General features: G+C 38.9%; 54 protein-coding genes (2 of these 54 only partly in view). 35 read left to right on the top strand and 19 right to left on the bottom strand.

All coding sequences use genetic code 11. The features are described 5' to 3' along the window. Both ubiD and ASU1_RS10750 read left to right on the top strand, forming a co-directional pair. Nucleotides 1-306: the end of a 4-hydroxy-3-polyprenylbenzoate decarboxylase gene (ubiD, locus tag ASU1_RS10745; protein ID WP_015674375.1), read on the top strand. 1,158 nt of this gene lie to the left of the window's left edge; only the last 306 of its 1,464 coding nucleotides appear in the window; its start codon lies beyond the left edge, outside the window; its stop codon occupies nucleotides 304-306. 149 nt (nucleotides 307-455) lie between these two features. Continuing rightward, entirely contained in the window at nucleotides 456-977 is a 522-nt protein-coding gene (locus tag ASU1_RS10750; protein ID WP_015674376.1) for an isoprenylcysteine carboxyl methyltransferase family protein, read from the top strand. 69 nt (nucleotides 978-1,046) lie between these two features. Here ASU1_RS10750 and ASU1_RS10755 read toward each other — a convergent pair whose 3' ends face one another. After that, complete coding sequence (locus ASU1_RS10755) at nucleotides 1,047-2,054, bottom strand: RsiV family protein (RefSeq protein WP_015674377.1); 1,008 nt, start codon at nucleotides 2,052-2,054, stop codon at nucleotides 1,047-1,049. Nucleotides 2,055-2,526: 472 nt separating this feature from the next. Between ASU1_RS10755 and rne the strand changes: the two genes are divergently transcribed. Both rne and ASU1_RS10765 read left to right on the top strand, forming a co-directional pair. Then, complete coding sequence (rne, locus tag ASU1_RS10760) at nucleotides 2,527-5,592, top strand: ribonuclease E (RefSeq protein ID WP_179130572.1); 3,066 nt, start codon at nucleotides 2,527-2,529, stop codon at nucleotides 5,590-5,592. Nucleotides 5,593-5,757: 165 nt separating this feature from the next. After that, nucleotides 5,758-6,303 (top strand): hypothetical protein, encoded by a 546-nt coding sequence (locus ASU1_RS10765; protein WP_015674379.1) that lies wholly within the window; start codon nucleotides 5,758-5,760, stop codon nucleotides 6,301-6,303. Between the two features lie 149 nt (nucleotides 6,304-6,452). On the opposite strand, the gene ASU1_RS10770 is transcribed toward ASU1_RS10765, so the two are convergent. The 5 genes from ASU1_RS10770 to ASU1_RS10785 form a co-directional block, all read right to left on the bottom strand. Continuing rightward, on the bottom strand, nucleotides 6,453-9,317 hold the full coding sequence (locus ASU1_RS10770) for a valine--tRNA ligase (protein WP_039195591.1): 2,865 nt from the start codon (nucleotides 9,315-9,317) through the stop codon (nucleotides 6,453-6,455). Between the two features lie 632 nt (nucleotides 9,318-9,949). Then, nucleotides 9,950-10,126, bottom strand: a complete 177-nt coding sequence (locus tag ASU1_RS11955; RefSeq protein WP_015674382.1) for a hypothetical protein — start codon at nucleotides 10,124-10,126, stop codon at nucleotides 9,950-9,952. A gap of 75 nt (nucleotides 10,127-10,201) precedes the next feature. After that, a complete protein-coding gene (locus ASU1_RS10775; protein WP_015674383.1) occupies nucleotides 10,202-10,684 on the bottom strand; it encodes a hypothetical protein in 483 nt (160 codons plus the stop codon). A 24-nt stretch (nucleotides 10,685-10,708) separates the two neighbouring features. Beyond that, nucleotides 10,709-11,140 carry a GNAT family N-acetyltransferase gene (locus ASU1_RS10780; RefSeq protein ID WP_015674384.1) on the bottom strand — a complete coding sequence of 144 codons (432 nt, stop codon included), beginning with the start codon at nucleotides 11,138-11,140 and terminating at the stop codon, nucleotides 10,709-10,711. 1 nt (nucleotide 11,141) lies between these two features. Next, complete coding sequence (locus ASU1_RS10785; RefSeq protein ID WP_015674385.1) at nucleotides 11,142-11,579, bottom strand: DNA polymerase III subunit chi; 438 nt, start codon at nucleotides 11,577-11,579, stop codon at nucleotides 11,142-11,144. 298 nt (nucleotides 11,580-11,877) lie between these two features. Between ASU1_RS10785 and lysM the strand changes: the two genes are divergently transcribed. The 6 genes from lysM (at nucleotide 11,878) to cysE (ending at nucleotide 16,968) form a co-directional block, all read left to right on the top strand. Beyond that, on the top strand, nucleotides 11,878-12,321 hold the full coding sequence (lysM, locus tag ASU1_RS10790) for a peptidoglycan-binding protein LysM (RefSeq protein WP_005621301.1): 444 nt from the start codon (nucleotides 11,878-11,880) through the stop codon (nucleotides 12,319-12,321). 208 nt (nucleotides 12,322-12,529) lie between these two features. Next, nucleotides 12,530-13,831 carry a trigger factor gene (tig, locus tag ASU1_RS10795; RefSeq protein ID WP_015674386.1) on the top strand — a complete coding sequence of 434 codons (1,302 nt, stop codon included), beginning with the start codon at nucleotides 12,530-12,532 and terminating at the stop codon, nucleotides 13,829-13,831. Between the two features lie 132 nt (nucleotides 13,832-13,963). Then, nucleotides 13,964-14,413 carry a rhodanese-like domain-containing protein gene (locus ASU1_RS10800; protein ID WP_039195594.1) on the top strand — a complete coding sequence of 150 codons (450 nt, stop codon included), beginning with the start codon at nucleotides 13,964-13,966 and terminating at the stop codon, nucleotides 14,411-14,413. Between the two features lie 22 nt (nucleotides 14,414-14,435). Further along, the gene (gene secB / locus ASU1_RS10805) at nucleotides 14,436-14,933 is read left to right on the top strand and encodes a protein-export chaperone SecB (protein WP_039195596.1); all 498 of its coding nucleotides are present in this window, start codon (nucleotides 14,436-14,438) and stop codon (nucleotides 14,931-14,933) included. 197 nt (nucleotides 14,934-15,130) lie between these two features. Next, nucleotides 15,131-16,141, top strand: a complete 1,011-nt coding sequence (gpsA, locus tag ASU1_RS10810) for an NAD(P)H-dependent glycerol-3-phosphate dehydrogenase (protein WP_039195598.1) — start codon at nucleotides 15,131-15,133, stop codon at nucleotides 16,139-16,141. A gap of 11 nt (nucleotides 16,142-16,152) precedes the next feature. After that, nucleotides 16,153-16,968: a serine O-acetyltransferase gene (gene cysE / locus ASU1_RS10815; protein ID WP_039195600.1), complete on the top strand. Its 816-nt coding sequence runs from the start codon at nucleotides 16,153-16,155 to the stop codon at nucleotides 16,966-16,968. 112 nt (nucleotides 16,969-17,080) lie between these two features. On the opposite strand, the gene erpA is transcribed toward cysE, so the two are convergent. Beyond that, nucleotides 17,081-17,422 carry an iron-sulfur cluster insertion protein ErpA gene (erpA, locus tag ASU1_RS10820; protein ID WP_005621291.1) on the bottom strand — a complete coding sequence of 114 codons (342 nt, stop codon included), beginning with the start codon at nucleotides 17,420-17,422 and terminating at the stop codon, nucleotides 17,081-17,083. 228 nt (nucleotides 17,423-17,650) lie between these two features. Between erpA and ASU1_RS10825 the strand changes: the two genes are divergently transcribed. From ASU1_RS10825 to ASU1_RS10895, 15 genes are all read left to right on the top strand, one after another. Then, entirely contained in the window at nucleotides 17,651-20,527 is a 2,877-nt protein-coding gene (locus tag ASU1_RS10825) for a CDP-glycerol glycerophosphotransferase family protein (protein ID WP_051889509.1), read from the top strand. Nucleotides 20,528-20,583: 56 nt separating this feature from the next. After that, nucleotides 20,584-21,375: an ABC transporter permease gene (locus tag ASU1_RS10830; protein WP_039195808.1), complete on the top strand. Its 792-nt coding sequence runs from the start codon at nucleotides 20,584-20,586 to the stop codon at nucleotides 21,373-21,375. Between the two features lie 2 nt (nucleotides 21,376-21,377). After that, a complete protein-coding gene (locus ASU1_RS10835) occupies nucleotides 21,378-22,109 on the top strand; it encodes an ABC transporter ATP-binding protein (protein WP_039195602.1) in 732 nt (243 codons plus the stop codon). Between the two features lie 13 nt (nucleotides 22,110-22,122). Further along, entirely contained in the window at nucleotides 22,123-23,193 is a 1,071-nt protein-coding gene (locus ASU1_RS10840) for a glycosyltransferase family 2 protein (protein WP_039195604.1), read from the top strand. A gap of 1 nt (nucleotide 23,194) precedes the next feature. After that, nucleotides 23,195-24,343 carry a UDP-galactopyranose mutase gene (gene glf / locus ASU1_RS10845; RefSeq protein ID WP_039195606.1) on the top strand — a complete coding sequence of 383 codons (1,149 nt, stop codon included), beginning with the start codon at nucleotides 23,195-23,197 and terminating at the stop codon, nucleotides 24,341-24,343. A gap of 58 nt (nucleotides 24,344-24,401) precedes the next feature. Continuing rightward, entirely contained in the window at nucleotides 24,402-25,322 is a 921-nt protein-coding gene (locus tag ASU1_RS10850; protein ID WP_039195608.1) for a glycosyltransferase family 2 protein, read from the top strand. 5 nt (nucleotides 25,323-25,327) lie between these two features. Further along, on the top strand, nucleotides 25,328-26,101 hold the full coding sequence (locus ASU1_RS10855; RefSeq protein WP_039195611.1) for a DUF4422 domain-containing protein: 774 nt from the start codon (nucleotides 25,328-25,330) through the stop codon (nucleotides 26,099-26,101). Between the two features lie 5 nt (nucleotides 26,102-26,106). Then, entirely contained in the window at nucleotides 26,107-27,525 is a 1,419-nt protein-coding gene (gene wbaP, locus ASU1_RS10860; protein ID WP_039195613.1) for an undecaprenyl-phosphate galactose phosphotransferase WbaP, read from the top strand. An 82-nt stretch (nucleotides 27,526-27,607) separates the two neighbouring features. After that, nucleotides 27,608-28,681 (top strand): dTDP-glucose 4,6-dehydratase, encoded by a 1,074-nt coding sequence (gene rfbB, locus ASU1_RS10865; RefSeq protein ID WP_039195615.1) that lies wholly within the window; start codon nucleotides 27,608-27,610, stop codon nucleotides 28,679-28,681. Continuing rightward, nucleotides 28,678-29,556, top strand: a complete 879-nt coding sequence (gene rfbA / locus ASU1_RS10870; protein WP_039195617.1) for a glucose-1-phosphate thymidylyltransferase RfbA — start codon at nucleotides 28,678-28,680, stop codon at nucleotides 29,554-29,556. Before rfbB ends, rfbA begins: the two co-directional genes overlap by 4 nt. 206 nt (nucleotides 29,557-29,762) lie before the next feature. After that, nucleotides 29,763-29,978, top strand: coding sequence for a 30S ribosomal protein S21 (gene rpsU / locus ASU1_RS10875; protein ID WP_005598703.1), 216 nt, complete (start codon nucleotides 29,763-29,765; stop codon nucleotides 29,976-29,978). Nucleotides 29,979-30,158: 180 nt separating this feature from the next. Next, nucleotides 30,159-31,901 (top strand): DNA primase, encoded by a 1,743-nt coding sequence (gene dnaG / locus ASU1_RS10880; RefSeq protein ID WP_039195621.1) that lies wholly within the window; start codon nucleotides 30,159-30,161, stop codon nucleotides 31,899-31,901. A 105-nt stretch (nucleotides 31,902-32,006) separates the two neighbouring features. After that, complete coding sequence (rpoD, locus tag ASU1_RS10885) at nucleotides 32,007-33,863, top strand: RNA polymerase sigma factor RpoD (protein WP_039195623.1); 1,857 nt, start codon at nucleotides 32,007-32,009, stop codon at nucleotides 33,861-33,863. Between the two features lie 159 nt (nucleotides 33,864-34,022). Next, nucleotides 34,023-34,346 carry a zinc ribbon domain-containing protein YjdM gene (locus ASU1_RS10890; protein WP_015674407.1) on the top strand — a complete coding sequence of 108 codons (324 nt, stop codon included), beginning with the start codon at nucleotides 34,023-34,025 and terminating at the stop codon, nucleotides 34,344-34,346. Between the two features lie 172 nt (nucleotides 34,347-34,518). After that, on the top strand, nucleotides 34,519-35,919 hold the full coding sequence (locus ASU1_RS10895; protein ID WP_015674408.1) for a cytochrome-c peroxidase: 1,401 nt from the start codon (nucleotides 34,519-34,521) through the stop codon (nucleotides 35,917-35,919). Nucleotides 35,920-35,977: 58 nt separating this feature from the next. Here the strand turns inward: ASU1_RS10895 and yggU are convergent, their stop codons facing one another. The 8 genes from yggU to yceD all read right to left on the bottom strand — a co-directional run bounded on the left by yggU (nucleotide 35,978) and on the right by yceD (nucleotide 40,863). After that, on the bottom strand, nucleotides 35,978-36,277 hold the full coding sequence (gene yggU, locus ASU1_RS10900; protein ID WP_015674409.1) for a DUF167 family protein YggU: 300 nt from the start codon (nucleotides 36,275-36,277) through the stop codon (nucleotides 35,978-35,980). Beyond that, nucleotides 36,278-36,811, bottom strand: coding sequence for a YggT family protein (locus ASU1_RS10905; RefSeq protein ID WP_015674410.1), 534 nt, complete (start codon nucleotides 36,809-36,811; stop codon nucleotides 36,278-36,280). It lies immediately after the preceding gene. Between the two features lie 122 nt (nucleotides 36,812-36,933). Next, entirely contained in the window at nucleotides 36,934-37,275 is a 342-nt protein-coding gene (locus ASU1_RS10910) for a YggL family protein (protein ID WP_015674411.1), read from the bottom strand. Nucleotides 37,276-37,321: 46 nt separating this feature from the next. Beyond that, a complete protein-coding gene (trmB, locus tag ASU1_RS10915) occupies nucleotides 37,322-38,083 on the bottom strand; it encodes a tRNA (guanosine(46)-N7)-methyltransferase TrmB (protein WP_015674412.1) in 762 nt (253 codons plus the stop codon). Between the two features lie 47 nt (nucleotides 38,084-38,130). Further along, entirely contained in the window at nucleotides 38,131-39,081 is a 951-nt protein-coding gene (locus ASU1_RS10920) for a beta-ketoacyl-ACP synthase III (protein WP_015674413.1), read from the bottom strand. A gap of 10 nt (nucleotides 39,082-39,091) precedes the next feature. After that, complete coding sequence (plsX, locus tag ASU1_RS10925; RefSeq protein WP_039195626.1) at nucleotides 39,092-40,126, bottom strand: phosphate acyltransferase PlsX; 1,035 nt, start codon at nucleotides 40,124-40,126, stop codon at nucleotides 39,092-39,094. A gap of 24 nt (nucleotides 40,127-40,150) precedes the next feature. Next, a complete protein-coding gene (rpmF, locus tag ASU1_RS10930) occupies nucleotides 40,151-40,321 on the bottom strand; it encodes a 50S ribosomal protein L32 (RefSeq protein ID WP_005598552.1) in 171 nt (56 codons plus the stop codon). 17 nt (nucleotides 40,322-40,338) lie between these two features. After that, a complete protein-coding gene (gene yceD / locus ASU1_RS10935; protein ID WP_015674415.1) occupies nucleotides 40,339-40,863 on the bottom strand; it encodes a 23S rRNA accumulation protein YceD in 525 nt (174 codons plus the stop codon). 229 nt (nucleotides 40,864-41,092) lie between these two features. Here yceD and ASU1_RS10940 point away from each other — a divergent pair, with 229 nt between their 5' ends. The 10 genes from ASU1_RS10940 to ASU1_RS10985 all read left to right on the top strand — a co-directional run bounded on the left by ASU1_RS10940 (nucleotide 41,093) and on the right by ASU1_RS10985 (nucleotide 50,617). Continuing rightward, nucleotides 41,093-41,887, top strand: a complete 795-nt coding sequence (locus tag ASU1_RS10940) for a cytochrome C assembly family protein (protein ID WP_015674416.1) — start codon at nucleotides 41,093-41,095, stop codon at nucleotides 41,885-41,887. 92 nt (nucleotides 41,888-41,979) lie between these two features. Beyond that, nucleotides 41,980-43,254, top strand: a complete 1,275-nt coding sequence (locus ASU1_RS10945) for an HlyC/CorC family transporter (RefSeq protein WP_143222018.1) — start codon at nucleotides 41,980-41,982, stop codon at nucleotides 43,252-43,254. Nucleotides 43,255-43,635: 381 nt separating this feature from the next. After that, the gene (locus ASU1_RS10950) at nucleotides 43,636-45,153 is read left to right on the top strand and encodes a sodium-dependent transporter (protein WP_015674418.1); all 1,518 of its coding nucleotides are present in this window, start codon (nucleotides 43,636-43,638) and stop codon (nucleotides 45,151-45,153) included. A 9-nt stretch (nucleotides 45,154-45,162) separates the two neighbouring features. Further along, nucleotides 45,163-45,255 carry a methionine/alanine import family NSS transporter small subunit gene (locus tag ASU1_RS11845; protein WP_015674419.1) on the top strand — a complete coding sequence of 31 codons (93 nt, stop codon included), beginning with the start codon at nucleotides 45,163-45,165 and terminating at the stop codon, nucleotides 45,253-45,255. A 288-nt stretch (nucleotides 45,256-45,543) separates the two neighbouring features. Further along, nucleotides 45,544-46,521 carry a PTS mannose transporter subunit IIAB gene (gene manX / locus ASU1_RS10960; protein WP_015674420.1) on the top strand — a complete coding sequence of 326 codons (978 nt, stop codon included), beginning with the start codon at nucleotides 45,544-45,546 and terminating at the stop codon, nucleotides 46,519-46,521. An 11-nt stretch (nucleotides 46,522-46,532) separates the two neighbouring features. Continuing rightward, nucleotides 46,533-47,357, top strand: coding sequence for a PTS mannose/fructose/sorbose transporter subunit IIC (locus tag ASU1_RS10965; protein ID WP_015674421.1), 825 nt, complete (start codon nucleotides 46,533-46,535; stop codon nucleotides 47,355-47,357). 13 nt (nucleotides 47,358-47,370) lie between these two features. Continuing rightward, a complete protein-coding gene (locus tag ASU1_RS10970; protein WP_015674422.1) occupies nucleotides 47,371-48,207 on the top strand; it encodes a PTS mannose transporter subunit IID in 837 nt (278 codons plus the stop codon). Between the two features lie 166 nt (nucleotides 48,208-48,373). Beyond that, a complete protein-coding gene (locus ASU1_RS10975) occupies nucleotides 48,374-48,832 on the top strand; it encodes a DUF986 family protein (RefSeq protein ID WP_015674423.1) in 459 nt (152 codons plus the stop codon). After that, complete coding sequence (gene manA / locus ASU1_RS10980) at nucleotides 48,829-50,034, top strand: mannose-6-phosphate isomerase, class I (protein ID WP_039195630.1); 1,206 nt, start codon at nucleotides 48,829-48,831, stop codon at nucleotides 50,032-50,034. The genes ASU1_RS10975 and manA overlap by 4 nt, the downstream gene beginning before the upstream one ends. Before the next feature lie 67 nt (nucleotides 50,035-50,101). Then, nucleotides 50,102-50,617: a hypothetical protein gene (locus ASU1_RS10985; RefSeq protein ID WP_015674425.1), complete on the top strand. Its 516-nt coding sequence runs from the start codon at nucleotides 50,102-50,104 to the stop codon at nucleotides 50,615-50,617. A gap of 90 nt (nucleotides 50,618-50,707) precedes the next feature. Here ASU1_RS10985 and ASU1_RS10990 read toward each other — a convergent pair whose 3' ends face one another. The 4 genes from ASU1_RS10990 to apxIC all read right to left on the bottom strand — a co-directional run. After that, nucleotides 50,708-52,144: an HlyD family type I secretion periplasmic adaptor subunit gene (locus tag ASU1_RS10990; RefSeq protein ID WP_015674426.1), complete on the bottom strand. Its 1,437-nt coding sequence runs from the start codon at nucleotides 52,142-52,144 to the stop codon at nucleotides 50,708-50,710. Nucleotides 52,145-52,155: 11 nt separating this feature from the next. Further along, nucleotides 52,156-54,279 (bottom strand): RTX toxin T1SS ABC transporter permease/ATPase subunit ApxIB, encoded by a 2,124-nt coding sequence (gene apxIB / locus ASU1_RS10995; protein WP_015674427.1) that lies wholly within the window; start codon nucleotides 54,277-54,279, stop codon nucleotides 52,156-52,158. Between the two features lie 80 nt (nucleotides 54,280-54,359). After that, a complete protein-coding gene (apxIA, locus tag ASU1_RS11000) occupies nucleotides 54,360-57,428 on the bottom strand; it encodes an RTX family hemolysin ApxIA (RefSeq protein WP_015674428.1) in 3,069 nt (1,022 codons plus the stop codon). A gap of 9 nt (nucleotides 57,429-57,437) precedes the next feature. Further along, nucleotides 57,438-57,671, bottom strand: the end of a protein-coding gene (gene apxIC / locus ASU1_RS11005) for an RTX toxin-activating lysine-acyltransferase ApxIC (RefSeq protein ID WP_009875272.1). It continues 285 nt past the right edge of the window; 234 of the gene's 519 nt are visible here — the last part of the coding sequence; its start codon lies beyond the right edge, outside the window; the stop codon is at nucleotides 57,438-57,440.

Genomic DNA, 57,671 nt, shown 5'->3' on the forward strand with positions numbered 1-57,671 from the left:
CGCCAGTTTATGTACACCAAATTTGTGATTGTCTGTGATGACGATGTAAACGCAAGAGATTGGAAAGACGTGATTTGGGCGATTACTACACGTTGTGACCCGAGCCGAGATACGACTTTAATCGATCATACACCGATTGATTATCTGGATTTCGCTTCACCGATTGCGGGCTTAGGCTCAAAAATGGGGATTGATGCCACCAATAAATGGCAGGGCGAAACCAGCCGTGAATGGGGTACACCGATTAAAAAAGATCCGAATGTTGTTAAACGTGTTGATGAAATTTGGGATCAATTAGGGCTATAACTTTAACAATACGGTGAAAAGTTCGCTGAAAATCACAAGAGCAAGCGGTTAAATTTCCTTAAAAATTTACCAAATAAAAACAGCTTATTTCAGCAGCTTTCGCCGTGTTTGATTTTTATTTTCTATTACCATTTATTAAAGGAGAACTTATGTTACTGGTAAATCTTACCTTTGTTAGCTTTTTTATTGTCCGTTTGTATAGTTTGAGCATTTCGATTAGAAATGAGAAAGTGCTTATCCAAAAAGGTGCTACGCAACACGGCACTAAAAATTCAAAACTATTATCTATTGTGCATGTCCTGTTCTATTTTTCTGCGTTGTTTGAAGCGAATTATTTTGCCCATCATTGGGACTATCTCAGCACGATCGGCACAGTTACTTTATTTTTCGCCTATATTGCGCTCTTTTGGGTGATCAATGAATTAAAAGAAATTTGGACGGTGAAACTCTATATTTTGCCAAACCATAAAATTAACACTTCAACGTTATTCAGAACGATTAAACACCCTAACTATTTCCTAAATATCATTCCGGAATTAATTGGCGTGGTGCTACTTTGTCATGCATGGAACACATTGATGTACTTATTCCCTATTTACCTCGTTGTATTAGGTATTCGCATTTATCAAGAAGAAAAAGTGATGAAGCCGCTGTTTGAACAAGTTAAATAAGTACCAAATAACAAGCGGTTAAATTTGCAAAATTTTCTGCAAATTTAACCGCTTGCTTATATGACTTAATTACTCATTTTCAGCTTGGATATGATCCGGTGCTAAATCGTAGCCGTCTTTCGGTTTACGTTGATATTCCGTATTGAGTAACTGATTAATTTCGTACCAAGGTACAGTCAGGCTGATTTCACCTTCAGCGAATGGGCCTAATGCATACGGCGGATAAATAAATTTCACCCCATCATCGGTAAATAAGAAATCTTCCGAAACATAAAAGTCTTGTTTCGGGGTAAAGGTGCTGTATTTGCCGTTTGCATCCGGTTTGTTACGCTGTTCGTAATGACTCCACAAAATCGCAGAGAGTTCCACTTGTTTTGCTGGAGAGAGTAAGTCATCCAGTAAAATAATACGTTTTTTATTTACATCGATATTAAAATATTTGGTGTGGTAGTTATTATGTGCGCCGCCGCTGTATTCGTCATAGTTTTGGAAAAAGGTCACGATATTATGGCGTTGTCCTAAATAAATCGTTTCGGCGGTGCGAGAAATACCGAGTGTCATTCCTTCTTTTAACGTTTCTAAACTTTCCTGATAATCTTTTTCTAATACCGTTTTCAACTGATTTAACTCATCACCGTTTATCGCATTACGATCGATTTTACTGTCGGCATCCGCCGGAACAGGCTGATAGCTAATTAAAATCTGTTTCGCCAATAAATTATCCAACCAATCAAAACCAGTTTTGGCAAGGCTGATGAAATAATATTGTTCTGCGGAAAGAATCGCTTGTTCTTGATTCGCCTCCGGTTTGAATTTTATGCGCTCCGCTTTAGCAAAAAATGGATAAATTTCAACGTGTAATGCCGGAAAAGTAGCTAATGTATCACCTGTTTTTCCCGCAATCGATTGCTGTAAAGCGGTCAATTCTTGCTGAGATTTTGCAAGCTGTTCATTTAGTTGAGAAATTTTTTGTTCGGCTTGTTGTAATTGTGTTGTAGTAGATGCAGAATTTTTCTCATCGCAAGCGGAGACTAGCATCCCCATTGCGACCACTATTGCTAATAATGACTTTCTCATTAAATTCTCCTTTAAAATAAAGCTTAAATTCCATACAAAAATAGCAAAAATTCAACAAATTGCAATATTTTCTAAATAAATAGGCTACTCAAACCAGCGATATTTGCCTTGCCTATTAAGGCCTTAAAATGCAATAATGGTACGCTTTTTCTTGTCATAAAAATTGCACGGCAATTTAGTAAAAAATGACGCAAAAAGCACCGCTTGCTAAGTTGCAAGTAGAAAAGCTAAGTGATTGATTCTGCGGTTAATTCGAGACAAGAAGAATGAAACGTAAGACAAAATCAGCACAAATTGAGCCACTTAATTAAAACCTACTTTTTGACAGTCGGGAGACTGCCCGAAATCCAATAAGAATACAAAGGTATTTCAGATAATATAAGAAGGATTTAATTCAGCGTATTAATGCTTAAAAAGTATGTTTAATTGGAGCGGCAATTTAAGAACAAAAAACAAATAATGAGAAAACACAATGAAAAGAATGTTAATCAATGCAACTCAAAAAGAAGAGTTGCGCGTTGCACTCGTTGACGGGCAACGTTTATTCGATTTAGATATCGAAAGCCCGGGACACGAACAAAAAAAATCAAATATCTACAAAGGGAAAATTACCCGTGTTGAACCAAGCCTTGAAGCTGCATTCGTTGATTATGGTGCAGAGCGTCATGGTTTCCTTCCTTTAAAAGAAATCTCTCGTGAATACTTCCCTGCGGATTATGTATTCAACGGTCGCCCGAATATCAAAGATATTATCAAAGAAGGACAAGAAGTGATTGTCCAAGTGAGTAAAGAAGAACGTGGTAACAAAGGTGCTGCGCTGACGACTTTTATCTCACTTGCCGGTAGCTATTTAGTATTAATGCCGAATAACCCGCGTGCAGGCGGTATTTCTCGCCGTATTGAAGGTGATGAACGCTTAGAATTAAAAGAAGCGTTAGATTGCTTAGATGTGCCGGAAGACGTTGGTTTAATCGTGCGTACCGCCGGTGTAGGCAAGTCACCGGAAGAGCTTCAATGGGACTTAAAAGTGCTTTTACACCATTGGGAAGCGATCAAAAAAGCGGCGGAATCTCGTCCGGCTCCATTCCTTATCCATCAAGAAAGTGACGTGATTGTTCGTGCGATCCGTGATTATCTTCGTCGCGATATCGGCGAAATTTTAATTGATAACAAAAAAATCTTCGAAAAAGCGAAAAACCATATTCGTTTAGTGCGTCCAGATTTCATCAATCGTGTGCGTTTATATGAAGGTGAAGTACCGTTATTCAGCCATTATCAAATCGAATCACAAATCGAATCGGCGTTCCAACGTGAAGTGCGTTTACCGTCAGGTGGTTCAATCGTTATTGACGTAACCGAAGCGTTAACGGCGATTGATATTAACTCATCACGCTCAACCCGTGGCGGCGATATCGAAGAAACCGCACTAAATACCAACTTAGAAGCGGCGGATGAAATTGCACGTCAATTACGTTTACGTGACTTAGGCGGTTTGATTGTAATCGATTTTATTGATATGACCCCGGTGCGTCATCAACGCGAAGTAGAAAACCGTATCCGTGAAGCGACACGCCAAGACCGCGCGCGTATTCAATTCGGTCGTATTTCACGTTTTGGCTTGTTAGAAATGAGCCGTCAGCGTTTAAGTCCGTCACTAAGCGAAGCATCAAGCCATGTATGTCCTCGCTGCCAAGGTACGGGTAAAGTGCGTGATAACGAATCGATTGCACTTTCGATTTTACGTTTATTAGAAGAAGAGGCGATCAAAGAAAATACCGCCCAAGTTCATACTATTGTGCCGGTGCAAATTGCGTCTTACTTACTCAATGAAAAACGTAAAGCGATCTCAAGTATTGAAAAACGCCATGATGTACAAGTGGTGGTTGTGCCGACAGAAAGCATGGAAACCCCGCATTTCAGCGTATATCGTTTACGTGAAAATGAAGTGTTACCAACACTTAGCTACGATTTAGCGAAGCACTACCATGCTCGTGAAGAAGATACTCAACCGAATACACATACAGTTTCGGAAGAAGCGTTAGTGACACGTAATGAACCGGTGATTACCGTAGAATCAGTGTTACAAAGTTCTGAGTTAAATCTTCAACCTGCACCGACACCGGTAGCACCGGCAAAACCTTCACTCCTAAGTCGCTTAATTGCAAAAGTGAAAAGCTTATTTGCAACGGAAGAAAAAGTTGAAGAAAAACCGAAGCCGAAGGCTCGTAACCAACGTGAGCGCCGTAACCGTCGTGAGCGTCCAAATCGTGCAGAACGCCAAGAGCGTAAACAGCAACAACAAGACGAGCAAAAGGCACAGCGTCAGGAACGTAACCAAGAGCGTGCGGAATCGAAGAAAGCTCGCCGCCAAGTGGTTGAAGAAGTTGCAGGCGCTCCAGAAACTCAAACGGAACAAGCACAACGTCCGCAACGTGAAAATCAAGTAGCGGAACGCCGCCAACGTCGTGACTTACGTAAAAAAGTACGTGTTGAAGCGAATGACAACAACGCTATTGAAGCAAACCAAGCAGCGGTAAATCCGGTTGTAGCAAAAGCTGCTCCTGAAAAAGCCGTAGCGGAAGCGAAGCCTCAAGCATTTGTGAGTCCGGAAGTGATTTCAGCTGTAACGGAGAGCAAACCGTCAGACGAAAGTGTGAAAGCTGCTGTGCAAGACAGCAGTTCGGATGTTGTTGCGGAAGAACGTACGGAGCAGCGTGAAAATAATCGCCAACGTCGTTTACCTCGTCATTTACGTGTGGGTAATCAGCGTCGCCGTGAAAATAACCGCCGTGAACATTCTGCGGTAGCAGCAATGCCTTTAGCTGCAGCGGTTGCTTCTCTGGAAATGGCAAGCGGTAAGATTTGGGTGAAATTTAGCAACCAACCAGTGGCTACAAAAGCTGCACCGAAGGTAGAAGAGAAACCGCGTTTCTTATCTGTAGATGAAATGTTAGAGCAACAACAAGAGCCGGAAGTTGTACCAACAGCGCCAACCGTTGAGAAAAGCGTGAACTCTGCAGCACCTTTTGGCGCTTTTGTTACCCAGCATTCTGATCGTGATTTAGTGAAAGAAAACAAAGAACGTGCGCAGCATATTGTATCTGATGAGCCGAAAGAAGATGCGCAGTTGGTGGAAAAAGCAATGGCAAAACACGTTGCGCCACTAGGTGGTTTTGTTTCTCAACATACTGATCGTGATTTAGTAAAAGAGAAAAATGAACGTGTACAGAAACACCAAGCGCAAGCAACTTCTGCACCGGCACTTGAAAGTGTAAGCACAGAAGAGATTGTTGCTCCGGTATCAAGCTATGAAAGTAGCTATAGTTTCTCTGGTCATTTAGGTACATTCTCTCGTGTACAACATACAAAAGCTGCGATGACGGTGGCATCAGCACCGGCAGAAATGCCTGCCGAAGCAAATGTCACGGAGTGGACTCAGTCAAAATATTACTTCCATGGTAAAGGTTTTGGTGGTCATTCCAGTGCGGTAAGCCATGTACATTCAGCACCACGTATTGCAGGTGCAGAAGTGGAATAACCGTTAATTCATCGTTTTCAAAAAGCCAATTGTTTAGTCAATTGGCTTTTTTTTGTGCAATAAAGCTGTTATAGTTGCAACTTCTGAGAATAAGCTCAGTCTAAAAATCCCGAATGCGCTTGATTTAATAAGTCGCAGACTCTCTTTTTACATAAGGAAAAGCAAATGAAAAAATCTCTTTTAGCATTAGTATTAGGTGCAGCGTTTACATTAAGCGCTTGTGATCAAGCAAACCAAGCGAAAGACGCTGCAGCGGCAAAAGTTGAAGAAGCGAAAGTAGCAACTCAAGAAGCAGCACAAGCAGTAGCGGATAAAGCGGCTGAAGTGAAAGATGTAGCAGCAGCTAAAGCTGAAGAAGCAAAAGCAGCAACTCAAGAAGCGGCACAAGCAGTAGCAGATAAAGCGGCTGAAGTGAAAGATGCGGCAGCAGCGAAAGCAGAAGAAGCAAAAGCGGCAACTCAAGACGCAGCACAAGCAGTAGCGGATAAAGCAGCGGAAATGAAAGATGCGGCAGCAAATAAAGCGGCTGAAGTAAAAGACGCAGCAGCAGCGAAAGCAGAAGAAGCGAAAGCGGCAACTCAAGACGCTACACAAGCAGTAGCGGATAAAGCAGCGGAAATGAAAGATGCAGCGGCAACTAAAGTTGAAGCAGCCGCTGAAGCTGTAAAAGAAAAAGCAACTGAAGTAAAAGAAGCAGTTGAAACTAAATAATTCTTGCTAAGGTATCTCCAAACCAAAGCAAAAAAGCCCGCAATTTTGTGGGCTTTTCTTTTGGAAAATTATTCTATTTGATCGTTTTAATGTGAATAACTTGTGAGTATTAAAAAGCCGGATATTTCTATCCGGCTTTTATGTTTTAATTACAACGCTTCAATCGCTTTATATTGCCCTTGCAATTTCTCTAAACCATTTTGGTACTCTTGCATTTTTTCACGCTCTTTAGCAATGACTGCTTCCGGTGCTTTTGCCACAAAGGCTTCGTTGCTGAGTTTGTTTTCAATGCGAGTGATTTCACCACGCATTTTCTCGATTTCTTTGGTTAATCGAGCAAGCTCTGCTTCTTTGTTGATAAAGCCAGCCATTGGGATAAGTACTTCTACGTTACCCACTAATTTCGCTACTGAAAGTGGGGCAGTTTCGTCCGCACTTAGCACTTGTACGCTGTCTAATTTCGCCATCGCTTTTAACAAGCGGTCATTTTCCGCTAGAATTTTGCGTTGCTCGTCAGATACGTTGCGAACAAGGAATTCTAAGCCTTTGCTTGGTGCAATGTTGCTTTCCGCACGAATGTTACGCACAGCGATGATTAACTCTTTAATCCAGCCGATTTGCGCTTCCGCCGCTTCGTCTAATTCGCTTTCCACGACTTTCGGTAACGGTTGTAACATAATGGTATCCGCATCAATGCCCGCAAAGCCTTTCACTTTCTGCCAAATTTCTTCGGTGATGAACGGCATAATCGGGTGTGCTAAACGTAATAATTTTTCAAGCACACGCACAAGCGTTTGGCTTGCGCCACGTTTTTGCGCTTCGGTACCATTTGCAAATACTGGTTTGGTTAATTCTAAATACCAGTCGCAGAACTCATTCCATGTGAAGTCGTAAATTGCGTTTGCCGCTAAGTCGAAACGATATTGGCTTAATGCGTCACGGAATGTGCCAGCTGTGCGATTGAACGTAGATTCAATCCAGCGATCCGCTAAGCTATATTCCACTTCGCCTGCTGATAAATCTAATTTATCATTAGTTAATACGAAACGGCTTGCATTCCATAATTTATTACAGAAGTTGCGGTAGCCCTCTAAACGTTTCATATCCCAGTTGATATCACGACCGTTACTTGCTAATGCCGCAAGGGTGAAACGCAATGCGTCCGTACCGTGTGCAGCGATACCGTTCTCAAACTCTTTGCGAGTCGCTTTAGCAATTTTTTCTGCAAGTTGTGGTTGCATCATATTGCCAGTACGTTTTTCGAGTAAATCCTCAAGTGAGATACCGTCAATCATATCGATTGGGTCAAGCACGTTACCTTTCGATTTCGACATTTTTTGACCTTGCTCATCACGAATCAAACCCGTTACATACACGGTTTTAAACGGAACTTGTGGTTTGCCGTTTTCATCTTTCACAAAGTGCATTGTGAACATAATCATACGCGCAACCCAGAAGAAGATGATGTCGAAACCGGTGATTAACACGTCAGTCGGGTGGAACATTTTCAGTTCTTTAGTTTGCTCTGGCCAGCCTAAAGTTGAGAACGTCCACAAGCCTGATGAGAACCAAGTGTCTAGCACGTCTTCATCTTGGCGTAACGCAAGATCTGCCGGTAAATTGTGTTTTTGACGCACTTCTTCTTCGTTACGAGCCACATACACATTGCCTGCTTCGTCATACCACGCTGGGATACGATGTCCCCACCATAATTGGCGAGAAATACACCAGTCTTGAATATCACGCATCCAAGAGAAGTAAAGGTTTTCGTATTGTTTTGGTACGAATTGAATTTCGCCGTCTTCCACCGCTTTGGTTGCTACTTCCGCAAGTGGTTTCACACTCACATACCATTGGTCAGTTAGCATTGGCTCGATTGGCACACCACCACGGTCGCCGTAAGGCACTTTCAAATCGTGCGGTTTGATTTCGTCTAATAAACCTAACGCTTCAAAATCCGCCACCACTTTTTTACGCGCAGCGAAACGCTCTAAGCCTTGATAATCCGCAGGGATTTTCGCTTCATAAGTCGTTAGTGGTTTACCGTCTGTGCCGATAATTTCCGCTTCCGCACGGATATCCGCATTCATCGTCATCACGTTTACCATTGGCAAGCTGTGACGTTTACCCACTTCATAGTCATTGAAGTCGTGTGCAGGGGTAATTTTTACCACACCCGTACCAAACTCACGATCAACGTATTCGTCTGCTACGATTGGAATTTCACGGTTTGCAAGCGGTAATACTACCGTTTTACCAATTAATGATTGGTAACGTTCATCTTCAGGGTGAACCGCCACCGCTGTGTCGCCTAGCACAGTTTCAGGACGAGTGGTCGCCACCACTAAATAATCTTTACCGTCAGCGGTTTTCGCACCGTTTGCCAACGGATAGCGGAAATGCCAAAGTGAACCTTTGCTCTCTTTGTTTTCCACTTCTAAATCTGAAATTGCGGTGTGAAGTTTCGGATCCCAGTTCACAAGGCGTTTACCACGATAAATTAAGCCTTCTTCGTGTAAGCGAACGAACACTTCTTTTACCGCATTCGATAAGCCTTCATCCATCGTGAAACGTTCACGATCCCAGTCGATTGAGTTACCTAAACGGCGCATTTGTTGGCTGATTGTGCCGCCTGAATACGCCTTCCAATCCCAGATTTTATTGATGAAAGCCTCACGCCCATAATCGTGGCGAGTTTTGCCTTCTTCCACCGCGATTTTACGCTCCACCACCATTTGGGTTGCGATACCCGCGTGGTCTGTTCCGGTTTGCCAAAGGGTGTTATTACCTTCCATACGGTTGAAACGGATTAAAGTATCCATCAAAGTTTGTTGGAAAGCGTGCCCCATATGCAATGAACCGGTTACATTCGGCGGTGGAATTGCGATACAGTAACTTGGAACGTCAGGATTCTCAGTCGGCTTAAAATAGCCCTGTTCTTCCCAGTGTTTATAAAGTGCTTGTTCTACTGCAGACGCATCGAAACGGTCTGCCATTTGGAGGTTTTGGGTCATTGTTTTTCTCTTTGATATAAATTTGTGTAGGTAGCTTACAACCCACGCACGGCAAGCCGTACGTGGTTAGGATCAGCCTTCGGCTGAGTGAGCCACGCTGTGGCTCGGTATTTTTTCTAACTTTCAGCCCTAGCAGGGCTGAGTTATGCTTAACCTAGTACGGCTTTGCCGTGCTAGGATTTATCGGCATACTCAATCACTTCTTCACGTCCATCCACGCTTTAAATTGAATTTGTAGTTGGCGTTGTTGTTCTCTAATTTGTTCAATTTTGGTCATTTGATTTCTCCAAAATTTGTAAAATTTTATGGAAGTTCAACCGCTTGCAACCCACGCACAGCAAGCCATACGAGGTTACGATCAGCCTTCGGCTGAGTGAGCTACTCTGTAGCTCGGTTTTCAAATCTCCCCCCAGCCCCTCTTTACTAAAGAGGGGAGTTGTCTTGTGGTAATGTGGAGAACGCTATTCTTCCCTAAACCAGTTCCCCTCTTTAGCAAAGAGGGGTTAGGGGAGATTTGTCCAATACCATATCCAAATAAGGTATGCTGTTTTTCTGGTAAATCGCCGAAACCGCTTAAAATTTCTAGCCCTAGCGGGGCTGAACTATACGTAACCTAGTACGGCTTTGCCGTGCTAGGATTTATCGGCATGTTTTATGACTTCTTCGTGGCCATCAGGATAATGTCGAACAATATTTCCATTCGGTCGCTGAAACGTTAGCACTTCACGCTTTTTCTTATCATCCATCCACGCTTTAAATTGAATTTGCAGTTGGCGTTGTTGTTCTTTAATTTGTTCAATTTTGGTCATTTTCTTTCTCTAAAATTTGTAAAATTTTACGGAAATTAAACCGCTTGCTCAGCTGTGCTAGGCATCGGCATTGCCTTAACTTTTAGCCTGTTCTTGATTTGCCGGTGTTTGATGGCATTCTTTTAATTTAAACACGTGTTGGAATTCCGGATCTCGAGCTTTCTCGTAGAATGCGTGGAATTTTCGAATTTCATCTTCTAAGTTAACCGTACGAATAATTTGTTCTTGGATATAATCGTGTTTATTTCGGTTTGCTTCTAAATAACAGGTGATGGTTACCGTTTCGAATTCAACTTGTGCGCTGAGTTGCAGATCTTTATAAGGAATGCGTAGCGCATGGAAATTGTCTTGTACATATAGCCTTAGGTGTTCGCTAAGTTGTTCATTAAAAAAGTTGAAGAATTTATAGTTATTGACATATTCGTAATAGTCTATGTCGAAAATATTTTCACAGCTAAAGCGAAAATACATCATTTCTCTATCAATTTGGCGATATACATAATATGCCGCACTCAATAATAAAATGATGAGAATAAGGTAATAAAGATTGTCCATCATCAATTCTTTCCATACATACAATTGTTAACGTGTTAACGCCATATCCAAATGCGGGATGTTATCTTCCAAATAAACATCGGAAATCGCATTAAAACCGAGTGATTGATAAAACTGGGCTAAATGAGATTGTGCTTGGATATATATAGTGTGCTGCGGCCAAGTTTGTTTAGCGTAAGCAATTGCTGTTTGCATTAATTCACGAGCTAAGCCAGAACCTCGAGCTTCAATTGCAACCAGCACTCGACCGATATGTACGCCATCTTCTTGCAGGAAGATACGGCAATAAGCGGTCAAATTCTGTTGTTTTTTTGCGAAATGGTGATAAGCGATAAGATCTTTATCATCCACTTCTTGATAGGGGCAATCTTGTTCAACCACAAAAACGGCAGTGCGTAATTTGTAGATTTCAAATAATTCCGTTGTGGAAAGTTGTTCGAACGATTTGGTTTGCCACATATTATGCTTGTACTGTTTCAAGTTGCCAGCCAAGTTGGCGATATTGTTTGTAACGTTCGCGCGCTTGGGCTTTCTCTGCCTCATCCGCCGGTACAAAATCAATAATTTGATTAAAGCTATTAATAAAGTCCGGTAGATTTTTCTGGAGCGAAATAAGCAAATCACGACGCTGTGCATTGCGTTTGCCAGGCCATGATATTTCTATTGGCGTGGCATATTGGGTAACTTCGCCAGAAAGATTATGCGGTACAAAAGAATCGGGATCTCTCGCCCATAACGCTTCATCAATTTTTAGGGCTTGTTGTTCGGTTTCGCAGGCGATCAGCACTCGTTTGCCGAGTTTCCAAGCCTGAGCACTTAATTCACAAGCCATTGCTTCGGCGGCGCTGAGATCTTCAGAAGACGCTTGGCTCAGTAAATAAAATTTAACTTGTTTCACCTAACTGCCCTAATAAAATAATCAAAAATAACAAAAGGGATTAATTTTAGCCGAAAATGTGGAAAATTTGAAATGTAAGCGGTCATTTTTGCAATATTTTTTGCAAATTTAACCGCTTGTTGTTTGAATTTAGTGAAATCTATCTGAAATGAAGTTTGTGTTAAGTGAAATTTGTGATGCTTTGCCTATTGAACCAATCTTAGTTTTGCGGTTCTAACTTTGTGATTTGGCTATTTCAATCACCTTATAATGGTGTAAAATATAGCCTCCCTTAAACCTAACTTTAGAGGACTTTACCATGGGTTTATTTGATTTTGCAGCGAATATCGGCAAAAAACTTTTTAATAAAGAAGAAGAGGCATCACAAGCCGTAACGGAACATTTAAATGAAGACAATCCGGGCGTTGAGAATGTACAAGTAACCGTTGAAAACGGTGTAGCAAATTTAAGCGGTGTGGCGGCAACGGCAGCTGCGGTAGAAAAAGCGGTGTTAATGGCGGGTAACATTGAAGGTATTTCAGAAGTGAAAATCGACGGTGTTCAAATTGCTAACGGCGAAGCGCTTGCAGGTGATGACGAATTCTATGTGATTCAAAAAGGCGATACTTTATGGGAAATTGCAACCAAAGCTTACGGTAACGGTGCAAAATATAAAGCGATCGTTGAAGCGAATAAAGAAGTGATCAAAGACGAGAACAAGATCTTCCCGGGTCAAAAAATTCGTATTCCAAAAAGCTTATAATCTTTTAGGAAAGAAGGCGTAACCTAACGCTATTGCAAAAAATCAGTAAAATCGCACCGCTTGTTCGGTAAATTTTGCTGATTTTTTCATTTCTGCGCCATCATTTGGCAGATGTTCTGCGCAATATTCCTCGACAGCCCATTGACATAACGTTACAATGGATGTCTATTTCTGTATCTTTTATATACCCACAACTTGAGGTTTAAGAATGTCAATTTCTATTGAAACTTTAGAAGGCTTACAACGCCGTGTAACTATTACTGTAGCTGCAGACAAAATCGAAGCAGCTTATAAAGAACAATTAAAAGGCTATGCGAAAAACGCTCGTGTAGATGGTTTCCGTAAAGGTAAAGTACCACACGCAATTATCGAACAACGTTTCGGTTTAGCGGCTCGCCAAGATGTATTATCTGATGAAATGCAACGTGCATTCTTTGATGCAGTAATCGCTGAGAAAATCAACCTTGCAGGTCGTCCTACATTCACTCCTAACAACTACCAACCAGGCCAAGAATTCAGCTTCACTGCGACTTTTGAAGTATTCCCAGAAGTTGAATTAAAAGGTTTAGAAAACATCGAAGTTGAAAAACCGGTTGTAGAAATCACAGAAGCTGATTTAGACAAAATGATCGATGTTTTACGTAAACAACAAGCGACTTGGGCTGAATCACAAGAAGCTGCAAAAGCAGAAGACCGTGTTGTAATCGACTTTGTTGGTTCTGTTGACGGTGAAGAGTTTGAAGGCGGTAAAGCGACAGACTTCACTTTAGCAATGGGTCAAGGTCGTATGATCCCTGGTTTCGAAGAGGGTATCGTTGGTCACAAAGCTGGCGAACAATTCGATATCGATGTAACTTTCCCTGAAGAATACCACGCTGAAAACTTAAAAGGTAAAGCGGCGAAATTCGCAATCACACTTAAGAAAGTAGAAAACATCGTATTACCTGAATTAACAGAAGAATTCGTGAAAAAATTCGGTTCAGCAAAAACTGTAGAAGATTTACGTGCAGAAATTAAGAAAAATATGCAACGTGAACTTAAAAATGCAGTAACTGCACGTGTTAAAAACCAAGTAATCAACGGTTTAATCGCACAAAACGAAATTGAAGTACCGGCTGCAGCAGTAGCGGAAGAAGTTGATGTATTACGTCGTCAAGCGGTTCAACGTTTCGGTGGTAAACCGGAAATGGCTGCACAATTACCGGCAGAATTATTCGAAGCGGATGCAAAACGTCGTGTTCAAGTAGGTTTATTACTTTCAACTGTAATCGGTACTAACGAATTAAAAGTTGATGAAAAACGTGTTGAAGAAACGATTGCAGAAATCGCTTCAGCTTACGAACAACCGGCAGAAGTTGTTGCTCACTACGCGAAAAACCGTCAATTAACTGAAAATATCCGTAACGTGGTATTAGAAGAACAAGCGGTTGAAGCAGTACTTGCAAAAGCGAAAGTAACTGAAAAAGCAACCTCTTTCGATGAAGTAATGGCTCAACAAGCTCAGGGCTAATTCTCAAATACAAAGCTCTCCGTTTTGGAGGGCTTTTAATTAGCATTTTATAAGCGGTTGATTTTAGAAAAAAATTTGCAAAAATTTCTCTAAAAATAACCGCTTTTATTTTAACCAAAAGAGAATTTAGTCATGGATTTAACCTTTACTCAGCAACTTCAACAATTTGTTAGCGCTCACCCGATCCTTGTGTTTGCGTGGATTGCGGTATTTGTTGCAGTGCTATTTAGTCTTTATAAAGGCGCTACCAGTAAATTTAAAACAATCGAACACGCACAGGCGACCCAACTTGTGAACAAAGAAGACGGTGTATTCCTTGATTTACGTTCAGAAGATGAGTTCCGCTCAGGTCATATCGTAGATAGCCACCATATTCTGCCAAGCGAAATCAAAGCGAATAATGTTCACCCGATTGAAAAATATAAAGATCGTCCGGTGATCTTGGTTGATACTAATGGTTTTTCTGCCGGGACAAGCGCAGATTTACTTGCAAAACAAGGCTTTAGCAAAGTATATGTGCTAAAAGAAGGTATTTTAGGCTGGCGTTCGGCAAACCTTCCAACCGTTAAAAAACATAAATAATTTAGTTAATTAAGGAAATATTATGGCTGAAGAAAATCAAGTTGCTGCTCAAGAAGAACAGCTCCCATTTGAACTTCAAATTCAACGTATTTATATCAAAGACGTTTCGTTTGAAGCACCGAACTTACCAACTATTTTTCATCAAGAGTGGAAACCGCAATTAGGCTTTGAGCTTGATACTGAAACAAAACAGTTAGATGAAGACCTTTATGAAGTGGTATTACACATTAATGTTTCAACCACATTAGAAGATAGTGGTGATACTGCATTTATTTGTGAAGTAAAACAAGCGGGTGTATTTACAATTAAGGGCTTAGAAGGCCTTCAATTGGCACATTGTTTAGCATCACAATGTCCTAACGTGCTTTATCCTTATGCACGTGAATTAATTGCTAGCCTAGTAAACCGTGGTACATTCCCTGCATTGAATTTATCACCGGTAAACTTCGATGCACTGTTTATGGATTACTTACAACGCCAAGAAGCAGAGCAAAACGCAGAAGCGCCAGCAGTAAACTAGTCTTTTTTAAAGGTATGCAATTTTGCATACCTTTTTCTTTACCTCTCCAATTCTGCTTATCACAACGTAAAACTTTGTATAGGTTTAAGTTGCCTGAATTGACGGATTCACATCAAATGATATATTGAGCCTTTCTATTTTAGTTAGTCCATTTTGATTCCAATCTCTAAATACTTCATTGCATAAGGATAATATTAATGAGTGAAATATATTCCGCGCCTGTCACGGTTTTAGGTGCAGGTTCTTATGGTACAGCACTAGCTATTGCGCTGGCTCGTAATGGTCATAAAACTTATTTATGGGGACACCAGCCGGAAAAAATGGCAATTTTGGCCGCGGAACGAATGAATAATGCTTTTTTACCAGATATAGCTTTTCCGGACGCTTTGGAAGTGGAAAGTGATTTAGCTCAAGCGCTTGCCAAAGCAAAGGATATTTTGATTGTTGTGCCAAGCCACGTGTTTGCTGATGTATTGATGCAAATTCGTCCATTATTGAATGCTCATCATCGTATTATGTGGGCAACGAAGGGATTGGAACGTAATACCGGAAGATTATTACAAACGGTTGCCGAAGAAATTCTTGGTACTCAATATCCGCTAGCGGTACTTTCCGGCCCGACTTTTGCAAAAGAGTTAGCACAAGGTTTACCGACTGCAATCGCTTTAGCCTCAAACGATAAGCAATTTGCTGACGAAATGCAGCAGCGTATTCACTGTTCCAAGGCTTTTCGTGTTTATTTAAATAGCGATATGATTGGCGTACAATTAGGCGGTGCGATTAAAAATGTGATTGCAATTGGGGCGGGTATTTCTGATGGTATGGGATTTGGAGCCAATGCCAGAACAGCGTTAATTACCCGTGGTTTGGCGGAAATCAGCCGTTTAGGCGCATCACTTGGTGCAAATGCTAACACTTTTATGGGAATGGCGGGGCTAGGCGATTTAGTGTTAACTTGTACCGATAATCAATCACGTAACCGTCGTTTCGGCTTAATGCTTGGGCAGGGTAAATCTGCTGAGGATGCAATGGCGGAAATCGGGCAAGTGGTAGAAGGTTTTTACAATACCAAAGAGGCGTATTTACTGGCTCAAACCCAAGGGGTTGAAATGCCGATTGTTGAACAGATCTACCAGATGTTATTTTGTGGTAAAAATGCACATGATGTTGTTGCAACTTTATTAGGGCGTGAACGCAAAGGCGAATAAAGAGGTTTTACATGAACGAAAGCGAACTTAATCAAATTTGGCAGAATATCCGAGAAGAAGCGCAGGAATTGGTTGATAGTGAGCCGATGCTTGCCAGCTTTTTCCATGCGACTATTTTAAAGCATAGTAATTTAGGTGGCTCACTGAGTTATATCTTAGCCAATAAACTGGCTAACCCAATTATGCCAGCGATTGCGTTAAAAGAAATTATTGAAGAAGCCTATCAGGCTAATCCTCAAATTATTGCTAGTGCTGCCTGTGATATTGATGCGGTTCGTACTCGAGATCCTGCGGTAGATAAATGGACAACACCACTGTTGTATTTAAAAGGCTATCATGCGATCCAAAGTTATCGAGTCACCCATTACCTTTGGCAACAAGGTCGTAAGGCATTGGCAATTTATCTACAAAATGAAATCTCTGTAGCATTTGATGTTGATATTCATCCGGCAGCGAGATTAGGCTGCGGCATTATGTTTGACCACGCAACAGGTATTGTAGTGGGTGAAACTGCTGTGATTGAAAATGATGTCTCGATTTTGCAAGGCGTTACGCTTGGTGGTACGGGTAAAGAACACGGTGATCGTCACCCGAAAATCCGAGAAGGCGTGATGATTGGCGCCGGTGCAAAAATCTTAGGTAATATCGAAATTGGACGCTATTCGAAAATTGGGGCGAATTCAGTTGTATTACAACCAGTACCGGATCATGCAACCGCTGCAGGTGTACCAGCTCGTATTATCGGACAATCTTCCGTACAAAAACCGGCGTTTGATATGAACCAATATTTTGAAGATATCGAAGGGACTTATGGAGATGGTATCTAGGCTAAAAAGTAACCACGATTTTTAGGGATTAAAAGGGCTGAATCCGGCAATATTCTGGATTCAGCCCTTAATGTTAGAATGCTATGGAAAGTCGTAAGACAAGCGGTCAATTTTAAATGCTAAATGACGAACCGCAGCCACAAGTTGAACTTGCATTCGGGTTTTGTACTACAAAGCGAGAACCGTCCAAGCCTTCGGTGTAATCAACCGTGCCGCCGATTAAATATTGCAGACTCATTGGATCAACCACTAAGCCAACATTCTGATTCTCAATAGTTAAATCACCTTCATTAATCTGGTCGTCAAAGGTAAAACCGTATTGGAAACCACTGCAACCACCACCCGTAATATACACTCGTAAACGAAGATTCGGGTTATCCTCGCCCTCAATTAAACTCTTAACTTTCTTCGCCGCAGCATCGGTAAAGATAAGAGGGATTTGAATATCGTTCATTTTTTCTTCTCACACCAAACTCTAGGTAAGTCTTCATTATGTACTAAGATTAAGCATTGGGCAATAGGTTTAGAGGCAAAATAGTAGTGAGGCTACCAGAATAGATTTTGTCAAAATAATGGAATTCTTGTATAATTTACAACACATATATTGTCCATTTTAGTACAGCGTACTTATGGAGTAACAAGAAGTTATTTACAAATAAACAATTAAACATTTGGTCGAATTATGCAAAATTTTAAAGGAAAATTAAGAAAAGCAATAAATGATCCAGTTTGGGCATTTAAACGTTCATTATCTTTAACTAAAGAATATTATCATTCTAAAAATCTAAAATATAGAAAATATATTCCATTAAAACATAATGGAAATTTCGGATATACAGTCGTATCTGCGGTATATAATGTAGAAAAATATTTAGATGAATATTTTGAGAGTTTGGTTAACCAAACTTTGGATTTTAAGAAGCATATTCATCTTATTTTAGTTGATGATGGTTCGAAGGATTCATCGGCAGAAATAATTAAGAAATGGCAAGAGAAATATCCAAATAATATTACTTATTTATATAAAGAAAATGGTGGTATCTCTTCAGCTAGAAATTTTGGCATGAAATATGTTAAAACTGAATGGGTAACATTTATTGATTCAGATGATTTTGTATCACCGAATTACTTCCAGCTAGTAGATGAAGAACTATCTAAAGATAGCTCTTTGGAAATGGTAGTTGGAAATTTATATTATTATCATGATAAAACTAAGGTTGCATCAGATACACACCCTCTTAAATATCGCTTCAAACATAATGTAACAAAAGTTCCCGTTACTAATATGGATAACTATATTAATTTATTCGTAACAGTAACATTCTTTAAAACTCAGCATTTAAAAGACTCAGGGATTGAATTCGATTCACGAATTAAGCCTCATTTCGAAGATGGAAAATATTTAGCAGACTACCTTTTATATGTATATAAAGGAAATATTGCCTATATTAAGAATGCTATTTTTTATTATCGTAAACGTGGAGATGGTAATTCTACGATTGATACTGCATGGCTTAAGAAAGAGAAATTCTATGATCTGCTGCAATATGGATATATTAATTTACTTGAGGAGCATAAAGCTAAATTAGGTTTTATTCCTAAAAATATTCAATATACCGTATTAATGGATTTATCTTGGCATGTGAAAGAGTTATGGAATAATCCGGGTAGAATGGATTTAGCATTGTTAACTCCTTTTGAAAAAGAACGCTATTTTTCTTTAATGAAACAATGTTTTGCTTTTATTGATAGCCAATATATTAAAGAATTTAATATGATTGGGATATGGGAAATGCAAAGAGTTGGTATTCTTGGTCTTAAGGATGATAAGCCGGATAATTATACAGCATTTGTAGAAAATATTGATATTGCTAAAAAACAGATTCTTGTTTGTTATTTTGTGGCAAAAGATACTCTTGCTCAATTTAATTTAAATGGTATAGACACAATTCCACAATTTATTAAATCAAAAATGAACACAGTGGGTTATATGCCATTTGTAATGGAAAAGCGTTGTTGGGTTCCATACACAGATGAGTCAGAAATCCTTTCGGTAAATATTGATGGTAAGTTATCAAGCCTATCTATTTGGAATAAGCATTATAAACAACTCTCAATTGGTGAGATATTAAAGAAATTCCATCAACCAAGTAAAAAGTATGCATCTGATAATAGCTGGGTCCTTATGGATAGGGATGTACAGGCGGATGATAATGCAGAACATTTATACCGTTATATTAGTAAACATTATCCTATGCAAAAATGTTACTTTGCTTTAAATAGAGATTCTCATGATTGGAATAGATTAGAAAAAGAAGGATTCAATCTACTTGAGTTTGGCTCGGATAGTTTTGAAAGACAGCTAAGAAAGGCATCTAAAATTATTAGTAGTCATTTTGATGGATATATTCAAAATTATTTTAAAGATGAATATGAGCATTCTAAAAAGTTTGTATTTTTACAGCATGGCGTAACTAAAGATGATATGTCAAATATTCTTCTTTATAAAAGAAATATGCTTTGTATGTTGACTGCAACACATGCTGAATATGAGTCGATTATTAAAGAAAATAGTGGATATCAAATTGGTCTAAAAGAAGTCGCTTTGACTGGCTTCCCTAGACATGATGCTCTTTTAAAAGAAAATATTACTGATAATCAGCAAATTTTAATTATGCCAACTTGGAGAAATTATATTGTTGGAGAGGCTCTAGAAAATAGTAATAAAAGAGCTATAAACCCAGATTTTATGGGAACTGACTATGCACAACATTGGTCTTCTTTGCTAAGAAGCCCAAGGTTAGAAAAGTTAGTTAAAGATCATGGTTATAAAGTTGTTTTTGCTCCTCATAAAAATATTGAACCATATTTATCTCAATTTCAAATTCCGGAGTATATTGACGTTTGGTCTGCAGGAACATCAGAATTAAGTATCCAGCAATTATTCCAGTCTTCTCAATTGATGATTACAGATTACTCATCAGTTGCGTTTGAAATGGGATTATTAGAGAAAATGGTTTTATATTACCATTTTGATCAGGATAAAATCTTTGCTGGAAATCATATTGCTCAGAAAGGATATTTTTCTTATGAACGAGATGGCTTTGGTCCGGTGGCAACTACTGAGGGTAAGGTATTAGACAATTTAGAGCAATTATTACTTAATAAAGGTAAACCATTTGAGCCGTACTTATCTCGTATTATGCAAACTTTTCCATTTAGGGATGGAAATAATTGTGAAAGAGCTTTTCAAGCTATCAAAAATCTCGATGTTTATGATGATAGTATAAATTTGGACCTCTTAGAGCAATATACTAAATTAGCATATACTGAAAAGGCATGGTCATTATTTAATGAGCGTTCTAATAAATTATTAGAATTAGGAAATCAAGAACAGCAGCAGTTTGTTATTGAATCAAAATTAAATGCTTTACAGACTCAATTAATAGATTTAGTAAATAATTGTGGTATTGAAAAATCACATTTAAGTACTATGAATCCTAATATTGATCCTAAACAGCGTAAATTATTAGATTTATTAACAGAAGTAGCTAGTTAGGTGGCTTGAAAGGGGCTGTTTTAGTCCCTTTTAAAATTTACAGAAAGTATATTGTTATGATTAATAATTTAATTGGAAAATTCCAAAGATTCTATGCATTTGATGAGCTACTAAAACAATTAGTATTTAGAGATATTAAATTAAAGTATAGAAGAAGTTATTTAGGATATCTATGGAGTATATTAAATCCATTGATGCTAATGATTGTGCAAATTATTGTGTTTTCAAATGTATTTAAGTTTGACACTCCTAATTTTCCTTTATATTTAATATCAGGCCAGATTATCTTTAATTTTATGGTTGAGGCGACAAATAATGCAGTTTGGTCGATTAGAGGTAATGCATCTCTAATAAAGAAAACCTATGTGCCAAAATATATTTTTACTATTTCTAAAGTAGGAAGCTCACTTGTTAACTTAGTTTTTTCCTTAGGAGCATTACTTTTAGTAATGATCGTTACTAATGCTGCGTTTTCTCTAAATTTATTATTTTTTCCATTTATACTATTACAATTATTTATTTTTGTATTAGGTGTTAGTTTATTTCTCGCTGCGTCAACAGTATTCTTTAGAGATATTCAATATTTGTGGGGGGTATTTATTTCTATGTGGATGTATTTAACACCATTATTTTATCCAGTAAGTATTATACCGGAAAAATACCAATCTATTTATAAAGGTATTAACCCTATGTATTGGTATATTGAGCAGTTTAGAGATATTGTTTTATATGCTAAATTTCCATCTCTACTAGCAATTAGCATTGGAACAATTACAGCTTTATTAGCACTTATAATCGGTGCATGGTATTTTAATAAAAGACAAGACGAATTTATTTTATATATATAGTTATGGAAAAAGATACTGTTATTAAAGTTACAAATGCAACAGTGCGTTTTAACAAAGCTACAGAAGATTATAATGGTCTCAAAGAGTATTTTATAAAAATGCTTAAAGGACAATTAATGTTTCAAGAGTTTTTCGCCCTGAAGGATGTCACTTTCGAAGTAAAAAGAGGGGAGTCTTGGGGATTAATTGGGACGAATGGATCAGGTAAATCAACTTTGCTAAAGCTTATTTGTGGGATTCTTAAGCCTTATAAAGGAACTGTTGAGGTTAATGGTAATATTGCTCCATTAATCGAATTAGGTGCTGGCTTTGATGGCGAATTGACCGCCCGTGAGAATATTTATTTAAATGGAGCTTTATTAGGGCATAAGAAAGCTTTTATGGATCAGCATTTTGATGAAATTATCGAGTTTGCAGAATTACAAGATTTTGTTGATGTACCTTTGAAAAATTTCTCTTCAGGGATGTCTGCTCGCCTAGGCTTTGCTGTAGCAACAATTGTGAAACCAGAGATCCTTATTGTAGATGAGGTGTTAGCTGTTGGGGATGCAGCATTTCAAGAGAAATGTAAGAAAAGAATGGAACAGATGCTGTCTGGTGGCACGACATTATTATTTGTATCTCATTCAATTCATCAAGTTAAAGAACTTTGCCAGAAAGCAATTTGGATTGATAAAGGTGTAATTAAAGCTTGTGGTAATGCAGATGATGTCATTCCATTATATGCAAAATAAGGAAGATAAATAAATGTCAAATCCGATTTTAGTTAGTATTGTTGTTGTTGCATATAATGTTGTTGAGTATTTGTCTCAAGCGATTGATTCTGTTCTTTCACAATGGGATGATAATTGTGAGCTAATCATTGTCAATGATGGTGCTACGGATGGAGCTTATTCTTTATTAGAAGAGTATAAAGCGCGTATTGCTTCGGATAGGTTTGTACTCATTCATAAAGAAAATGGGGGGGTATCGGATGCAAGGAATGTTGGCGTTAAAGCGGCTCAAGGTGAATATATAGCATTTCTTGATGGAGATGACTTTTTAGTACCAAATAGACTAAAGTTAATTAAGAATGTGTTACAAGAGAATTTACCTGATTGTCTTGTCATTAATTTTAATTATTATACGGACTCTAATATAGAGTTCAATCCTATTCAGAGTTCATTTAAAGAGCGTAAGCTAATGAGGAACTCAGATGATAAATCAGATTTCTTAGTATCTGTATATAAAGATGCTCAGCTTTATCCATGGAAATATATAATTAGAAGAAATATTCTAAATAAATACCAATATCCTGTTGGTAAAACCTATGAGGATGTAGCTTGTTTGCCTCTTCAAATACTAGACTGTGAGACACTATATTACCTGCCTTTAGATTTCATTCAGTATCGTCAACGTTCTGGTAGCATTATGCGGGTGAAAAGCGAGGAAAATATTTTGAGCTTATCTTCGTCTTTGTCGACAGTAACAAGTAGTATTCGCAAGAGATATAACGATAAGATTCCGAAGCACTTGGCATTAGAACATTCTATTTTTAGTTTATATTTATTTACTTGGGCTTGTGGTGATTCATTAGCAAATAGAAATTTAGATGTCAGAGTATTATATAATAGATATAAAAGTGATTTTGATTATTCTAATTTAGTTCTTATTTCAGAATTAAAGTCGGCAATGGATAGAGATAAAAAGAATTGGCGCAAGTTTTGGCTTTTCTATTATATTCCAAATTCTTTTTATCTTGCTCATTACCTTCGTCATCATTTTAATAAAGCATATAAACTTTTAAATAAAGTTCGAGAATTGGTTTATAAAACATAATATGAAATTTCTCCTAGTCGGCGCAGGCTTTTCAAATGCAGTTATTGCTCGTGAACTTGCAGAACAAGGTTATCAAGTAACCGTTATTGACCAGCGTAATCATGTGGCGGGTAACTGCCACTCTGAACGTGATGCTGAAACGAATGTGATGGTTCATGTTTATGGCCCACATATTTTTCATACAGATAACGAACGTGTGTGGAATTATGTAAATCAATTTGGCGAATGGATGCCGTTTGTTAATCGTGTAAAAACCATTAGCCAAGGTGCAGTGTATTCATTGCCAATTAATTTGCATACGATTAATCAGTTCTTTGGTAAAACTTGTTCACCAAGTGAAGCGAAAGCGTTAATTGAAAGCCAAGCGGATATGTCGATTACCGATCCGCAAACGTTTGAAGAACAAGCGATGCGTTTTGTCGGTCACGATTTATATAAAGCGTTTTTCTACGGTTACACCAAAAAGCAATGGGGTGTAGAGCCGAAAGAGTTACCGGCAAGTATTTTAAAACGTTTGCCGGTGCGTTTTAATTATGATGATAACTACTTTGCGCATAAATTCCAAGGTATGCCGAAAGACGGCTATACTGTGATTGTGGAAAATATTTTAAAACACGAGAATATTGAAGTACGTTTAGCGACACCATTTACTGAAAGTATGAAAGCGGAATTCGATCATATTTTCTGGTCTGGGCCTCTAGATGCGTATTTTGGCTTTGAGCTAGGCCGTTTAGGTTATCGTACGCTAGATTTTGAAGCATTCCGCACTGAAGGTGATTTCCAAGGTAATGCAGTAATTAATTATGGTGATGAAGAGGTTCCTTATACGCGTATTTCGGAACATAAACATTTCGCACCGTGGGAAAATCACGAAAAAACGATTTGCTATCGAGAATTTAGCCGTTTATGTGAAGAAAAGGATATTCCATATTATCCGATTCGCTTAGTAAAAGATAAAGCCTTATTACAACAGTATGTTGAAAAAGCGAATAAAGAAACGCAAGTTACCTTTGTTGGTCGTTTAGGGACATATCGTTATTTAGATATGGATGTAACCATTAAGGAAGCTTTAGAAACTGCTGATGATATAAAACAAGCGTTAGCGTGTGAGCAGAATTTACAACCATTTTATGTAAATATGGATGTGTAAAATTCTTTGGAAAATAGACCGCTTATTTTGAAGCGGTCTTTTATTGATAGATTAACTTATGCAGAATAAAGCCATTTGTGCAGTTGTAGTTACGTACAACCGCAAAGAATTATTACTAAATTGTTTACAAGCGTTGCAAGCTCAAAGTTATCCTCTGGCTCATATTGTAGTGGTAAATAATGCCAGTACGGATGGGACAGTGGATTTTTTGCGTACTAAAGGTTGGCTAGATAATGATAAGTTTACACTTTTAACGCTTGATATTAATCAAGGTGGGGCAGGTGGTTTTTATGCTGGTATTGAGTTTGCTTATCAACGTGGCTTTGATTATATTTGGTTAATGGATGATGACGGTTTACCCGAAAAAGATAGTCTGGCTGAGTTAATGCCGTACGCAAATGATAATACTTATATTGGTCCTTTAGTATTAAATAATAAGAATCCGAAGGAACTTACTTTTACTCTACGTTTACCAAATAGTAAAAAAGTATTAATGGGTTTAGAGGATGTAGAAAAAGCAACTGTTGATAATATTATTCCTGATATTGTTATGCCATTTAATGGGATTTTATTTTCAAATAAGATGGTGGAGGAAATAGGCTTTCCTAAAGCATCTTATTTTATTTGGGGTGATGATATGGAATACACTTGGCGGGCTAAGAAAGCAGGCTTTAAGGTATTTACGGTAACTTCCTCTAAATTTTATCATCCTAAGGAATTAACATTAGGTACACCAATGTTTTTTAATTTATTAAAATTTAATGATACTGAATCTAAATTAAAACTCTATTGTATGTGCAGAAATAATCTTCGTAATCTGATTGATTATAAAGGGAGTTTAATTGCTGCCTTATTTTGTATTAAGGTAGGTTGGTTTTTTCTCTTCACTAAACCAAATTTAACCAAATTGAAAATTGGGTTAAGAGGTATTTGGCATGGTTTAGCCAAGAATTTCTCCCATCATAGAGAATACTTATAAATATTATGAGCAGAGTTAAGATTCTAATTGCAACTCATAAACAGTATGAGTTTCCTAATTCAGCTTCTTATGTACCAATCTATGTCGGAAAAGTACTTCATCAGCAGCAACTAGATATTCAAGGTGATGATACAGGCAATAATATTTCTTCGAAAAATGGTTCGTTCTGTGAATTAACCGCTTTATATTGGGCTTGGAAAAATAATGTATTCCCAGAGAGTGATTATATAGGATTAGTTCATTACCGCCGATATTTTAAAGGTAAAGAGGTTGTGTTAAAAGGGAATACAATTGCTTCGGAAAATGAATTATTAGTAGATTTAGCTCAATATGATGTAATTGTTGCTAAGAAGCGAAATTATTATATTGAGACGATTTATGAGCATTATAAAAATGCACATCATATTAAAGATCTAGATTTAACTAAAGAAATTATCAAGCAAGATTTTCCTGAATATATGATTGCATTTGAGAAAGTAATGTCAGGAAAAACACTGCATCTATTTAATATGTTTGTATTAAATAGAAAGCATTTCACACAATATTGTGAATGGCTGTTCCCTATTTTATTTAAATTAGAGTCACAAATTGATATTACTCATTATGATAATTATCAGAAACGTGTTTTTGGATTTCTTGCTGAGCGTTTATTTAATGTTTGGCTTGTACATCATGGTTTAAAAATAAAAGAAGTTAATGTGGTTTCACTAGAAGGTGAAAATTTATTTAAAAAAGCATTAGGCTTATTAAAAAGAAAATTTCTAAAAAATAAAAGGTAACTAAAATGAAAAAGCAGATGTTATGTAAATACATTCTTGCATTTACTGATTTTTTGCTCTTTTCGCTTTCTTTTTTACTTTCCTTAGAGTTATTGCAGCTATGGACTGGGGATTTAGATAAATACTTTCCCTATGATCAAATTGAAGATCGAGTAATTATCCATCTTTTTCTTGCAGTAATTTGTGTTGCTTGGTTTGGTATTAGGCTAAGGCATTATACTTATCGTAAGCCCTTTTGGTTTGAGTTAAAAGAAGTCGTCAGAACACTAGCAATTTTAGCGGTGATTGAATTAGCGACCATTGCGTTTTCTAAACTTTATTTTTCTCGCTACTTATGGGTTTTAACATGGTCGATTGCATTAGTGTTTGTGCCATTAGGACGTATCTTAGTTAAAAACTATTTGATTAAAACCAAGCTATATTTGAAAGATACCATCATTATTGGTGGTGGAAGAAATGCGATAGATGCTTATTACGCTTTGATGAGTGAACCTTATTTAGGGTTTAAAGTAAAATATTTTATTGCATTGACTGAAGCTCCTGAGTTAAAGCAGCTAGGTGTTCCGGTTATTAATGAAACACGGCAAAGTTTGTGGGAGTTAGTAACAAAAAAATCGGATCAATTTATTATTGCATTGGAAGATAATGAAAATGATCAGCGTGATAGCTGGTTAAGATATTTATCTAAGCAGTGCTATCGTTCGGTATCAGTAATACCTACGTTAAGAGGATTACCGTTATATAGTACGGATATGTCATTTTTATTTAGTTATGAAGTTATCCTACTACGAGTAAATAATAATTTAGCCAAGCTCTCTTCTCGAGTGTTAAAACGAGCAATGGATATTGTTGGTTCTATTTTATTGATTATTTTTACCTCTCCTATTTTAATTTGGCTTTATTTTACGATTAAGAGAGACGGTGGTAATGCAATTTATGGCCATTTGCGAATCGGACAAAATGGAAAACCATTTAAGTGCTTAAAATTTCGTTCGATGGTGTTGAATTCTGAGCAAGTGCTTAATGAATTATTGGCTTGTGATGAAACCGCCAAAGCTGAGTGGGAAAAAGATTTTAAGCTGAAAAATGATCCTAGAGTGACAAAGATCGGCGCTTTTATCCGTCAAACAAGCTTAGATGAGCTACCACAGTTATTTAATGTTCTTGTCGGACAAATGAGCTTAGTTGGGCCTCGGCCGGTTGTAACAGATGAGCTTGTTTATTATAAAGAGAATTTAGATTACTACCTGATGGCAAAACCAGGTATGACAGGTTTATGGCAGGTGAGTGGTCGTAATGATGTGGATTACGATACACGTGTTTATTTTGACTCTTGGTATGTGAAAAACTGGTCATTATGGAACGATATTGCGATTCTTTTTAAAACAATTACTGCGGTGCGTAAGCGAGCAGGAGCATATTAGAAAATTAAAAGCAGAAAGATCTTCTTTCTGCTTTTTTATTGCTCATATAAAATAGAATATATCTTTAATTTGTGATGTATTTATGAAAACGATCTTTATTACCGGCGGAGCAGGATTTATTGGATCAGCTGTAATTCGCCATATTATTAATCATACTCAAGATGTTGTCGTTAACATTGATAAACTAACCTATGCCGGAAATCTTGCCTCATTGGAAGGTGTGAGTAACAGTTCACGTTACCATTTTGAGCAAGTGGATATTTGTGATAGCGGTCGAATTTCGCAGCTTTTTTGCAAGTATCAGCCGGATGCTGTTATGCATCTTGCAGCGGAAAGCCATGTTGATCGCTCGATTGACGGGCCATCTGCGTTTATTCAGACGAATGTTATTGGCACTTATACTTTACTTGAAGCAACTCGTAACTATTGGAACGGCTTGAGTGTAGCTAAAAAAGCCGCTTTTCGTTTTCATCATATTTCAACAGATGAAGTTTATGGCGATTTACACGGCATGGAAGAGCTATTTACCGAGCAAACGCCTTATGCGCCAAGTAGTCCGTATTCAGCTTCGAAGGCAGCGAGCGATCACTTAGTTCGAGCTTGGTTTCGTACTTATGGCTTACCGACACTCGTCACGAATTGTTCAAATAATTACGGTCCTTATCATTTTCCGGAAAAGCTGATTCCACTGATGATTCTAAATGCGCTAGAAGGGAAACCGCTGCCGGTTTATGGCGATGGTTTGCAAGTTCGAGATTGGCTGTTTGTAGAAGATCATGCTCGTGCGCTTTATAAAGTAGTGTGCGAAGGTAAAGTGGGCGAAACCTATAATATTGGCGGTCATAACGAAAAGACAAATATTGAAGTTGTGCGTGCGATTTGTCAGTTGTTGGAAGAATTTATCCCTAATAAACCAAGTGCTATAGAAAAATATGAAGATTTGATTACTTATGTCACCGATAGACCGGGGCATGATGTTCGCTATGCAATTGATGCGAGTAAAATTGCTAATGAATTAGATTGGCAACCACAAGAAACGTTTGAATCTGGGTTACGTAAAACGGTGCAATGGTATTTAACGCATCGAGATTGGTGGCAAGCAATTTTAGATGGCACATATAACCGTGAGCGTTTAGGGTTGCGGGAGGAATCATGAAGGGGATCATTTTAGCTGGCGGATCCGGTACACGTTTGTACCCGATTACGCGAGGTGTCTCTAAGCAATTACTGCCGGTATATAATAAGCCGATGATCTATTATCCATTATCGGTGTTAATGTTAGCTGGCATCCGAGAAATTTTAGTGATTACCACACCGGAAGATAATGAGAGTTTTAAACGCTTATTAGGAGGTGGATCTGATTTCGGCATTCAGCTTTCTTATGCTATTCAGCCAAGCCCAGACGGTTTAGCGCAGGCATTTTTAATCGGTGAAGACTTTATCGGTAAGGATAATGTTTGCTTGATCTTAGGAGATAATATTTTCTACGGTCAGGGCTTCACACCAACATTACGTAAAATTTCTGAGCGTGAATACGGCGCAACGATTTTCGGTTATCAAGTGAAAGATCCCGAACGATTCGGCGTTGTGGAATTTGATCCAGCTTACAGAGTTCTGTCTATTGAAGAAAAACCAGCGCAACCAAAATCGGATTGGGCGGTCACCGGTTTATATTTTTATGATAATCGAGTAATAGATTTTGCCAAAAAAGTCACCCCATCAGTACGAGGTGAATTAGAAATTACCTCGATTAATCAAATGTATTTACAAGACGGATCTTTAAATATTCAGTTACTTGGGCGTGGCTTTGCTTGGTTGGATACCGGTACGCACGATAGTTTGCATGAGGCTGCTTCATTTGTGAAAACGATTGAGCATGTGCAAAACCTACAAGTTGCTTGCTTAGAAGAGATTGCTTGGCGTAATAATTGGTTGAGCTCCGAGCAAGTTGAAGCTTTAGCGAAACCTATGGCAAAAAATGCGTATGGGCAATATTTACTAAGATTGATTCAGACAAGCAGAGATATTTAGGATCATTTAAGATCCTAAAAGCCTTATGATTGAGTTAATGAACAAAAATAGATGAAAAAATAGTAAGTTTTGAACCATTTTCTAGGTGAAATTACCCTTTACTTTAAAGGCTAGCTGCGGTAAAATGCGCTACCTTTTTTAGTTCTATGTCGCCAAAAATTGATGTGCGACTTTATTTAAACATATATTTCCTGAGGTGATGGCATATGCCAGTAATTAAAGTTCGTGAAAATGAATCATTTGACGTTGCATTACGTCGTTTCAAACGCTCTTGCGAAAAAGCAGGTTTATTAGCAGAAGTTCGCGCTCGTGAATTCTACGAAAAACCAACTACAATTCGTAAACGTGAAAAAGCATCTTTAGCTAAACGTCACGCTAAACGTAATGCACGTGAAAATGCACGTAACACTCGTTTATACTAATTAGCAGTCTGCTATTTAGCTTAAATTAACTAAAACCGTGAAACCTTTTGGAATCACGGTTTTAGTGTTTTTAGTGAACCCACCTATGTAACCTATTAGTAAATAAGCGGTCAAATTTTCATAATTTTTTGCAAAATTTAGCGTAATTTTAACCGCTTGCCACTATGACAAGGAGAATCAATGAAAGGCACAATTCCTCGTTCGTTTATTGATGATCTTGTTGCGCGTACTGACATTGTTGAGCTGATCAATAGCCGAGTCAAACTCAAGAAAGCAGGGAGAGATTATCAAGCCTGTTGTCCGTTTCATCACGAAAAAAGTCCTTCGTTTACCGTAAGTCAATCTAAACAGTTTTATCACTGTTTTGGTTGCGGTGCACATGGTAATGCGATTAGCTTTTTGATGGATTACGATAAACTGGAATTTCCGGAGGCAATTGAAGAACTTGCGGCGATGCAGGGTTTGGAAGTACCGCGTGAAAATGTGATCGCTCGTGACGGCAAGCCTCAGGCAAGTTATAAAACTAAACGTAATTTATATGAGCTGTTAGAAGCGATTAGTCAGTTTTATCAACAAAACTTAACTCAAGATATTCCTAGCCAAAGCTACTTACAAAGCCGTGGATTATCACCGGAGATCATTGCTCGTTTTGAGATCGGCTTTGCACATAATTCAATGGATTCGGTATTACGCAAATTCGGCACGAATCGTGATGAAGTACAGAAATTGTTCGATACGGGCATGATTACGCAAAATGATAGCGGTCGAATTTATGATAAATTTCGCAATCGAGTAATGTTCCCGATTCGTGATAAACGTGGACGAGTGATAGCCTTTGGTGGGCGAGTGATGGGGGATGAACGACCTAAATATCTGAATTCACCGGAATCGGCGACTTATCATAAAGGTAATGAACTGTACGGTTTATTTCAAGCGTTGCAACAGAATGAAAACCCTACCTCACTCGTTGTGGTCGAAGGGTATATGGATGTGGTTGCATTAGCGCAATTCGGGGTAGATAACGTGGTAGCGTCACTCGGTACGGCAACTACCGGTGAGCAAATTCAGCAAATGTTCCGTGTCACCGAACAAGTGATCTGTTGTTACGACGGTGATAGAGCCGGACGAGAGGCGGCATGGCGAGCGTTTGAAAATGCATTGCCATATTTGCATGACGGGCGTCAGCTGAAATTTATTTTCTTGCCGGACGGCGAAGATCCGGACAGTTTTGTTCGAGCGCATGGCAAGCAAGGCTTTGAGGCATATTTGCAAAATGCGATGTCGCTTAGTGATTTTCTGTTTGATTCACTGATTGCGCAGGTCGATCTCTCTAGCAAAGAAGGTAAATCGAAATTGGCGGCATTAGCCGTGCCGTTGATTAACCGTATTCCGGGGGAAATGTTGCGTGTTTATTTACGCAACATTCTTGGACAAAAGCTTGGGATTTTAGATCCGGCGCAATTGGAGGCAATGTTGCCAAGTCGAGTGCAATCCGTACAGAAACCGGCGGTACAACCATTGCAAATTAAGCGAACGCCAATGCGTTTATTAATCGCTTTATTATTGCAAAACCCTGAATTAGTGAAATTTGTGCCAGATATTTCAGCCCTTAAAACGTTGGATGAACCGGGCTTTGAGTTATTACTGGAATTGGTTGATGTTTGCCAACAAAAAGTCGGTGTATCAATGGGGGCTTTACTCGAACATTGGCGAGATAAACCGAATTATCGCACTCTTGAGTTATTAGCGAATTGGGATCATCTGGTGACACCGGAAAATATTGAAAGTACCTTTATCGAAACACTTGATTTTCTTTATGCAAAATTAGTGGAAAAACGGATCGAAGTATTGATTGCTAAAGATCGCACAGTAGGCTTAAATGCAGAAGAAAAGCAAGAATTGGTGATGTTAATTGCACAGTAATTAAGCGGTCATTTTTAAGAAATTTTTTGCAAAACTATCAAGAAAATTGCAATTAATGGTATAATCCAACACTATTTTTGCTCGCACACAAAACGGATACACATTATGGAACAACAATTAGAACAGCAATCTCAATTAGAACTTCTGATTGCCCAAGGGCGTGAACAAGGTTATTTAACCATTTCAGAAGTGCACGACCACTTACCGGAAGAGTTGGTTGATGCGGAGCAGATCGAAGATATTATTCAAATGATCAACGATATGGGGATCAAAGTTTTAGAAACCGCCCCGGATACTGACGAGTTAATGCTCGCAGAGAATATCGCTGATGAAGATGTCGTGGAAGAAGCGACTAAAGTACTTTCAACGGTAGAATCGGAATTAGGTAGAACAACGGATCCGGTTCGTATGTATATGCGTGAAATGGGTACGGTGGAATTACTTACCCGTGAAGGCGAGATTGATATCGCAAAACGTATCGAAGAAGGTATCAATGAAGTGCAATGTGCGGTTGCAGAATATCCGGAAGCCTTAACTGAATTAATCGGCTTTTATGCGCAAGTTGAAGAAGGCACAATGCGTTTGTCTGACTTAGTGACGGCGTTTGTTGATCCGAATGCGCAGGAAGAAGCAACGGTGGAAGATCTAGAAGCCGTGCTTGATGATGAAGATGCGGAAGCGGTGGCCGATGTGGATGATGAGAGCGAAGAGGAAGAAAGCGATAGCAGTGCGGATACGGGCGATGACAACTCAATCGATCCTGAGCTTGCTCGTGAGAAATTCTATGCGTTACGTGAGCAGCACGAGAAAGCATTGCAAGCGATTCAAAAACACGGTCGTGGTCATAAAAAATCAAGAGAGCACATCCAAGCGCTTTCAGATATTTTCCGTGAGTTCCGTTTAGTACCGAAACAATTTGATTTACTTGTGGAATCAATGCAAAAAATGATGAAACAAGTGCGTGCGGAAGAACGTCAGATTCAGCGTTATGCGGTTGAATATGCACAAATGAAAAAAGCCGATTTCTTAAAATTATTCCAAGGTAACGAAACTTCGGAAGAATGGATTGAAAAAGCAATCAACGCGAAAAAAGGCGCAGCACCGAAATTGGCTAACTACGTTGATCAAATTCGTGTCAATATCGCAAACTTACAACGTATGGAACAAAGTACTGGTTTAACGGTGGCACAGATCCGTGAAATCGGCGGTCGTATTGCAAATGGTGAGTTAAAAGCTCGTCGTGCGAAAAAAGAGATGGTCGAAGCGAACTTACGTTTAGTAATCTCGATTGCGAAGAAATATACCAACCGTGGCTTACAATTCTTAGACTTAATTCAAGAAGGTAACATCGGTTTGATGAAAGCGGTAGATAAGTTTGAATACCGTCGCGGTTACAAATTCTCTACTTATGCAACATGGTGGATTCGTCAGGCGATTACCCGTTCAATCGCAGACCAAGCTCGTACCATCCGTATTCCAGTGCATATGATTGAGACCATCAATAAACTTAACCGTATTTCTCGTCAATGCCTACAAGAAATGGGACGTGAAGCGACTCCAGAGGAGTTAGCGGAGCGTATGGGAATGCCGGAAGATAAGATTCGTAAAGTGCTGAAGATTGCAAAAGAGCCAATCTCAATGGAAACCCCAATTGGTGATGACGATGATTCACATTTAGGTGATTTTATTCAAGATGAAAGCCTTGAATTACCGTTAGATTCGGCAACAGCAGAAAGCTTACGTATTGCAACTAATGAGGTGTTAGAAGGCTTAACACCACGTGAAGCGAAAGTATTACGTATGCGCTTTGGTATTGATATGAATACTGACCACACACTTGAGGAAGTTGGTAAACAATTTGATGTAACGCGTGAACGTATTCGTCAGATTGAAGCGAAAGCGTTACGCAAACTTCGTCATCCAAGCCGTTCAGAAACGTTACGTAGTTTCTTAGACGACTAATAAAGTAAATGAGAAAATGCCCAACCTTAAGAGTTTGGGCATTTTTATTTATATCCGCAAATTGGAACGCTACCTAAATAAGCTAAGATGCATAGGCTTACTTTTTATAGCGTTTCATTATAAAATAACCACTTTTTATCACATTAAGGATTTACTTTTATGACATATCCAGCTTGCCCGCAATGTAAGGGCGAAAATACTTACCATGACTCAATTCAATTCGTTTGCCCTGATTGTGCACATGAATGGACGGGTGAGGAAGTTGAAGAGCATGATGAAGATCAGTTAATCGTTAAAGACAGTAACGGTAATTTATTAGCTGATGGTGATGATGTTCTTTTAATCAAAGATTTAAAATTAAAAGGTTCTTCAGAAGTACTGAAGAAAGGAACTAAATTCAAAAATATCCGTTTAGTACATGGTGACCACAATGTTGATTGTGGCAAAATTATGCTTAAATCGGAATTCTTGAAAAAAGCTTAATTGGTTATTGAATTTTGTTTATTGTAAACGCTCACCTTGGTGGGCGTTTTTTATTTCATAGTTTATATGTATTATTGATATAGATTTTATAGGTTAAGACTATTGATAAATCTCAAAAAATAGATACCTATTTTTATGAGATAATGTAACCTCACACAAATGGAGGTTACCGATGAAAAAATATTTACTTTCAGCCTTAGCTGTTGCTGGCATTGGCTATTTTTCTCTCGTGGGATATGCGTATTGGTTCGATAAAGAACAAGCGCCTAAATTACTGGCTGCAGCCGGATTACCGGAATCACACCAAGCCGTTGCTAGCGTGATGTTTGAAAATGGCTGTCAATACTGTCACACACCGAATGCAGAATTACCTGCTTATTCAAAATTACCTATCGCAAGTCAAATGATGGCGGCGGATATTGAAAAGGGAACTCGCTTTTTCCGTTTCGATCGTTTAATTGAAGGGATGAAAGATCCAAGCAAGCTTTCGGAAGCTGATTTGGCTAAGTTGGAGCAAGTTATTCGCAATGATGAAATGCCGATTGCGAAATATATCCATGTTCACTGGGGCGCTCGTCCGGATGCGGAACAGAAGAAAGTGATTCTAGATTGGATTACTGCACAGCGCCAGGCACACTTCTTACCAAAAGCAGAAGGCACAGATGCAACGCGTTTAGTTCAACCGATTCCAGATCAATTAGCAACCAATCCACATAAAGTGGCACTAGGTGAGGGGCTTTATTTTGACGGACGTTTATCAGGTGACGGTTCAATCCAGTGCCGTACTTGTCACCAATTAACGCAAGGCGGGGTGGATAATTTACCGGTGTCGGAAGGGATTCACGGCTTAAAAGGCGGTATCAATGCACCAACCGTATTTAATGCGGCATTTAATAAATGGCAATTCTGGGATGGTCGTGCGAAAACATTAGCTGATCAAGCGGGCGGTCCGCCAACTAATCCGGTTGAGATGGGGTCAAAAACTTGGGATGAGATTTTGGCTAAGTTGAGCAAAGATGAAGACTTTATGCAACGTTTCCTTGCAGTTTATCCACATCTTGATCAAGCAAATGTGACAGATGCGATTGGTGAATTTGAGAAAACGCTTATTACACCAAATAGTGCCTTCGACCGTTTCTTAAAAGGTGATCAAAACGCATTAACTGACGTACAAAAACGTGGTTATGAACATTTCAAAAATGCGAAATGTGACACCTGTCATACTGGTACGGCAATGGGTGGACAATCATTTGAATATATGGGCTTATACGGCGACTACTTCAAAGATCGTGGTACGGAATTAACGGAAGCGGATCACGGTCGTTATGCGGTAACTAAGGATCCAAGCGATATGCACCGTTTCAAAGTGCCGACTTTACGTAACGTGGCGTTAACCGCACCATATATGCACGATGCAAGCGCGAAAGACTTAAAAGAAGCGGTTCGTATTATGGGTATTTACCAAAGCAATAAACAGTTCTCTGATACGGAGCTTAATGAGTTAGTTGCTTTCTTAGAATCACTAACCGGTGAATATAAAGGCAAATTACTAACTAATGAAAAAGTGAAATAATTTCACATAAACAAGCGGTGGGATTTCTGCAAAACTTTGCAAACATCCCACCGTTTTTTTATTTATTCAGCAATACTTCGATTTCTTTCGGTATCACTTTTGGCTCCGGCACAAATAATTGCTTATGTCGCTGTAGCTCACCTTTCTCCAGCACGATACTACTTTTAGGCACTTTAAATAACTTGCTTAAATATTTCAGCAAATGCGCGTTAGCCGCACCGTCGACCGGTGGTGCGGTAATCGCAATTTTGAGTTCATTATCGTGTAAACCGACAATTTGATCGCGGCTTGCCTTGGGTTGTAAAAAAATCCGCAGGCGGATGCCACACGGATTTTCAATACGTTCTACTGCTTCCATTTAAGCAATCGCCCAAAGCACGCCAAATATACTATAGAAAAGGTTATTTAGCAGAATTAAGCCGAACCCGAGTACCATCACCGAAAAATCCAACATACCGGTACGCGGTAATAATTTACGGATAAAGCCTAATACCGGCTCGGTGATTTGTGCCACCATATAATCTAACGGGTGATCACCACGTGTGACCCAACTCATTAAGGCACGAATTAAAGTGGTGAAAAACAGAATTTGACCGAAGGTTTTTACCACTCCCAATAAGCCCGCTAACACTGCCATGGCTACTGGTACACCTAAAATAAATTTCTCTAAAGCAAGTAATAGTAGTGCAATCAGTAATGCAGCGAAATTGATGTTTTTTACGGTTGGAATCACTTTACTTACTGGATTCACTAAGGGTGAAGTAAGGCGTAAAAGTGATTGGGATAACGGCATATAGGGATCAACACGGCAAAATTGAAGCCAAGTACGCAAAATTAATACAAAGCTAAAAAAGCCGATAATGATTGAAAGAACAGGGGCTAGAAATTCCATCTATCTTCCTCTTATAAATATCTTCTATAAACTATTCGGGCGGGAATACACCCGCCCTCATGATAGAAAGCGGTCGGAATTTGCAATTTTTTTGCAAAATTTAACCGCTTGTCGCTAAAGCATTAGCCTTGAACCGGATAATCCCACCAGATGTCGAATAAACCGCTTACTTCAACTTGAGTTAAGCCATTGTTTTCTAACCAAGTTTTTACTAATTGTTGGTGAGATTCATCACATTTACCTAATTTTTCTAAGCAAACTAAACCTTCCCAGTGTAAGTAACCGCTACCTTCATAAGCTAAACCGTTTGGTTTGATTACTTCTGCGATAAAACGGTCTACGGTTAAATCAATTTGATCAATACCTGTGTTTTCCGCAAATTGGAATTTTACTAAGAAGCCTAATTCTTGGAATTCTGCTAAGTGCATTTTTTTACGCTGACGCGCGTTGCGTTGAATAGCCATTTGTATCTCCCCTTATTTAATGAGAATGGATAGTTAAAATCAATCGTTAAACCGATTGTGCTTGTTTAACGAAATATAAGTCCCACACGCCGTGTCCAAGACGATGACCGCGTTCTTCAAACTTGGTTAAAGGGCGGAAATCTGGGCGTGGAATAAAGTCATTGGTTGTCGAGGTATTGCGTAACTCTTTGTCGAATTGACGTAGTACTTCCAGCATATGTTCTGCATAGTTTTCCCAGTCGGTTGCGAAATGGATAAAACCATTATCCCCTAATTTAGTTAGCACTCGAGTGATAAATTCCGGCTGCACAATACGGCGTTTATGGTGTTTCGCTTTTTGCCACGGATCCGGGAAATAGAGTTGTAGACCGCCTAATGCAGCGTCAGCAATCGCATCACGTAAGATTTCCGTTGCATCATGGCAAATCACACGCAAGTTTTTCACGCCTTTTTCTAAGGCATAAGCGATACAAGCGCCGACACCCGGCGTATGTACTTCAATACCGATATAGTTACGATCCGGATTTTGTTCCGCCATTTCAACCAATGAACGTCCCATACCGAAGCCGATTTCTAACACAACCGGATTGTTGTTACCGAAAATCTGCTCAAAATTAAAAGGTGTGTTTTGATAATCCAAACCGAGATTTGCCCAGTTGTTATTCATCATATCACGTTGGTAATCGCTCAAACGCCCGGTACGTAATACGAAACTACGTACTTTACGAAGATAACGACCGTCTTCGGTGAATTCGGCTTGTTCTACGGTTTTACGTTTTTTATCTGCAAAAGTTTGTTTTTCTGACATTTGTAAAAATTCTATCTTTTTTGACCGCTTGTTAGAGACGACATGGGTTAAAAACGAACAAGGGCAGAACCCCAAGTCCAACCGCCACCAAATGCTTCAAGGAGTAATAATTGACCGCGTTGAATACGTCCGTCACGAACCGCTTCATCTAACGCAACAGGAACAGTTGCCGCACTATTGTTACCATATTTCTCAACCGTTAATACCACTTGCGACATATCCATTTCGAGTTTTTTCGCTGTTGCGGCAATAATACGAATATTCGCTTGATGCGGTACTAACCAGTCTAAATCCGATTTTTGTAAATTATTCGCTTCAAGGGTTTCTTCCACCACACTTGAAAGCTGACCTACCGCTAATTTAAAGGTTGCATTGCCTTGCATTTGAATAAAGCCGGATTTCTCATTACCACGCTGTTGTGCCGGTAATGCCAACATATATTCAGTATCGGAAGACGAATGTAGGTGAGTTGAAATAATACCTTGTTCTTCACTTGCTTCAAGAATGACAGCACCTGCTCCGTCACCAAATAACACTACCGTACTACGATCGGTTTCATCCAATGCACGAGAGTTTAAATCAGAACCGATAACCAAGGCTTTTTTTACTTTGCCGCTACGCACGAATTGATCTGCGATACTTAACGCATAAACAAAACCCGTACAAGCAGCAGCAACATCAAATGCAATGGCATCCTGAATGTCTAACATGCCTTGAATTTGGCAAGCTGCACTCGGGTAAGCGTGAGAGTTAGTTGTAGTTCCCACGACAATCAGATCAATTTCATTGTGATCAATCTTCGCCATTTCTAGTGCTTTTTTAGCCGCTTGTGCCCCCATAGTTGCAACAGTTTCATCTGCAGCAGCAATACGACGTTCTTTCATACCGGAACGAGTAAAAATCCACTCATCGGTCGTATCTACCATCTTTTCTAAATCAGCATTAGTTCGAATTTGAGCAGGTAAATAACTACCTGTTGCTAAAATTTTGCTGTACATATTTTATTCTCTATAAATTTTGATGTAATTTGTTTAATCCTTGCCAAATTTTATCAGGAATTTGCCTTTGGATCTGCCCAATTGCATGATCAATTGCATAAAAATATGCATTAGTACTTGCACCACCATGGCTTTTTACCACCACAGAAGATAATCCAAGTAAGGTTGCTCCATTATGGCGATCCGGATTAATTTGTTGCAATTTTCGATAAGAGCGATAAAAAATAGCTCGTAATAAATAACGTTTAGTACTTTGACAAATAAAAGAACCTTCAGAGGATCTTTTTAATAGTGAAAGAATATTTTTGGCGGCTCCTTCCACTGCTTTTAGAGCGATATTACCGGTAAATCCATCACAAACAATGACATCCGCCATATTATTCATCAGCTTATCACTTTCTAGAAAACCGATATAATTTAAATCATTGCGTAGTTGTAAACGTTTATCCGTATTACGAATAGTTTGCGTACCTTTGCTATTTTCTACGCCGATATTTAATAGTGCTAAACGCGGATAAACTAAATCTAGCATCACTTCGGCAAAAATATTTCCCATTTCAGCAAACTGGATAAGTAAATCACTATCTGCTTCTACGTTTGCACCTAAATCAAGCATGACGCTTGATTTTCCGTTCATGCTTGGAATGAGTGTGGTAAGCGCTGGGCGTTCAATATTCGGTAACGGTTCAATTAATATTTTAGCTAATCCCATCAATGCGGCAGTATTTCCACCGCTAATGCATCCTTGTGCTTCACCGTTTGCGACAGCTTCTAATGCCAAACGCATAGAACTTCCTTTACTTTGGCGTAATGCTTGCATTAAAGGAATATTTGCATCAATAGCATGGGGCGTATGAACAAATTGAATACGTTTTAGCTGATCGTTAGGGAGAGCATTCAGAAAAGGACTTGCTTGGCGCTGATCGCCAAATAGTATAAAAGATAGCATCGGATTCTGTGCCAATGCTAGAGATAATGCAGGGATAGTAACACGGGGACCAAAGTCCCCGCCCATCACATCTAACGCAAGGGTTAGACGATTCAACTGATACCTCGAAACTAACCGAGATTATTTGTTGATTACTTTACGACCACGGTAGTAACCGTCAGCAGTTACGTGGTGACGTAAGTGAGTTTCACCAGTTGTTTTATCTACTGAAACTGCTGCTGTTGTTAATGCATCGTGTGAACGACGCATATCACGACGTGAACGAGATTTCTTATTTTGTTGAACAGCCATTGGCTATACTCCTAGATCTAGTTTTTCTTTAAATTAGCTAATACAGCGAACGGGTTAGGTTTCTTCGCCAATTCTTCAGGCAATTCGCCAAACACCTGTTCACTCACGGACACTTCACAGTGTTCTTCACTATGCATCGGGACTAGAGGCAATTCGATGATAAACTCATCTTCAATCATATCTAGTAAATTTACTTCACCAAACTCGTTTACTTCGATAGGTTCATAAATTTCGGGCAAATTGTCCGCCTGATCCATATTAGACACTGGACTGAAACAAAATGAACAGTCGAGTGTTTGTGTAAACGGGTTACCACATCGTTGGCAATCAAATTCCACCTCAACTTTCGCCGTACCTTTAATGACGGTTAAGCGTTGCGGATCGATATATAACGAGAGAGTAACTTGTGCATCGCTTAGCACATTGCTCACAGATTCACCCAAACGACTAAGGAGACTACTGAAAATGTAGCCTTCGTAATCCATTCGACGCTGAGCGTCTTTATATGGGTCAATGGTGAGGGGTAGTTTTACCTTTTGCATAGGGTGTGCATATTACAGATAGAAAGCAAAATAGTCAAAGAGAAAATCGGATTTTTCTAAAATATGTCGGTATAGGGAAAAGATCTCTCACTTGGGTTTGATATAAGGTAAATTATGCTAATTTTTTCTAGGTAATTTGACCACTAACCATAGAAAAAAAGCTATAAAACTGGTACTTTTATCACCTAGCTGAAAATTATTCTTATTTTACGTTAAAAACGGGACAATGATGTTATTTGCTATTCTGGCGATCCTTGCTTATTTAGGCGCTTTATTATGGGTGGCTCCAACCGTAGCCAATTTAGAAAACCAAGCCAATAACCAAAAACCGAATATTAAAGCGGTCTTTGGTATTGGGTTGCTTGCGATACTTTTTCACGGTATTAGCTTGTCTCAAGAATTTATTTCGACTGAGAATGGACAAAACTTTTCGCTGTCGAATGTGAATTCATTGATGAGTCTTCTACTCAGTGCTTTTGCAACATTAGCTTTGCCTCGTTGGAGAACGATTTGGTTTCCGCTCATGGTCGTTTATACCTTTGGTATTTGTAGCGTGGCGGTTTCAAGTTTTGCGACAGGGAATTTTATTAAAAACTTAGCGGATAATCCGGGATTAGTATTCCACTTAGGTATTGCATTATTTTCGTATGCGTTATTCTTTTTAGCATTGCTTTATGCATTACAGCTAAAATGGTTAGATAAAAAACTGAAAAGCAAAAAACCGGTATTTTGCAGTATGTTGCCACCATTAATGACGGTTGAGCGTCATTTCTTTACCTTGACGTTAGCAGCACAGGCGATGCTGACGGTGACGTTAATTTCTGGCATGATTTATCTGCATAATTTCTTTGCACCAGAACAAATTCATAAAGCGATTTTTTCGTTTATCGCTTGGATTGTTTATACTATTTTATTACTCGGACAATGGAAATTCCGTTGGCGTGGAAATCGGGTGCTAATTTATTCAATTTTAGGTACAATATTATTGACTGTCGGTTATTTCGGTAGTCATGTGATTTCATAATCACGAGCGGAAGCGGTCGGATTTTCTGTATTTTTTGCAAATTATTTTTCAAATTTGACCGCTTAATTATTCATTTATATAGGACTTTTATTTTGGACAGTATTCCCCTGAGTACTCTTTTTATTTCACTCACAATTCTTTTATTCCTTTCTGCGTTTTTCTCAAGTTCTGAAACAGGACTTATGTCGCTCAACCGCTATAAAATGCGTCACCTTGCCGAAAGCGGTCACAAAGGGGCGAAACTTGCGGAAAAACTTCTCAACAAGACGGATGTATTACTCAGTCTTATCCTTATTTGTAATAATTTAGTCAATATTGCCGCTTCTGCGATTGCTACGGTGATTGGTATGCGTTTAGCCGGTGATGCCGGTGTGGCGATTGCAACCGGCGCGCTGACCTTTGTAATGTTAGTTTTCTCAGAAATTCTGCCGAAAACCATTGCGGCGATTTATCCGGAAAAAATCGGCTTTTTTGCCAGTTATGTCTTAACGCCGTTAAAAAAAATATTAATGCCGTTAGTATTTTTAATGAATTTAATCATTAGCGCTTTAATGAAATTATTACGCGTTAAAAAAGATGAAAATAAAGGACTGAGTGCGGAAGAATTACGCGGTGTGGTTTTAGAAGCCGGAAAATTTATTCCGACCGAACACCAAGAAATGCTAATTTCTATTTTAGATATGGAAAAAGTGACGGTCGAAGATATTATGGTGCCTCGCAACGACATTGGCGGTATTGATATTGATGACGATTGGAAATCAATTATGCGTCAATTAAACCATGCGGCACACGCCCGGGTGGTGCTATATAAAGGCAATATGGATAAAAATGTGCTTGGCATGTTGCGTGTAAGGGAAGCTTTTCGCTTACTGTTAGAAAAAGACGAACCAAGTAAAGAAACACTGATTCGAGCAGTGGATGAGGTTTACTTTATTCCGGAAGGGACACCTCTCACTACCCAGCTAATGAATTTTAAAACCAATAAAGAACGTATCGGCTTAGTAGTGGATGAATATGGTGATATTAAAGGCTTAGTCACTTTAGAAGATATTTTGGAAGAGATTGTCGGCGAATTCACCACCTCAACGGCTCCAAGTTTGGAAGAAGAAGTGAAGCAACAATCGGATGGCTCGGTCATTATTGAAGGCTCGGCAAATTTACGTGATCTGAATAAGTTGTTTGGCTGGAATTTACCGGTAGACGAAGTACGGACTTTCAATGGTTTAATTTTGGAACATCTTGAAAAAATTCCGGATGAAGACACTCAATTTGAACTGAACAATTTAAAAGTGACGGTGTTGGAGGTGGCGGACAATATGGTGAAACAAGCAAAAGTTGAGCCAATTTCCCCTCCAGAAAAAGGCTAAGTCGGTAAGCGGTCGATTTGTAAAATTTTTTGCAAAATCGACCGCTTGTTTTTTGTGGATTTGACTCGTACTACTGTTCTATTTTAGTTTGTTTTTTGAGCTAATGAAATTCAAATAGTTGTGCTACAAATTTAACAATGAATTTATATAAATATCTGAATCTATATTGATATTAGATGAATATACTAAAATATTGGTGTTTTTGTAGTTTAAATCACTGGTAAATTCTAAAAAATCACGTCTAAAATTTATTTTATTCTCTTTACTTCTTAACAATTCTTCGGCATATTGCTCGCCCTTGCGAGCTGTATTCGCAACCAATTTTCTTTTATTCAAATAAAAACTTAATGTGTTTAATATTTAACATTTGAGGTATCTCTCGTGTCTTCTAGCAACGCAACTCCAGCAAAACGTGCTACTTTTTCCGGCCGTAATGCTTTTATTCTCGCTGCCATCGGTTCTGCCGTTGGTTTAGGAAACATTTGGCGTTTCCCTTATACCACTTATGAAAATGGTGGTGGTGCATTTATTATTCCTTATATCGTAGCGCTTTTAACCGCAGGTATTCCGTTATTGTTTTTAGATTTTGCAATTGGTCACCGCCACCGTGGTGCGGCGCCATTGTCATTCCGCCGTTTAAACCGTCATTTTGAAGTATTTGGTTGGTGGCAAGTATTGGTAAATGTGATTATCGGTATCTATTATGCGGTCGTACTTGGTTGGGCGGCAGTTTATACCTATTTCTCTCTGACTAAAGCGTGGGGGGATAAACCGGTTGATTTCTTTGTCGGCGAATTCTTAAAAATGGGTGATATCGCAAATGGTATCAGCTTTGAATTTGTCGGTATGGTTGTTGGCCCACTTATTGCTGTGTGGATTATTGCTTTAATCGTATTGGCATTGGGGGTAGAGAAAGGAATTGCAAAATCATCAAGTATTTTAATGCCGGTATTGGTTACTATGTTTATTGTATTAGTGATCTCATCGCTATTTTTACCGGGTGCAACTAAAGGTTTAAATGCATTATTTACGCCGGATTGGACGAAATTAGCTGACCCGAGTGTATGGATTGCGGCGTATGGTCAAATCTTTTTCTCGCTTTCAATTTGCTTCGGTATCATGATTACCTATTCTTCATATTTGAAGAAAGATGCGGATCTTACCGGCACGGGGATGGTGGTTGGTTTTGCGAACTCGAGCTTTGAAGTATTAGCCGGTATCGGGGTGTTTGCGGCATTAGGCTTTATGGCAACCGCAGCCGGTCAGGAAGTGAGTGAAGTGGCGAAAGGCGGTATCGGTCTAGCATTCTTTGCTTTCCCGACCATTATCAATGAAGCGCCAATGGGAACATTACTTGGCGTGTTGTTCTTCGGCTCATTAACCTTTGCTGCACTAACATCTTTCATTTCAGTGATTGAAGTAATTATTGCTGCAGTTCAAGATAAATTAAAATTTAGTCGCGTAGCTTCAACATTTATTGTCGGTTTACCGATGATGGCAGTGTCGGTTGTGTTATTCGGTACGACAACCGGTTTACCAATGTTGGATGTGATGGATAAATTTGTAAACAACTTTGGTATTGTTGCGGTAGCCTTTGCTTCATTAGTAGCGATTGTGGCAAAAGGTAAACTGAGTACGCTTGGCCACCATATTAATAAGACTTCATCAATTAAGGTTGGCACTTTCTGGCGCTTATCGGTTGTAGTTACCACTGGGGTATTAGCCTTTATGTTATTTAGTGAAGCGATCAAAGTGTCTAACGAAGGATACGAAAATTATCCAAGTTGGTTTGTGAATAGCTTTGGTTGGGGCATGGCGGTTGCGTTAGTTATCGTAGCATTTATTCTGTCTCGCTTAAAATGGCATAACGAAACGGAATTTAATCCGGAAAACGAATAGGAGAAGAGTATGAGTACTCCAGCAATTATTATGATGAGTATTGCGCTTGTGATTATTTGGGGTGGTTTAGCTTTTGCGGTTAAACGCTTACCAAAAGAGTAAAAATTCACAAAAATAAGTAAATAGTGGACCGCTTGTTATTTTAACAAGCGGTCTTTTTTTACAGTGAAATTTCAAAAAATACTCTATTTGTGAAAATTAATTTCATTAATGAATAAATTAAGTTAAATGATAATGATTAATAATTAATCAGCTGAATCAGATAAATGAGATATAGATCACAAATCTAACAAATGTTATTTGTGTTATGTAAAGATCTATCTACAATTTACTCCGATTTTCACTCTATTTGAAAAGAAATTTCATAAGAATCCCATTAAGGAGTAAATAATGAGCATTGCTATTATCATAGCGACCCACGGTGTTGCGGCGGAGCAGCTTCTCAAAACAACGGAGATGTTGATCGGCGAGCAGTCAGACGTTGCCTATATCGACTTCGTGCCTGGCGAAAATGCAGAAACCATTATGGGTAAATATCAAGCATTGGTGGAAGGCGAATTATCACATTGTGATCAAGTGCTTTTCCTTGTTGATATGTGGGGCGGCAGTCCGTTTAATGCGGCAAACCGTTTCCAAGAAGGCAAAACCAATATGGACGTAGTAACCGGCGTGAATATTCCGATGCTGGTAAATGCGTGTATGGCTCGTGATGATGTTGAATCGCTAGAAGAATTGGTTGAGGTGGCATTAGAAGCTGGCTCGACAGGCGTGCGTTCATTAAATCACCAACCGGCGGTAGCAGAACCGGCAGCTCCTGCGACACAACCGCAACCGACAGAGCCAGCTCCACAACAAATTGTGGATGACGGTCGCCGTATGACGATTGCATTAGCACGTATTGATGACCGTTTAATTCACGGTCAGGTTGCGACCGTATGGACCAAAGAAAGCAAAGTAAAACGTATCATCGTAGTCAATGATGATGTTGCGAAAGATAAAGTACGTTCTACGATGCTGAAAAGTGTAGCTCCACTAGGTGTAACGGCTCACGTGGTTGATGTTGCGAAAATGATCCGTGTATATAACAACCCTGAATATGCTGACGATCGTGTAATGCTATTATTTACTAATCCAAGTGATGTATTAAGCTTAATTGAAGGCGGCGTTCCGTTAACTTCAATCAACGTAGGCGGTATCTCTCATAAAGAGGGTAAACAAATGGTTAGCCATGCGGTAGCAGTAGATCAGAAAGATATTGATGCATTTAAAGCGATTGATGCAAAAGGCGTTGAATTAGAAGTGCGTAAAGTATCAAGCGATAGCCGTCAAGCGATGATGGATCTATTGAAGAAAAATAACTTAATTTAAGGGAAATTATTATGGAACTCTCAGTATTACAAATCATTTTAGTGTTCCTTGCTGCTTGTATTTCAGGCGCAGGTTCAATCCTTGATGAATGGCAAACCCAGCGTCCTATCGTGGCGTGTACGTTAGTTGGTTTAGCGTTATCAATAGGTGCACCGGATTCTGCAGAAGTGATTAAAAATGCCATCATTATCGGCGGTACGCTTGAATTAATGGCGCTAGGTTGGATGAACATCGGTGCGGCAGTTGCACCGGATGCGGCATTAGCTTCTGTTGTTTCAACTATCCTTGTTATTGTTGGCGGTCAAGAAATCGCAACAGGTATCGCAGTAGCAATTCCACTTGCAGCGGCAGGTCAGGTATTAACTTATGTGGTACGTGCGATTACCGTTGGTTTCCAACACGCGGCAGATAAATCAATCGAAGATGGTAGTTTAGCTCGCTTAGACTGGTTACACCGTGGTGCGTTAATGCTTCAAGTAATGCGTATTGCTATCCCAGCACTTATTGTTGCGTTAACAGCAGGTACTGACGTTGTACAAACAATGTTAAATGCAATTCCGCCGGTTGTAACAACAGGTCTTAAAATTGCAGGTGGCTTCATTGCAGTAGTAGGTTACGCAATGGTTATCAATATGATGCGTGCAGGTCACTTAATGCCTTTCTTCTTCGCAGGTTTTGTTATTGCAGGCTTTACTGATTTCAACCTTGTTGCACTAGGTGCATTAGGTGCAATCATGGCATTGCTTTACATCCAATTACATCCTAAATACAACAAAAGCCAACAAGTTGTGGTAGCACAAGCAGCTGATAACGGCTTAGACAACCGCTTAGACTAAGAAGGAATTTACTATGACTACTGAAATCAAAAAAGTAACAAAAAGTGATTTGAATGCGGTTGTTCGTCGTTCAAACTTATTCCAAGGTTCATGGAACTTTGAGCGTATGCAAGGCTTAGGTTTTGCTTACTCAATGGTACCGGTGATCAAACGTTTATATCCGGACCAAAACTCACAAGAACGTAAAGATGCGATTAAACGTCACTTAGAATTCTTCAATACTCAACCATTCGTTGCTGCACCGGTATTAGGTGTGACGATTGCGATGGAAGAAGAGCGTGCAAACGGTAAAGAGATCGACAATGCGGCAATCAACGGTATTAAAGTTGGTTTAATGGGACCGCTTGCCGGTGTAGGTGACCCAATCTTCTGGGGTACGGTACGTCCGGTATTTGCAGCGCTTGGTGCGGGTATCGCATTAAACGGTTCAATCCTCGGCCCGATTTTATTCTTCGTATTATTTAACCTTGTTCGTTTAGCGACCCGTTACTACGGCGTAACTTACGGTTATAAAAAAGGTTTAGACGTAGTACAAGATATGAGTGGCGGCTTGTTACAAAAATTAACGGAAGGTGCATCAATCCTTGGTTTATTTATCATGGGGGCGTTAGTTCAGAAATGGACAAGCATCAATGTACCACTTGTCGTTTCTAAGATTCAAATGCAAGACGGTACGGAACAAACAACAACCGTACAACAAATTCTTGATAGCTTAATGCCGGGTTTATTACCGTTATTATTAACATTTGCTTGTATGTGGTTATTGCGTAATCGTGTGAACGCACTTTGGATTATCGTAGGCTTCTTTGTTATCGGTATCTTAGGTGCAGCAACAGGTACATTAGCTTAATATTGCTTTTCCACGGAAACCGACTTACTCTAATAATATAGATATAATTTGTGTTTCCGTGGTTTTATTTTACAAGCGGTAAAATTTGCGGATTTTTTTACAAAAATTCAATAAATTTTGACCGCTTATTTTTTGTGAACTCCTTATTATTAAGTGGCAAATTTCCATGACAAACATTATTCTTCTTATTGGTATCGCGGCAGTGCTTGCTTTTGCAATTTACGATCAAGTGATTATGCCTAAATTGAAAGGTGAAACGAAATTGAGCGTGCAATTACAACGCCAAGTGAAAGGAGATGCATGGATCTTAATGGGATTAATTGCACTGACTATCGTTTATGGAGTTCAACATGGAATTGAATCGCTCACCATTTATTTATTAGCGTTTTCAATTATACTTTGTGTTTATGTTACTTTTTTACGTTCGCCACGTTTATTATTAAAAGAACAAGGATTCTTTTTTGCCAACGTCTTTTTTGAGTATGCTAATATTCATCAAATTAACTTAGCTCAATCACAAATTATTGTGATTGATTTAAAAAGCGGACGACGCTTATTAGTACGTATTCAAACGCCTGAAGATATAGAGAAAGTTGTAAACTTCTTTGGAGGATACAAAAAATGATTTTTAAATTAAAAGGCAAATTTCAACATTATGATTGGGGTGGTTCAACTTTTATTCCGCATTTTTTGAAATTGGATGTGCCCGAACAAAAACCTTATGCGGAATACTGGTTAGGAACCCATCCCTCGGCACCCTCGGATATTTTATTTGAACAAAAATGGCTCCCATTGGATCAAGTTATTCAAGTTGCCCCCGAATTATTAGGTGAGAAAAGCCGAAGCCAATTTGGTGATAATCTTCCTTATTTATTGAAAATTTTAGATATAAAACAACCGCTTTCTATTCAAATTCATCCTACTAAAGCCGAAGCTGAACATGGTTTTGCCTTAGAAAATCAGCAAGGTATTCCTCTTTCCGCCCCTCAGCGTGTTTATAAAGATCGCAACCATAAGCCGGAGATGATGATCGCTCTTTCTGACTTCTGGGGATTACATGGCTTCAAACCGATCGCTGATATTAAAGCGAGTTTAGAACAGCATGATTCACTTAAACCGATTGCCAAAGCTTTAGATGAAAAGGGTTTACCTTCGGTTTATGCCGATATTATGCAAGCGGACAAGCAACAAATTTCTGAGTGGTTGTTACCGATTATTGAAGAAAAATTTGAAGAATACCAAGCCGGAAAACTGAAACCGGATAATCCGGATTATTGGATATGCTACATTTCTGATGCGATGAATTCACCGCTACATAGTTTAGACGGTGGTATTATTTGTTTTTATTTCTTTAATATTGTTTACCTCAAAAAAGGTGAAGGCTTATATCAAGGCGCAGGCTTACCGCACGCTTATTTGCGCGGACAAAATATTGAATTAATGGCAAATTCGGATAACGTTATTCGGGGTGGATTAACACCTAAACATATTGATATTCCCGCTTTACTGCATTCAATTGATTATCGTCCGGTTACACCTAAAATCATTCCGGCTTATCGAGAAACCGATGGCTTTATTCATCTTTACCCAACACCGGAAGCAAAAGATTTTGCCTTACAACACCTAGAGTTTAAACCTTTTGATGAAGAAAACTTTACCGCCGATTGTGCAAGTATTCTGTTAGTTATGAAAGGTAGCTTATATATTGATTTAGGCAGAGAGGCAATTCATCTACAACAAGGCGAGTCAATTTTTATCGCAGCAGAGAGCCAAGTGGATATTATTGCGGAAACAGACGGCTATGCAGTGATTGCAACCTTGCCGTAAATCTGACAATATATATTGTGATTAATATATGGCGTAATGTTTTTGGCTTTAACTATTGAGGTAAATTATGAAATACTCAACCTTACTTGCCAGTGCGGCAATGTCGTTGCTTTTAGCAATGAATGCTTATGCGGAAGGTAATCAAATTCAACCAACAGTTGAACATAAAACCGTGACAAAAAATGCCCCGCTTTCGGCAAAAGAAGCTAATCAAAAGCGCTTTAATGATAGTGTTGCATTACGTTTTTTCGGTTATGAGCTTACGCAAGATCCACAGGGTCAACCAATGCTTAGTTTCAAATATAGTATTGAGAATAAAACAAAACGTAACATTCGTATTGTGCAATGGGCGGTAAATTATATCCATGACGGTAAAATCATTTTGACACAGGATACGCCGGTCACGTTTAAAGATAATTTAAAACGTAGAACAACGGCTGAATTGGTGTTTTCTGTACCAGTAGCTGAATTACCAGTTCAAGCACAAGCAGTATTTCAAAATCCGCAGGCGAAGCTGAATGCACAATTTGATGCTCGCCAAATTGTCTTCTCAAACGGCGCAAAAATTATTGTAGCTAAATAATTTTTTTAGATAAAAAAGCGGTCGGATTTCATCTATTTTTTGCAAAATTCTGATGAAATCCGACCGCTTGCTCTTACATACCTAAGTGACCTAGCGCTCTCTCAAGCTTTCAGAAATAGATTCTTCCAGCGGACTTAATAAGTAACTAATCACACTACGTTCTCCTGTCTTGATCTCGGCAGTAACGCTCATCCCTGAGCCAAGTGCGATCTCTTTGCCATCTTTACTAGACAGCGTTTTCTTATCAATTGAGATAATGGTATTAAATACCAAACCAAGTTGCGGATGCTCAATTGCTTCTAAAGTGATATGTTTTACTTTACCCGTTAAATAACCATAGCGAGTATAAGGAAATGTCTCAACTTTGATCACGGCATCTTGTCCCACTTCAATAAAACCAATGTCCTTATTCTGAATTAAAGCGGTGACTTCAAGAACATCATCTTCCGGCGCAATCACCATTAATGTTTCTGCGGTCGTTACAACACCGCCAACCGTATGGGTTTTTAACTGTTGTACCGTACCGGAAACCGGTGCTCGAATGACTGATGCGACTTGGCGTTGCTCATTTTTTTCTAGCTCAAGTTTAAGTTGCTTTTCCGTTTCAACATTTTGCTTAAGCTTTTCAAGTACATCCGCTTTAAAGAGTTGCGTAATTAATTGTGCATCTTCTTTTGCTTGGCGTAAGTCACTTTCTACCTCATTTAAGCGAGATTGATAGACCGCAAGTTCATTGACGGCTTCAATATAATGGTTTTCTTGTGCTAATACATCGTGCTTTGATGCCGATCTTGAATTGAACAGTTTTTTAAGATCCTTCAATTTTTCCTGTTCTACTCGGCTTATCCCTTCATATTTACGAATATTAGCTAAAACCGTTTGTTTCTCAGCTTCTCGGCGTTGTAATACCAATTCCTTTTGATATTTTTGTTTTTGCCACGCTTCGAATTGTTCAACAATTAAATGACGAATCCGTGTCTTATCCTCTTCAGAGGCGTGACTAAAGTCATTATGTGTTAATTCGATTAATGGCAAATGATTCGTTTCAACGGCAGTTAATAGCGTTTCGTAACGATAACGTTCTAATTTTGCCAATGACAACGAGCTTTGGGTTTTTTGTTGATCCGCATCTGCACCAAGCGCAGTAAGGTGTAGCAACAATTCCCCTTTTTGTACAAATTGTCCATCTTGTACAAAAATTTCCTTCACCAGTGCATTTTCAATTGGTTTAATTTCTTTACTGCGTCCGCTAAAGGTAAGTTTTCCTGAAGCGCTAGCAACAATTTCCACGTGACTAACAATTGAAATGACCAATGCTAAAAACAAGAAAAGCATAATTAAGTAAGCAACCAATCTTGGCTTTTTTGAAACCGGTGTTTCAATTAGCTCTAAGTGTGCCGGTAAAAACTCACTCTCATCACTTTCTCGGTCTGGAGTGTCTAGTTGATGACGAATTTTCCAAACTTCTGACCAAACGGTTTTATAACGTTGGAGAAATTCCCATAATCCCATAAACCATGTTTTCATTTTTTTCTCCCTTACTCCGACTGTAATTGATGTAGATAGTGGTATAAACCATTCGGATCAGCGAGAAGCTCTTTATGTTTACCTTGTTCTACAATTTGTCCTTTTTCCATCACAATAATACGATCGGCATTTTTCACCGTGGATAAGCGGTGGGCAATGATAATCACAGTACGTCCCTTACAAATTTGGTGCATATTTCGCATAATGATATGTTCTGATTCATAATCTAATGCGCTGGTTGCTTCATCAAAAATCAAAATTTTTGGGTTATTCACTAAAGCACGCGCAATCGCAATACGTTGGCGTTGTCCACCGGATAAACCGGCACCTTGTTCACCTACGATCGTATTATAGCCTTCACGCAATTCTGAAATGAAATCGTGAGCGCCGGCTAATTTTGCCGCATGGACAATTTTTTCCATTGGCATACCCGGATCCGCTAAGGCAATATTATCTCGAATACTACGATTTAATAGTACGTTATCTTGTAATACCACCCCGACTTGACGACGTAGCCAGTTCGGATCCGCCAATGCTAAATCATGCCCATCTATTAATACCTGACCGTTTTCCGGAATATAGAAACGTTGAATTAATTTCGTTAACGTACTTTTACCTGAGCCGGAACGACCTACGATACCGATAACTTCACCTTGCTGAATTGATAAATTCACATCATTTAAAATCACTGGTGCATCCGGTTTGTAGCGGAAACGAATATTGCGGAAGTTAATCTCGCCTTTAATTTCCGGTAACGCTAATTTCCCTTGATAGCTTTCGGTTGGAGAGTTTAAAACGTCACCTAAACGAGTAACTGAAATTCCTACTTGTTGGAAATCTTGCCAAAGTTGCGCTAAACGAATCACCGGTGCAATCACTTGACCGGATAACATATTAAATGCGATTAATTGTCCGATACTTAAATCGCCTGAAATCACTAAATGTGCGCCTAGCCATAAGGTAATAACCATCACGACTTTTTGAATAAATTGTACACCTTGCTGTCCGATAGTAGCTAATGTGGTTACACGGAATCCCGCCGATACATAGCTGGCTAATTGCTTATCCCAGGTATTAGTCATTTGAGGGGTAACCGCCAACGCTTTAATCGTATTGATTGCAGTCACCGATTCCACTAAGAATGACTGATTGTCCGCACCACGTGCGAATTTTTCATCTAAACGGCGACGTAAAATAGGGCTGATAAAAATCGACCACCCCATATAAAACGGTAACGAGCCTAAAATCACAAGAGTAAGTTTAGGGCTGTAATACCACATCACTGCAAAGAAGATAAAGGAAAACATTAAATCCAACACGGAAGTAAGTGCCTGCCCGGTTAAGAAGTTACGAATTTGATCGAGTTCTCGTACACGAGCCACCGTATCGCCGACTCGACGATTTTCAAAATAAGAGATTGGGAGTGCTAATAAATGTCTGAATAATCTTGCTCCCAACTCCACATCAATACGGCTGGTACTATGCGCAAAAATATAGGTACGTAAACCGTTTAGCACAATTTCAAACAGCACGACGATCGCTAATGCCACCGTAATCACATTTAAGGTTGAAAAACCTCGGTGTACCAAGACTTTATCCATCACGACTTGGAAAAAAAGCGGTGTAATTAGTGCGAAAATTTGCAAAAAAATTGAAACAATTAACGTTTCAATAAAAATCTTACGATACTTAATTACCGCCGGTATAAACCAAGTGAAGTCAAACTTTGCCAGCTTACCTACGATGGAAGCTCTTGATGCAACTAAAATCAGTTTTCCTTGGTATAAGCTCTCGAATTCCGCTTGTTCCAAAATGCGAGGATTATGCGTTTCCAAATCAAAAATTAAATATTTTTTTGCTTCATTATCAATTTTAGTCAAAATAAAATGTTTACCGTCTTCTCGCCATACAAGTGCCGGTAGTGCGATAAACGCCAAACGATCAATCGCTTTTTTTACTTGTTTTGCTTTAAGTTCTAATGATTTTGCGGCTAATAGCCAAGCGGTTAGATCTAAGCCTTTTCCTTCAAGGTCGAATTTATGTTTTAGTTCTTCCGGATTTACAGCAATATTATGGTACTGGGCTAAAATCGTCAGTGCGTATAATCCGTAGTCTTCTTCCCGATAAAAATCCATTTGCTCCTCCATAAATAAAATAGCAATCCTACACACCTAATATATATAGGATTGCTATTAATCATTTAAAAATAATTATCTTAAGCAGATTGTGTTAAATAATTACTGAAAGCATTCGGTATGCTATTCGGTGAATTGCTGTAAGCTAATGGACCGCCTGATCCCACTAAAACTTGTCCGTGTTCACCGGTAAGTGCACCAGTAGATGAAATGATTTGTTCAATATCTTTTCTGAGTTGAGGAAGTGCATTATATCCTTCTCCATAATACAATTTTTCTTCTAACCCATTAAAGTAATTGATACCTCTTCCAGGAGCTGTCAGTTCAGTCAGATATTGGCTTAAAACATAAGCTCCATCTTTATCAACGATTTTTTCAATTTTATTATTTTGTCCTTCTTTACCTTCCTTGAACCAATCTTTAATCGTGAGCGCATTCCCATTGTAATCTTCATGGTAATACAGTGTTCCTCCGATTCTTTTATTCACAAGAAGATCATCACCGATTCTGATAAATCCTACATCTTTAAAACTAAGATCCGATAACAATAACGTATCATCATCACCGCCTTTCTCAATAATGATATGACGACCGTACTCCTTACTATAGCGATAAATATCCTTACCTAAACCACCGTAGATTTTGTCATTGCCTACACCACCGTCAAATAAGTTAGTACCATCGCTGCCATACAGAATGTCATTACCCGCACCACCTAATAATACGTTGTATTGACCCTCAAAGACCTGCAACTCATCGTCACCATCACCGCCATTAAGGAAATTATTACCTTTTCCGCCGATTAATCGGTCGTTTCCGTTACCACCAACAAGATGGTCGTTACCGTCACCGCCATGGATTACATCATTACCGTCGTCTCCGTATAAGATATCGTGGCCGTCATTACCGTAGATTTCATCATCGCCTTTCGCACCATGGAAAATATCGGTAAAGCGACTACCAAAGAATTTGTCTTTACGATTACTACCGATAATTTCTTCAACAGAATGTAATTCATCTTTAGCTCTGATACCGTTCCCAAGTTCGAATGGGCTTAACTCATAATCACGATATTCTAATTTTTCACTGCGTTTTCCAACTGAAATATCCTGAGTTTTAACCACTTCTTTTAAAACTTTTACATCAGCTTTAAGTTCTTTAGTGACAATATATTCACCGGCTTTCTGTGCACTTTGTCCGTCAAATGTTAAGTAACCTGTATCGGTTTTATCGTAATATGCTACATCATGTCCGTTACCCGCATATACGATAGATGAACCGGATGAAAGATATATACGATCATTTTTCTCACCCAAATGAGATTCAATGGTCACTTGACGTTTTTCACCTTTTTTATCTATCGCTAATTGGATAAGATTCGTATAGTCATAAATCGCATTATGTGACTGCACACCGGTTACCACCCATTTTTCTTTACCTTTAACGAATAATTCGGTCATATATTCGTATTTACCGGTTTGCTTACGCTCACGAATCTCTTCACCTGCGGTAAAGACCGGCGTAACAAATTTCAATAAAGTGGTTTTGTTAATTGAAGAAAGGTCGATTTTACCTTCAAGCGGATCAAACACTTTTTTATCAAAACGATCCGGTTCTTTCTCTAAAAGTTTTCCTTCTTCAAAGAAATCAACGTAAGCTTTACCGCTTTTCGTATCAGAACCTTTGCGAGTAATGCCGGCAAGTTCACCGATATTGACATCCCAACGCTGTTGCGTAATAGCAACGACACGCTCTACCGAATACTCTTTATTGTATTGTGATAACAATTCAAAGGTATCTTCTAAGAATGCGGAATGGCGGGCGTCATAACCGTTTTCAAAATAGTTTTTACTGTGTTTTTTCTCCCATTCGTCAATCTTATTCGCTAATTTCGTTGCAACTCGTTCGAAGATTGCCTGTTTAGAAGCATCTAAAATACCTGAAATAATACCGGTGATTGCACTAACTAAAGCTGCTACCGGCGCACCGACTAATGAGCCGGTTGCAGCAGCCCCAACACCTGCGGAAGCCGCACTTAACACACTGTTAATCGTGGTTAATGCCGCTTCAATCGCACCGGTTTCACGGTAGAATGAAGCTAATAAACTATCACCTTCATAACCGAACTTTTTAAAGCGCTCCGAATATTGTTCAAGCTGTTTCGCACGTTCAAACTTATCCGCAACATTTAAGAACGAAAGCGGGCTAATCGCTAATGCTACGACCGAACCGATTAAACCACCGGTTGCCGCAGTTGTGGATAAGCCTGCCGCCACACGTTGCGCAATAATATATTGAGAAACCGCTTTACCGATATTGCCTAAGATTTTAGTTGAGATTTCAATACCTGCCGCCGCTTTTGTACCTGCATCGGCATCTTTATTACTTAAAATGAATGAAGCCGAAACAACAGATAAGATACCTGATACGGCATCAAACCCAGGTCCTGCAAGGCTTAAATCTGGAAGGTTATTTAACTTACTTGCTAAACCGCTTAAGCGAGTGTTAGATAAGGCATTGCCCAATTTACCTAATTGTTCGGCAAACGCATCCACCGTACCCGTTGCACTTGCAATGTTATCCACTAACTGAGCGGCTAGATCCACACCTGCTTTAGCTAATTCCGAACCACTGACGTCCTCACCGTTTCTACGGCGACGAAGCAGGCTATCAAGATCCATACCCGCAATAGCCGTACCTAAGAAACTTTGTAAGGCTGAAAGTGCCGTTTGCGTTTTATTTAAACGTTGTCCTAATGCTTCCGATGAACCGCCGAGCGATTTACTTAATTTTTGGTTCTTATTCAGTAACTTATCAAACTGAGGTGCAAATAATGCGATGCCTCGTTCCGAGAAACCTAATAGTTTTTCCGTTGTACCGAATAATTCTTTCGCTAGTGCGGTACCGTTTTTTTCCGAGCGATGTACTTCGATCCCTAAAGCCTCCGCCGCTTTCACTAAATCATTAAGACTTGAGCCGGTACTAGCTTGATAATCTTTCGGAATATATAAAATTAATTTCTGCCCTGCTTGCTTCACCTGTCCCAAACCATTTTTTAATGCGCCGGCACCTGATTTAGCTGCACTTTTTGTATGTTGATTAAGTGAATCAATCAATCCTTTGACTCTATCGAGCTGAGAGTTAGCCATGTTGTCTCCTTAGCTATTTACTAATGAAAATTTAAAATTTTGTTTATTTTTTAGCTCACTCATTAATTCAAAGTGATATTGTTGAAAAATTTTACTTGCCAGTTTCTTATCAATTTTTCCTCCATGAAATTCTGAAATTTTCCCTACTCGAGAGTCCGGATCAACTCGAATAGCCCTAAACAGCTCATTCGGGAAGTTATCTCGCATATGTTTGTATAATGCGGCACTGTCTCCGAACGGTGC

Origin of the sequence: Actinobacillus suis ATCC 33415, from assembly GCF_000739435.1 — a bacterium.
In the GTDB taxonomy this organism is placed as follows: domain Bacteria; phylum Pseudomonadota; class Gammaproteobacteria; order Enterobacterales; family Pasteurellaceae; genus Actinobacillus; species Actinobacillus suis.

Coding starts and splice junctions, on each gene's coding strand:
- manA (WP_039195630.1), top strand. CDS start 48,829: ATGATTTTTAAATTAAAAGGCAAATTTCAACATTATGATTGGGGTGGT.
- apxIA (WP_015674428.1), bottom strand. CDS start 57,428: ATGGCTAACTCTCAGCTCGATAGAGTCAAAGGATTGATTGATTCACTT.
- ASU1_RS10835 (WP_039195602.1), top strand. CDS start 21,378: ATGGAAAAAGATACTGTTATTAAAGTTACAAATGCAACAGTGCGTTTT.
- ASU1_RS11955 (WP_015674382.1), bottom strand. CDS start 10,126: ATGACCAAAATTGAACAAATTAAAGAACAACAACGCCAACTGCAAATT.
- erpA (WP_005621291.1), bottom strand. CDS start 17,422: ATGAACGATATTCAAATCCCTCTTATCTTTACCGATGCTGCGGCGAAG.
- ASU1_RS10905 (WP_015674410.1), bottom strand. CDS start 36,811: ATGGAATTTCTAGCCCCTGTTCTTTCAATCATTATCGGCTTTTTTAGC.
- ASU1_RS10940 (WP_015674416.1), top strand. CDS start 41,093: ATGTTATTTGCTATTCTGGCGATCCTTGCTTATTTAGGCGCTTTATTA.
- rpoD (WP_039195623.1), top strand. CDS start 32,007: ATGGAACAACAATTAGAACAGCAATCTCAATTAGAACTTCTGATTGCC.
- ASU1_RS10855 (WP_039195611.1), top strand. CDS start 25,328: ATGAGCAGAGTTAAGATTCTAATTGCAACTCATAAACAGTATGAGTTT.
- trmB (WP_015674412.1), bottom strand. CDS start 38,083: ATGTCAGAAAAACAAACTTTTGCAGATAAAAAACGTAAAACCGTAGAA.
- ASU1_RS10770 (WP_039195591.1), bottom strand. CDS start 9,317: ATGACCCAAAACCTCCAAATGGCAGACCGTTTCGATGCGTCTGCAGTA.
- ASU1_RS10920 (WP_015674413.1), bottom strand. CDS start 39,081: ATGTACAGCAAAATTTTAGCAACAGGTAGTTATTTACCTGCTCAAATT.
- ASU1_RS10850 (WP_039195608.1), top strand. CDS start 24,402: ATGCAGAATAAAGCCATTTGTGCAGTTGTAGTTACGTACAACCGCAAA.
- ASU1_RS10910 (WP_015674411.1), bottom strand. CDS start 37,275: ATGGCTATTCAACGCAACGCGCGTCAGCGTAAAAAAATGCACTTAGCA.
- ASU1_RS10765 (WP_015674379.1), top strand. CDS start 5,758: ATGAAAAAATCTCTTTTAGCATTAGTATTAGGTGCAGCGTTTACATTA.
- ASU1_RS10985 (WP_015674425.1), top strand. CDS start 50,102: ATGAAATACTCAACCTTACTTGCCAGTGCGGCAATGTCGTTGCTTTTA.
- yceD (WP_015674415.1), bottom strand. CDS start 40,863: ATGCAAAAGGTAAAACTACCCCTCACCATTGACCCATATAAAGACGCT.
- yggU (WP_015674409.1), bottom strand. CDS start 36,277: ATGGAAGCAGTAGAACGTATTGAAAATCCGTGTGGCATCCGCCTGCGG.
- rpsU (WP_005598703.1), top strand. CDS start 29,763: ATGCCAGTAATTAAAGTTCGTGAAAATGAATCATTTGACGTTGCATTA.
- cysE (WP_039195600.1), top strand. CDS start 16,153: ATGAACGAAAGCGAACTTAATCAAATTTGGCAGAATATCCGAGAAGAA.
- ASU1_RS10830 (WP_039195808.1), top strand. CDS start 20,584: ATGATTAATAATTTAATTGGAAAATTCCAAAGATTCTATGCATTTGAT.
- apxIB (WP_015674427.1), bottom strand. CDS start 54,279: ATGGATTTTTATCGGGAAGAAGACTACGGATTATACGCACTGACGATT.
- rfbB (WP_039195615.1), top strand. CDS start 27,608: ATGAAAACGATCTTTATTACCGGCGGAGCAGGATTTATTGGATCAGCT.
- rfbA (WP_039195617.1), top strand. CDS start 28,678: ATGAAGGGGATCATTTTAGCTGGCGGATCCGGTACACGTTTGTACCCG.
- ASU1_RS10970 (WP_015674422.1), top strand. CDS start 47,371: ATGACTACTGAAATCAAAAAAGTAACAAAAAGTGATTTGAATGCGGTT.
- ASU1_RS10965 (WP_015674421.1), top strand. CDS start 46,533: ATGGAACTCTCAGTATTACAAATCATTTTAGTGTTCCTTGCTGCTTGT.
- dnaG (WP_039195621.1), top strand. CDS start 30,159: ATGAAAGGCACAATTCCTCGTTCGTTTATTGATGATCTTGTTGCGCGT.
- manX (WP_015674420.1), top strand. CDS start 45,544: ATGAGCATTGCTATTATCATAGCGACCCACGGTGTTGCGGCGGAGCAG.
- ASU1_RS10775 (WP_015674383.1), bottom strand. CDS start 10,684: ATGATGGACAATCTTTATTACCTTATTCTCATCATTTTATTATTGAGT.
- ASU1_RS10890 (WP_015674407.1), top strand. CDS start 34,023: ATGACATATCCAGCTTGCCCGCAATGTAAGGGCGAAAATACTTACCAT.
- wbaP (WP_039195613.1), top strand. CDS start 26,107: ATGAAAAAGCAGATGTTATGTAAATACATTCTTGCATTTACTGATTTT.
- glf (WP_039195606.1), top strand. CDS start 23,195: ATGAAATTTCTCCTAGTCGGCGCAGGCTTTTCAAATGCAGTTATTGCT.
- lysM (WP_005621301.1), top strand. CDS start 11,878: ATGGGTTTATTTGATTTTGCAGCGAATATCGGCAAAAAACTTTTTAAT.
- ASU1_RS10840 (WP_039195604.1), top strand. CDS start 22,123: ATGTCAAATCCGATTTTAGTTAGTATTGTTGTTGTTGCATATAATGTT.
- ASU1_RS10825 (WP_051889509.1), top strand. CDS start 17,651: ATGCAAAATTTTAAAGGAAAATTAAGAAAAGCAATAAATGATCCAGTT.
- ASU1_RS10800 (WP_039195594.1), top strand. CDS start 13,964: ATGGATTTAACCTTTACTCAGCAACTTCAACAATTTGTTAGCGCTCAC.
- secB (WP_039195596.1), top strand. CDS start 14,436: ATGGCTGAAGAAAATCAAGTTGCTGCTCAAGAAGAACAGCTCCCATTT.
- ASU1_RS10975 (WP_015674423.1), top strand. CDS start 48,374: ATGACAAACATTATTCTTCTTATTGGTATCGCGGCAGTGCTTGCTTTT.
- tig (WP_015674386.1), top strand. CDS start 12,530: ATGTCAATTTCTATTGAAACTTTAGAAGGCTTACAACGCCGTGTAACT.
- ASU1_RS10750 (WP_015674376.1), top strand. CDS start 456: ATGTTACTGGTAAATCTTACCTTTGTTAGCTTTTTTATTGTCCGTTTG.
- ASU1_RS10990 (WP_015674426.1), bottom strand. CDS start 52,144: ATGAAAACATGGTTTATGGGATTATGGGAATTTCTCCAACGTTATAAA.
- gpsA (WP_039195598.1), top strand. CDS start 15,131: ATGAGTGAAATATATTCCGCGCCTGTCACGGTTTTAGGTGCAGGTTCT.
- rne (WP_179130572.1), top strand. CDS start 2,527: ATGAAAAGAATGTTAATCAATGCAACTCAAAAAGAAGAGTTGCGCGTT.
- rpmF (WP_005598552.1), bottom strand. CDS start 40,321: ATGGCTGTTCAACAAAATAAGAAATCTCGTTCACGTCGTGATATGCGT.
- ASU1_RS10780 (WP_015674384.1), bottom strand. CDS start 11,140: ATGTGGCAAACCAAATCGTTCGAACAACTTTCCACAACGGAATTATTT.
- ASU1_RS11845 (WP_015674419.1), top strand. CDS start 45,163: ATGAGTACTCCAGCAATTATTATGATGAGTATTGCGCTTGTGATTATT.
- ASU1_RS10895 (WP_015674408.1), top strand. CDS start 34,519: ATGAAAAAATATTTACTTTCAGCCTTAGCTGTTGCTGGCATTGGCTAT.
- ASU1_RS10755 (WP_015674377.1), bottom strand. CDS start 2,054: ATGAGAAAGTCATTATTAGCAATAGTGGTCGCAATGGGGATGCTAGTC.